Raw genomic sequence first — 57671 nt, forward strand, 5'->3', positions numbered from 1 at the left:
ATATTGTGCTGGTGTAGGATATTTCACTTGCTTAATATCTAAGTCTTTATTTTCTTCATAGAATTTAATTCTATCAGCTAACATTCTATTATAAACAAACCTAGCACAACCAAAGGTTTTAGCTAAATATATTTGTTGTTCAATATTAGGATAGATTCTATACTTATAAGATTTTAACAATCTTTATCACCTCACTTGATACCTTGATTTTCTATATAATTCTTGATATTTTCTATAGTTGCTCCACCTGTAGTTATTAAGCAATAACTTCTATTCCAAAAATACTCTTTCCACAATTGTTTTTTCATAATAGGAAATTCTTTTTTTATAAGCCTACTGCTAGCACTTTTGTAAGCATTAATAAATTTTGATATTTCTGTATTTGGTGACCCCCTAAATAATAGATTTACATGGTCAGCATCATGATTCCAATCTTCAAGAATAATATTATATTTAGGCTCTATATGCTCAAATATTTCTTTTAGCCTAGTAGATATTTCATCATCAATAACCTTTCTCCTATATTTTATAACTAAAACTAAATGATAATTTAGTTTGAATACTGAATGTGTATTTCTATCAAAATTCATAGTAATCACCTCAGTTATAGTATTAGCTACTGAACTAATTTTATACTATTTTTATAAGAATATTGCTTACGCTATCGGCGATTCATCTCCCACCTATAGAGGATGAGAGAATTCTCTAAATTTTAGTTAAATGAAATCTACAAGGAATTGCAGAAGACTTTGTCTTCTAGTGATATGGAAAAGTTAAAAAAAGAAGAACTAGCATGGATATCAAAAAAAGAAAGTGATGCAAAAAATGCAGCAGACGAAGTAAAGGGCGGAACTCTTGAACCAGTTAATTATTCTTTATCATTAGCAGATTCAACAAAAAAGAGATGTTATGAATTAGTAAATAACTATATGTAGTATATGAACTTAAACCATATTCTTGTGTTTCAGATGAAGAAAAATACAAGATCTTAGAAGCAAAATTACAAGAGGAAGTTAATGAATTTTTAGAAGATAAAAATTTAGAAGAATTAGCTGATGTTATGGAAGTCTTATTTAGACTTGCAGAAGCACTTGGATATAGTGAAGATACGCAACAAAAAGTTGTTAATATGCCTAAATTTGTATATAATATTATATATTTATGCTGGTGCTATAGTTATAATAATTTTCAAAGGGGTTGAGTTTATGAGCATAAAACATATTAACAATATTATTGATAAAGTTGAATTGAAGAATGGAGCACAATTAATCTTGAGAAAGGCAACAGTAGACGATGCTAACGATATTATTGAATATTTGAATATTGTTGGTGGAGAAAGTAACAATTTACTTTTTGGAGAAGGTGAGTTTAAACTTACAATTGAACAAGAGAGAGCGTATATCGAAAATATTAATAAAGATAAAAACTCTCTTATGCTGTTAGGTGTAATTGATAATAGAATTGTGAGTGTTTCTCAAATAAGTAGTCAGAACAGACAAAGAATAAGTCATAATAGTGAACTCGCAATTTCAGTAATAAAAGAATATTGGGGAAACAGAGTTGGTAGTTTTGCTATAGAGCAGTTAATAAAATTTGCAAAAGATAATAAATCTATAAAGAATATTAGTCTTGGTGTTAAAGAGGATAATCATAATGCCATTAAACTGTATAAAAGGCATGGATTTGTAGAAGTAGGCGTTCATAAAAATTTATTTAATATCAATGGTGATTATTATGATGAAATATTAATGGATTTATATATCTAAAGTTATTAAATAGATAAGCAATAGGTAGTTAAAATTAAACTACCTATTATTATTGCTATAAATGTAAGCGTAAAAAAATTAACGGATAGATAAATATAAACCTTCATTGTTAAAATTAACATAGATTTTAACAATGGAGGTTTATTTACATGAATAATAATGAAAAGATAAATTGGAGAGAAATTGTTGCTACCTTTTCTTCTTACGAAGGAACGTTAGGAACTTTCTGCAATGCAAATCACATTACTAAAAGTCAATTTCATTACTATAAAAAGAAATTTAAGAATGAAGATAATAATTTACAGTTTCATGCAATTTCAATGAGAGAAGAAAAAGTAACAACTGAAATCACCGTAGTTCCAGCTGATAGACCTAATATAATAATAGAAATAGGAGCCACTAAAATATACGTACCGGCTAATGAAATAGCTGTTTTGAGCACTTTACTTAAGGATTTGATTACAAATGTTTAATCTTAATAAAGTTAATACAGTTTATCTTGCGTGTGGAATAACTGATTTGAGAAAAAGTATTGATGGACTAATCGTGATTGTGCAAACGCAGCTAAAACTGGATCCGTTTGAAAAATCCTTGTTTGTTTTTTGCAATAGGCAAATGAATAGAATTAAGATACTTCACTTTGATGAAGGATTCTGGCTGTACTATTTTCGACTTGAAAATAATAAATTGAAATGGCCGATGACTCCAGACGAAGCTCTTAAAATTAACAAAGAAGAATTGAAATGGCTGCTTATGGGATATGAAGTTAGAACTAAGTCTAAATTTAAGCCAATTGAAGTAAGAAATAGCTTTTAAAACAAATATCGCTGTAAACCCTTAATTTTGAACTTTTACAAGTTTCGGAATTGAGGGTTTTGTGGTAATATATGCCTATATTTGTTGTGAGGTATAGGGATGGATATTTTAGATTTAGAAAATCAACTTGATGAAAAAACAAAATTATTGATTTCTAAAATGGAAAAAGACATTGAATCAAAAGATAAAGAAATTGATGATTTAAAAAAGGAATTGGCTTTTCTTAAAGGACAGATCCTTAATAAAAACAGAAAAATTTTTGGACAATCTAGTGAACAAGTTGATTCGAGACAGCTCTCACTTTTTAATGATGCTGAAAAAAACAGTGATATTAAAATAGATGAGCCTTCCGTTGAAGAAATTACATATACAAGAAAAAAATCATCTTCTCATTTAGGAAAGAAAGATAATTTATCCGGCCTAGATAGAGTTACAATTGAGCATAAACTTACTGACTCTGAAACATTTTGCGATAAATGCGGGAATGTTCTAGTTATAATAGGTAAAAAATCAAAAGAAATTTTAAAATATAAGCCAGCAGAACTTTACATAGAAGAACATGTTTCATATACATATGCTTGCAAAAATTGCGAAGCGGATGCTGATAAAGCCAATATAATTTCTGCAAAAATGCCAAATACTTTCTTATATAAAAGTATGGCTTCAAATGAATTATTAGCTCATGTTGTTAGCATGAAATATCAATATGCAATGCCATTATATAGAATGGAATCATATTTTAAGATGATGAATGTTAATCTTTCAAGACAGACATTATCCAACTGGATAATAAGTTGTGCAAATGAACTTCAGCCTGTTTTTGATTATATGAAAGTGGAACTCTTAAGAAGAAATTATATCCATGCCGATGAAACCTATGTGAAGGTTATTGAAGAAAACGGAAAAGACTCCAACTCAAAAAGGTTCATGTGGCTATATCGCTCCGGAGGCATAGAGAACCACATAATTTTATATGATTATCAGAAAACAAGATCTGGCTCTTGTGCTGAAGAATTTCTTGAAGGTTTTTCTGGATATCTTCAAACAGATGGATATGATGGCTATAATAAAGTTAAGAATATAAAAAGACTATATTGTATGGCCCATATTCGAAGAAAATTCTTTGATATAATATCAACCTTAAACCCTGAAGCTCTAAAGCAGTCTCACGCATTAGAAGGGTTTAATTATTGTGAGCAACTTTATGAAGTTGAAAAGGATCTAAGGGAACAATATATATGTAGTGATGATTATTATGGTGATCGACATGCAATAAGGCTCAAGAGATCTTCACCCATTCTTAGTAAATTTCAAGAATATGTAGATAATGAAATTGTTAATGCGCTTCCTAAAAGTCCTTTAGGTAAAGCTCTTGCATATGCTCAAAAGTTGTTGCCATATATGAGAACTTTCTTGACAAATGGATGTCTTGAAATTGATAATAATGCAGCTGAAAGAGCTATAAAACCATTTGTAATTGGCAGAAAAAACTGGATGTTTTCCAAGACAGTAAAAGGCGCAAAATCAAGTGCAGTACTTTATAGTATTACCGAAACGGCTAAAGCCAATGGCTTAGCAGTGGAAAAGTATTTAGTATATTTATTCGAAATGTTTGCAAATTCAGAAGTTAAGGAAAAGGACATACTAGAAAAATGTATGCCATGGTCTGAAAGCATTCCAGATGAACTGCGCGTTAAGACTACCAAATAATTATTTCTATATAAAATTGTACCCAACAGAGAATATAAGTTTTTCTGTTGGGTTTATTTTATCACTTAAATTATGCTACCGCTACGCGTCGATTCATTGACGCTTACCTATAAATCAACAATTAAATCTAACAGAGACAAAATTTATAATATGATAAGGCAATTTGCAAGAGAATTTAAGGCACATTTTATTATGACTGGAAGCTATTTAGGAAGAGTTGTTATGCAAAAAGAGTTTTGGTCTCCAATGGGGGATTTAGTTGAAAAGGAAGTGGTTCAAATTATTAAAAGATGTGAATGGGTGACAAAAGAAGAATTATATATTGAATATCATGATAAGGAATGGGGAGTGCCGGTATATGATGATAGGAAACTATTTGAAATGTTGTGCTTAGAAGGAGCTCAAGCAGGCTTAAGCTGGTGGACCATTCTTAAAAAAAGAGAAAACTATAAAGAAGCTTTTGATAATTTTGAGGCTGAAAAGATAGTAAACTATACTGAAGAAAAATTAGAACAATTAATGCAAGATAAAGGTATTGTTCGTAATAGAAGAAAAATTGAAAGTGTTGTAACTAATGCAAAAGCATTTTTGAAAATTAGAGAAGAGTGTGGCTCATTTTCCAATTATATATGGAAGTTTGTAGATAATAAGCCTATTATTAATTCATGGAAAAGTATAGAAGAAGTTCCAGCTTCAACTGAATTGAGTGATAAAATGAGTAAGCAACTAAAAAAAGATGGTTTCAAATTTATAGGAAGTACAATTTGTTATTCCTTTATGCAAGCAGTGGGAATGGTTAACGATCATACAACTGAATGTTTTTGCTATACGAAGCTAATTTAGTTAGAGATATTCTTAAGAAGAATCTTGTAGATTAGATAATATGATTTTTACATAACACGCTGCAATTAAATGGAATAAAAAGTGTAATTTTAAAGTAGAAAGCGAGGAGTATTTTACATATGGCAATAGAAAGAGTTAAAGAGTATTTCAAAAAATATGGTATTGATAATCGTGTGCAAGAGTTTGATGTATCAAGTAAAACAGTAGCACTTGCAGCAGAAGCATTACATTGTGATCCATGCAGGATTGCAAAGACGCTTTCGTTTATGGTAGCTGAAAATCCGATTTTGATTGTAGTTGCTGGGGATGCGAAAATTGATAATCCAAAGTACAAAGCACACTTTAAGGCAAAAGCCAAAATGCTTACACTAGAGGAAACTGAAAACTTAATTGGTCATGCTGTTGGCGGAGTTTGTCCTTTTGCTATCAATGAAGGTGTAAAAGTCTATCTTGATGAATCATTAAAAAGATTTAAAACTGTGTTTCCTGCTTGTGGAAGTGGTAATAGTGCAATAGAGATAACCATAGAAGAATTAGAAAAGTATTCTGGTTATGATGAATGGATTGATGTTTGCAAGGATTGGAACAATTAAAGCTATTCATAATTATGAAAATTTTGAAATTGATTTGAGAGATTAAATTTATTAGAATATAGATTTATATATGATGATTATGAATATATGTTTTATGAGTTTGAAGACAAGGCGCAAGGAGAGTTTATGGAGAATAAAGAAGGACCATTTTAGAGCTTATAAAAATAGGCTCTTATTTTTTTTGTTGTAAAATATGCTTTTATGGTAAAATATATCCATAAGAAAAGTTTATGTATTGTTAGGTGGATTTAAAATGAATATGAGTTTTCTAAAAGGAAAAAATGTGCTTATGCAATTTTGGTATCATTGGATTTCATAAAAGACACACATAAATTCTATGAAGGCATGGGATTTACAGACAGTGTACGAGGTTTTAGAAAAGTTTATAAATAATTATGAAAAGGATGAATGTTAATGAAAACATATAATAAATTAGTAAGAGATAAAATACCAGAAATTATAAAAGCAGATGGAAGAGAATGTGATACTTTAATTGTATATGGAGAAGAAAAGTACAAGCTCTTAGAAGCAAAATTACAAGAGGAAGTAAATGAATTTTTAAAAGATAAAAATTTAGAAGAATTAGCTGATGTTATGGAAGTTTTATTTGGACTTGCAGATAGCTTAGGATATAGTGAAGAAGATCTTTTGAAGGCTAGAGACAAGAAGCTGGACGAGAGAGGTGGATTTAAAGAGGGGATTGTACTTAAAGCTACCTATTAAAATTTTTGGAAATTTAAGTGAAAAAGATGTTGATATATAACCATAATTATAGTAAAATTAAGGAAGATATGGATAAAATATGTAATAAAACTCAAACAAAGAACCTAGAAAACAAAAAAACGAGAGGAATTGGTGGTATGGATGAAAAAAATAAATTAAATGGTAAAAAGAAAAAAATAAAGACTAAAGTATTAGATGATCAATTAAATAAGCAACTTGAGAAGGTAATAATGAAATTACTTAAGCAAATTCCTGAAGAAGATCAAAAAAAGGTAGATAATATGTCAGAGGAAGAGACAAAAATTCTTGCTGATAAAATTCTTAAAGCAGAATCTTTTGAAGAATTTAAACAATGTTTTAAATAATAACATAAAAATTTTAAGAGTTTATGTAAAAATAAGCTCTTATTTTATGTGGAAAAATATATTTATATGGTAAAATATAACCATAAAGTATTTTGTTAGATGTTGGGTGGAATTCAGATGAATGGAATATATACAGAAAATAAAACTATGATACTACCAAAAGAAATATCAGAAGTACCATATAGTAATGAAGTTGATTATGCTACATTTTCTAGGGTATTAAGAGATGATAAGGTAGTTGCTAGCTATAAAATGTACTGGCTGTTATCATTATTAGATGAAATTTCAATTGGAAATACTGAAATTGAATTTAGAAAATTAATAAGTAAAATGGTAGTTTACGCATGGTATCCAATTTCAAAGTTTAAACTTAGTTTTGGATTTTGTGACAATTTAGCTAAAGTAGTTAATTATATTTCAGATACATACAAGTTAGAAAGCAATTATGATGAACGTAAGCTTTTTGAATTTATTTATGAATCTGAAGACAAAATATTAAATAAAATGCTTAAAGATTTAACATTGAATGTCCCATATAGATTCTTATCTCCATTTTTTGAGGACAAGCTTAAAGGGTACACAAAGGTTCAAAAGATGATAGAGGAATTTTCAGGTGAAGATATTAAGTGCATTTATGAAATATATAAGAATGAGAAAAGTGAAAATTGTATTAGAGTAAAGGAAAATTGGAGCAATTACTTAAAATATAACTATAAAATTATTCAAGGCTGGGCATATTATAAGCTTGTTTGCTTCCTTCAAAAAAGAAATCCAACTGTTCCTGGAATAGCCATGAAATTAGAAGCTCCAAAGAGCAGAAATTTAAGAGAACAAACAAAAATATGGACGAAGATTATAGAGCAAAAGCATATTAGTGATTTATGCACAGGCTTGGATTTTACAAGTGAAAACTATAGGCTTAATGGAGTTTTAAGCATAGATCACTTTATCCCTTGGAGCTTTGTACTACATGATCAAATGTGGAATTTAGTTCCGACTTTTAAGAATATTAATAGTAAGAAGAGTGATAATTTACTTGATTATGATTCTTATATAGATAGGTTTTGTGAAATTCAATATGAGGCATTTTGTTTTGTGGTTGATGATAAGAGGAATAACCAGATTGATGAATATAGGCAGCTGCTTAAAATTGAAGATGCTAGGAAGTTTAAAGATGGAACAGATGAAGAGGAATTTGTTAAGAGGTTGAAGAGGGAGATTGGGCCTGTTTATGGGGTTGCGGTTAATCAGGGGTTTGGAGTTTTGGAGAAACTTTCAAATTATTAAATAATTACATAAAAGACGAGGAGATTGATTATGAAATTTGTAAAAGAGTTTTTTGAGATTTTTGATAGAGATAATTTTGAATATAAAAAAGGTGATGAGGAAACTAAAAATCTATTTCAAACTGTCCATGGAAAATGGTCAGAATGGTGTAGTGAGTTTGGGATGAATTATAATAAATTAGACAAACCAATAATCCAATCTTGGCAATATGGATGGGGATTACATAAATCATTTTGGAGCAGATTTAAATTTACACCATTTGATAGATCTGCAACATGTATATCACTTTATGTAAACAAAGATGAGTTAGCAATTGAATTAAGCTACGAATTTGCAAATAAAAATTCAGAATTATCAAAAGAAGAATATTGTAGTTTGCTTTTAAGCAATATTGGTGAATGGAGCAAAAAATACAACATAGATTTAAACTCGTTTTATATTTATGCAGGAAAGTATAAATGTACATTATATGAGTATTTTAATATACCAGAAAAGAGTAATTGGTTTTCAAGAACTAATGGAATAATTATTAGTGTTGGAGTATTTTTTAATAAAGAACAAATTACAGAACTTGATACTGAATCAGAGAAATTAAAAGATATATTATTTAAGTTAAGTTATTTATATGAAAAAGTCCAAAAGCCCAATTCAGTATATAAGTATCTAAAAAATGCTGAAGAATTGATTCCAGATAAACATGATGGAAGTTATGAATTAGTAAGAGAAACAACAAGAGCCTTTAAAACTGTACCTTCTGAAAATATAAATCTTGATGATCTAGATGCTTTATTTTTTACATCAGTTGGTACTTTTAGAAGAAAAACAAACTCAAAAAAGGAATTGATAGATAAATCAAATTTGCCAGACAATGAAAAGGATCGTATTAAAAATTTAATGGAGAAGATTGATAATGATGCGAAGCAAACTAAATATAGCAATAATTATGATGGTGAAAATTGCGTAGGAATGTTTGGGACAGGCTTTATGACTTTTAAGAAGCCTGGAAATGATGAAAATTCTGCAAAAGAATTTATTAAACTATGTACAGATATAGTGGATATGGATGAAGAAGAAGAAATATTAAGTAGAACAGAACAAACTTTGAAAAATCAAATAAAAGGAATTGGAATAGGAAGTTTATCAACTTTTTTGCATTGTTTAAAACCTTTTATTTTTCCAATAATAAATGGAAAAGAAGGACAAGGTACAACAACATATGAGAAATTAGGAATTAAATTAGAAAAACCAAAGGATACTTCAAATTTTATAAAAAACATCAGAATAATTAAAGAATATAGAGATAAATATTTTTCTTTTAAAAATTATAGATTAATAGATATTGCAAAAATTGAAGAAGAAGAACCTATTGAAATAATTGATAATGTAAATATACTTGAAAATACAACTGCATATGATAATGAAGTTAACAACACACAAGAATATGTAGTGTATACAAAAGAAAACTTCTTAGAAGATGCATATATAAATGAGGAAAAATATAATACAATAGTTAATCGTCTAAATAGAAAGAACAATATAATACTTCAAGGGGCACCAGGTGTAGGTAAAAGTTATTTAGCTAAAAAGATTGCATATTCTATATTAGGTAAAATTGATAAAGATAAGGTGCAAATGATTCAATTCCATCAAAGCTATTCATATGAAGATTTTATAATGGGTTATCGTCCAAATAAATCAGGAGGTTTTGATATTGTAGAAGGTGTTTTTTATAAGTTCTGTTGTAAGGCAATAAATAATCCAAATGAAAATTTCTATTTTATTATTGATGAAATAAATAGAGGGAATTTAAGTAAAATATTTGGAGAGTTAATGCTTCTTATTGAATGTGATAAACGTGGAGAAAAATTTGCTATGAGTACAGTTTATAGTGAAAAAGAATTTTATATTCCGAAAAACCTATTTATCATAGGACTTATGAATACAGCAGATAGAAGTATTGCACTAATTGATTATGCACTTAGAAGAAGGTTTAGTTTTATAGAAATAGAGCCGGCATTTGGAGAAAGATTTGATAAATACACAGAAAAATTTAATGATACAAACTTAAATAGAGTTTTAAATGTAATAAAAACCATAAATGCTGATATCGAAAAAGACGAATCTCTTGGAAAAGGATTTAAAATTGGGCACAGTTATTTTTGTAATTTAAAAAATTCTAGTGATGACGAATTATTAGAAATAATAGATTGCGATATAATTCCATTGCTTGAAGAGTATTGGATTGAAAATGCGTCTATAGTAGAAAATTATGCACAAAGATTAAATGAGGCGGTAAATAATGAATAGCTCAAATTATCAGCTTAAAATACCAATTAGAAATATATATTGTATGCTTTCTTATGCTTATAATGTACTAAAGCAAGATAGCTTTGAAAAACTAGGAGAAGAAAAGTTTGAAAATATATATGACTTATTAACTGAAATTCTAATTATAGGGATTAGAAAGCAAGTTAAGCAGGGCATTTACAAAGAATATATTAATAATGATGAGCCATTATCAGTGGTTAGAGGGAAAATTGACATCGGGAAATCTATACAATTAAAAGTTAAATCAAGTATGAAACTACATTGTGTTTATGATGAATTTAGTAGTGATAACATTTTAAATCAAATTATAAAATCAACGTGCATTAAACTTATAAAAAATGATGAAGTTAATGTAGCTAAGAAGAAAAAACTTAAAAGCTTAATGCTTTACTTTGGAGAAATAAGTGAAATAACTATAAAACACATAGAATGGTCTAAGCTTAGATATCATAAAAACAATTTGACTTACAAAATGCTTATAAATATATGTTATCTAATTAATGAAGGGCTTATTGTAAATGAAACACAAGGTAAAAATAAATTTGTTACATTTATAAAAGATAGACAAATGGCAATTCTTTATGAAAAGTTTATATATGAATTCTATAGACAAGAATTTCCACAATATAAAGTTAAATATCAGGAACAGATTAAATGGAAAAGTGATAATAACTATATAGACTTTTTGCCAAATATGAATACAGATATTTCAATAGCGAATGGTAACCGAAAACTTATAATTGATACAAAATTCTATAGTGAGTGTATGCAAAAGAATTATTTGAGTAATAATAAATCATTTATTTCAGGTAACTTGTATCAAATTTTTACTTATGTTAAAAATAGTAATTTTGATGGGAACGTTAGTGGAATGTTACTTTATCCAACTGTTTCTTATGAAGTAAGCGAAGATTATCAATTGAGTGGTAATGATATTTTTATTAGATGTGTGGATTTGAATAGGGAGTTTTTTGAGATATCAGATAAGTTAAAGGAAATTATAAAACAATATCTAATGGATAATGCAATTTAGAGTTGTATATATTCACTGGTTTATGATGTAAAGTAGACTGAGATAAATTTAAATAAAGACATATTATTGAGAAAAAAATTATGAGGTGGGAGATTATATGGGATTTTTAGATACATTAAAGGAAATAATTATAAATAAACCATCAACATTAAGAGCGCCAACTTTTATAAAAGAATTTACTGAAGACAATTAATTCATCAAGTAATTAATTCAAGTAAGATAAGGGAGATAATATGTAATGGTAATGATATTAGAGAAAAGCATTAAATCCACTGCAATAGTATCGGATGATGGAAACTATAGGTATAGGCTGACTCGGGTATGGGATAACAACAAACAAAGCGCAACAGTTATAATGCTTAATCCAAGCAAAGCGAATGAGTTGAAAAGTGATAAAACTGTAATGAATTTAACTAATTTCTTAATAGACAATAATTTTGGAAGCGTGAATATAGTTAATTTGTTTTCATATATGACTACTGACCCAAGTAAGTTGCATGAAAGAGAAGAACAATTCGAAAGATATAACAATACGTATATTGAACTTGCGTTTGAAGAAGCTGATATTATAATAATTGCGTGGGTGCGTGACAATAAAAAATATATAAAGAATCGTAAAATAGAAATTGAAAAAATACTTATCCCATATAAAAGCAAAACAAAATGTTTTATGGATAGTGAAGGAATAAAACCAAGACATCCAAGAGATTTGGGAGATAAGTGGACTTTAGAAGATTACGATTTTATGTATATTACATGATTAATATTCAAGATGATTTTGGATCCAATAAATTAGCCAGTATTTCAAACGAATTAAGATTGAAAAATAGGAAACCTATATTATGAGTGGGGTGAAATTATGATAAATGATTATAAATTTCAGAAGTTAATGAATTTTTTTAAGCAGAACCAAGCAAATGAACTTATACTGACATATGCTGAAATAGAAAAGATCATAGGCTTTAAATTATGTTCTTCAGCTTATAAACACAAACCATATTGGAGTCCAACAAAAACACATACAATAACTAGGGCATGGATAGAAAATGGTTGGAAAATTTATCATCTAGAACTAGGTGAATATATAGAATTTAAAAGAAGTTGATATGGTACTTTTTATTTATAATATAGCGATAACTACTTTGAGCATTACCTCTAACATCATAGTATTTTTCTTTTCAAAAATAACTTAATGTTAATGGAAATGATCGTGTTATTATAGCATATTTACTAATTTACCATTATTCATATGAGGCAGGAATGCATATATAACAAGATATTTAACTGCTTACTTATGGAATATCTTACGAAAAAAGTATTGCTTATGAATTAAAATTAAAATTAAAAGTACTAATATGAAATTAAAGGATAGAGAGACACAAATGGAAAATATAAAATTATTTGTTAATAGACTAATAAAAACTATTATATTATCTTCAATAATATTTAATACAGTTAAAATTAATATAGTTCAATATTATTTAGTTATATTATTTATATGGTTTTGGTTGTTTTGGAATTATAACATGAAAAAAAGTAAGGAGATTTTTGATATAGCTATAATAACAACCTTGGGAAATTTTGTATCATACATATATATAAATAAAGTTTTATATAGTGAATTGATTAATGAAAATTTTACATGGATAGGAATAGCAGTAATTTCTGCATTTATATTGATCATATCAAGTTGTAGTTTTTTCTTAAATTCATATAATTATAGTAAATTAAATAATAATAAGTTGATTTTTAAAAGGGAAAAAGATTTAGAAAGACTTTTATATTACTTAGACATGTTCAATATTATAGGAATAAATGCCATATGGGGAGGGGGAAAATCATTTCTAGTTAATGAATTGAAAGAAAAGATTAAGGATGAATATGAAATTATTGAAATAGATATTTTATCGTGTAATCTTGATGAACTTCAAATAATTTTAATAAAAGAAATTGAAAAAATAATGTATAAACATGGGATAATATCAAAGTATTCCAATAATTTAAAAAAATTTTTCATAGATCAAAATAATATTCAACAAGTATGGAATTTAATTTTTGCTGAAAATTACTCTTATTCAGAAACTATTAAAGGGTTTAAAGAGGAATTAAGAAGGATAAATAAAAAAATTGTGATTATATATGAAGATATAGATAGAATATCAGATGAAAAAGTTATTAAAAGAATTTTTGGGTTATCTGAAAAGCTTACTACTAATAATATAAAAATTATTTATCAATATGATGAAGCAAAATTGAAAGAACTTAAATTTGCTAGTGGTTACCTAGAGAAGTACATACCTTATAAAATGAATTTAACAGAAATGAATTTTTTTGAAATAGTTAAATTTGTATTAAAGGAAAATGGTATAGATAAAGATATATTAGAAATGAAAGATTTCGATTTTATGAGAAATCATGCACAAATGTATAGGTACAATATTCTGAAAGATGAATTTGGAATGGACAAAGAATTATACATGAACATTTTAAATTTTAGCGTAAGGAGTGTTGAACATTATATATTTGAACTAAATATTATACTGAAAGATGAAGAGTATAAGAAAGAAAAAGAAACTGTAATCAGCTTCTTTTTCATAAAGCATTTCTTACCAGATATCTATGAAAAATTAAATATAGAGAATGGATTATTAGAGACACTTAAATTTAATTTCGAATCAAATTCATATACAATAACTGAATTAATTTCTATGTATAAGTTAAAAGAATTGAATAATGAAAAAATTAATGAGATATTTAATGATGATCAAAATAAAATAAATTATTGTATTTCAAGGTTATTTAATTATAATAATGATCAAATTATTGAAGAAAGTGATTATAAAAATAAATTAAACTCAAGAATGGAAGAGCCGATTAAGGGTTTGAAAAATAGAATAAATAATGAAAAAAAAGATAGACTCATATGGAATCTGTTGGAGAATGGGAAATCTAAAGATACTAACTATGAGTACGTTGGAAAAAGATTTATCAATGAAGTATTGATAAAACCAAAAGATGAGCAAATTAGCGCATATGGAGAATTTTGGGATAGTATATTTTATTTAGACAGTAAAGAAGTTGATAATGGAACTATATTTCTAATGGGAGTTCCGAGTTTTGTTGAGTTGTTTAAAGCTTTTCGAATATTAGATGCAACTGATGAACAAGAAATAGCATTGATAGATTGTTATTTTCAAATCGAAAATATTACAGATATTAATACGGAATTTATTCAGACAATAAATTATTGTGCATTAAAAACAAATAGGGAATATGTATATATATTAAATAAAATTAACCAATTAAATATTATTGGCAATTTAAATTTTGAAAAGAGTTTTAGTGATTTTATAAAAAAGTACATAGGCGCTTTATCTAAGCATGGTTATATTAATACTAACGAGTATTACTATATTAATGGAAGTAATCATATTAAAGAAGAAAGTAAAGAACATATAATAAAGGAATTACAAAAAATAAGCAATAAAATTAATGATTTGAAAAATACAATATCCAATCACATTCAGATTAATGAATTAGAATGTGATTTAGAAACAATAATAGAGTTTATTAATAAAATAATTGAGATTGTAAGTTGCAATACTCCTTTTGAAAATAAAGAAAAAAATTCAATTAGGTCTAGTTGGTCAAGTAAGTTCCGAAATCAAAATGAGTATGAAAGGCTAAAAGGAATCCTTAGTGAGAATAGTGATTTTAATAACGAAATAAAAGAAAGTTATTTAAGTGGGAAAATAACTGTATATGAAATTGATAAATTATTAGGGTAATATAATATTCTGGGAGAGAAATATTAATAATTATAAAGGAGGTAATTTTGTGCATAAAACAGTAAATTCAAAAGGAAATGCTAAAGCTTATATAAACTATTTGGACAATCTTCTCATCCCTAAAAATACTATAGTCCCCCCTATTGAAATTGTGTCTAAAATTGTTAAAAGTAATCATATATATGATTATGATGGAAAGTATCATGAAGAATTAAGTGGTATAAAACATTTTTACACAGACTTACAATCAATCAATAGTGAAGATGCAATTACTTGGTCCTTATTTGGATATATTTCAAAACTTGATGATAGAATAAGATTAGATTTCTTTAATGAATTTCTATCAAAAATTAGCTTACTACAAAATGATGATTATTGTGAAATTAAACTATGGCAGAGGTTACCTCATCCAGACACTAATGTATCAGGAGGACCTGAAATTGATGTGATTTTAATAGGTAAGAGAAATTTTATTATTATTGAGTGTAAATGGAATTCAAAAATTGCGAAAAAACAAGGTGTATCAAAAAATAAGGACCAAATGCAGATTAGACAAGAATGGATTAATAAAATAGGAAAAGTTATTTATCCTAATCATAACATTGAACTTGTTTATGTGAGCAAGGAAAAGGATGATAAATACAAATCAATTACATGGGACGAATTATCAATGTTTAAAAGCCTGCCACACAAGGATGAATTCATAGAGTATTTAAAGTCAAAAAAGTAGAAGTGTAATAAAATCTATTTTCTACAACATGTTATTTTAATTAAAAATTAACAACAGAGCTTGTCAGCAAGCTTCCAATCTCTGTAAGGGGTCTGACCCCTTATAAAAACTGGAACAGTTTTTTCTGAAGTATTTGAATGAAATAATTTATATGAATTAAATTTAATTAGAGTTGTATATTTAGCAGTAGAGCTTGTTAGTGAGTTTTCAATTTATGTAAGAAAATAGACTAATTATAAAAAATGGAATAGTTTTAGCTGCTAATGTTCATTAATACACCTCACGTTGAGACGGTTGTGAAGCTAGTTAAGAAATAGGCTGATATCAAAGGGTTTCAAGGGTTTTTAGAAAATTTGATAATGTGTTTTATATGTTCCCCAAACTTGTTTTGGGGAATTTTTTGCTTTAGGGGGTCTAACTTTTACGCGGAACTAGGGATATTTGCGTATTTGTTTAGATTTTGGGCAAAAAGTTGTAAGCGTCAATGAATCGACGCGTAGCGGTAGCATAATTTAAGTGATAAAATAAACCCAACAGAAAAACTTATATTCTCTGTTGGGTACAATTTTATATAGAAATAATTATTTGGTAGTCTTAACGCGCAGTTCATCTGGAATGCTTTCAGACCATGGCATACATTTTTCTAGTATGTCCTTTTCCTTAACTTCTGAATTTGCAAACATTTCGAATAAATATACTAAATACTTTTCCACTGCTAAGCCATTGGCTTTAGCCGTTTCGGTAATACTATAAAGTACTGCACTTGATTTTGCGCCTTTTACTGTCTTGGAAAACATCCAGTTTTTTCTGCCAATTACAAATGGTTTTATAGCTCTTTCAGCTGCATTATTATCAATTTCAAGACATCCATTTGTCAAGAAAGTTCTCATATATGGCAACAACTTTTGAGCATATGCAAGAGCTTTACCTAAAGGACTTTTAGGAAGCGCATTAACAATTTCATTATCTACATATTCTTGAAATTTACTAAGAATGGGTGAAGATCTCTTGAGCCTTATTGCATGTCGATCACCATAATAATCATCACTACATATATATTGTTCCCTTAGATCCTTTTCAACTTCATAAAGTTGCTCACAATAATTAAACCCTTCTAATGCGTGAGACTGCTTTAGAGCTTCAGGGTTTAAGGTTGATATTATATCAAAGAATTTTCTTCGAATATGGGCCATACAATATAGTCTTTTTATATTCTTAACTTTATTATAGCCATCATATCCATCTGTTTGAAGATATCCAGAAAAACCTTCAAGAAATTCTTCAGCACAAGAGCCAGATCTTGTTTTCTGATAATCATATAAAATTATGTGGTTCTCTATGCCTCCGGAGCGATATAGCCACATGAACCTTTTTGAGTTGGAGTCTTTTCCGTTTTCTTCAATAACCTTCACATAGGTTTCATCGGCATGGATATAATTTCTTCTTAAGAGTTCCACTTTCATATAATCAAAAACAGGCTGAAGTTCATTTGCACAACTTATTATCCAGTTGGATAATGTCTGTCTTGAAAGATTAACATTCATCATCTTAAAATATGATTCCATTCTATATAATGGCATTGCATATTGATATTTCATGCTAACAACATGAGCTAATAATTCATTTGAAGCCATACTTTTATATAAGAAAGTATTTGGCATTTTTGCAGAAATTATATTGGCTTTATCAGCATCCGCTTCGCAATTTTTGCAAGCATATGTATATGAAACATGTTCTTCTATGTAAAGTTCTGCTGGCTTATATTTTAAAATTTCTTTTGATTTTTTACCTATTATAACTAGAACATTCCCGCATTTATCGCAAAATGTTTCAGAGTCAGTAAGTTTATGCTCAATTGTAATTCTATCTAGGCCGGATAAATTATCTTTCTTTCCTAAATGAGAAGATGATTTTTTTCTTGTATATGTAATTTCTTCAACGGAAGGCTCATCTATTTTAATACCACTGTTTTTTTCAGCATCATTAAAAAGTGAGAGCTGTCTCGAATCAACTTGTTCACTAGATTGTCCAAAAATTTTTCTGTTTTTATTAAGGATCTGTCCTTTAAGAAAAGCCAATTCCTTTTTTAAATCATCAATTTCCTTATCTTTTGATTCAATGTCTTTTTCCATTTTAGAAATCAATAATTTTGTTTTTTCATCAAGTTGATTTTCTAAATCTAAAATATCCATCCCTATACCTCACAACAAATATAGGGATATATTACCACAAAACCCTCAATTCCGAAACTTGTAAAAGTTCAAAATTAAGGGTTTACAGCGATATTTGTTTTAAAAGCTATTTCTTACTTCAATTGGCTTAAATTTAGACTTAGTTCTAACTTCATATCCCATAAGCAGCCATTTCAATTCTTCTTTGTTAATTTTAAGAGCTTCGTCTGGAGTCATCGGCCATTTCAATTTATTATTTTCAAGTCGAAAATAGTACAGCCAGAATCCTTCATCAAAGTGAAGTATCTTAATTCTATTCATTTGCCTATTGCAAAAAACAAACAAGGATTTTTCAAACGGATCCAGTTTTAGCTGCGTTTGCACAATCACGATTAGTCCATCAATACTTTTTCTCAAATCAGTTATTCCACACGCAAGATAAACTGTATTAACTTTATTAAGATTAAACATTTGTAATCAAATCCTTAAGTAAAGTGCTCAAAACAGCTATTTCATTAGCCGGTACGTATATTTTAGTGGCTCCTATTTCTATTATTATATTAGGTCTATCAGCTGGAACTACGGTGATTTCAGTTGTTACTTTTTCTTCTCTCATTGAAATTGCATGAAACTGTAAATTATTATCTTCATTCTTGAATTTCTTTTTATAGTAATGAAATTGACTTTTAGTAATGTGATTTGCATTGCAGAAAGTTCCTAACGTTCCTTCGTAAGAAGAAAAGGTAGCAACAATTTCTCTCCAATTTATCTTTTCATTATTATTCATGTAAATAAACCTCCATTGTTAAAATCTATGTTAATTTTAACAATGAAGGTTTATATTTATCTATCCGTTAATTTTTTTACGCTTACAAAAAGTTAATTTGTTAATTTGTTAATTTGTCCTAAAATTTAATTTTTAAATATAAATCTATCAAAAGTATACGAATATATACTAAAGATATTGTAACGTGTAAGTTAGGATAGTATAATTAGTTAAAATAAACATTAAGGTACATAAGAATTAATAAATTCTATGCATTTTAGAGGAATACAGGAGAAGTTAATATGGCATATAGTTATAAAAAGCTTTGGAAATTACTAATTGATAAGAATATGAACAAGGTAGCACTTAGAGATTCAATTGATATTACCCCAGCTACACTTGCAAAACTTAGCAAAAATCAACCTGTAAATATGGATATTCTTGCAAGAATTTGCAAAGAGTTAAAATGCAATATTGGAGATATCGTTGATTATTTGCCAGAGGTGGAGGAAAAGAATGACTAATGAACAATTAAAAGATTTAAAAGATAAATTATGGGCATCAGCAGATCAGCTTCGTGCCAATTCAGGATTAAAATCCACAGAATATGCTACGCCTATTTTGGGACTTATTTTTCTTAGATTTGCAGAGAGTAAATACAAACAATATGAAACTGAAATAAATGCAGAATACGAAAAATCTAAAGGAACTAGAATTGAAAGAGATATTCATGAAATTGCCATTGAAAAATGTGGATTTTATCTCCCTGATGAGGCAAAGTATGATTATCTTTTAAAGTTACCAGAAGATGAAAACTTAGCACAAAAGGTGAAAGAAGCAATGAGTGCTGTTGAAAAATATACAACAGAACTTGCTGATACTTTGCCAAAAGATGAATATTACAGTATTAATAGCAGTGATGATAAAACTGTTCTAAAAAAATTGCTTAAAACATTTAAGGATATTCCAGATGACATAAGTATAGATGTATTTGGTGAGATATATGAATACTTCCTTGGAAACTTTGCATTAGCAGAAGGGCAAGGAGGTGGAGAGTTCTTTACCCCATCAACTGTTGTTCGTTATATGGTTGAAGTCCTTGCACCAACAGAAGGAAAAATATTAGATCCTGCTTGTGGTAGTGGTGGTATGTTTGTTCAAACTGCTCATTATATAGATAAGCACAAGAAAAATGGAAATACTATAAACCTTCGTTCTTATGGTGTAGAAAAAACAGGAGCAACAGTAAAGCTTGCAAAAATGAATTTAGCACTAAACAATATACGTGGAACAATTACAGAGGCGAACTCATATTATAATGATCCGTATGAATGCTTTGGGAATTTTGACTATGTTATGGCAATTATATTTAGTTTATTGGAATACTGTATTCATAGTATTAGATATAGAAGCCTAGTGGCTATTCAATGTATGTTAAAGTAATAGTCAAGGTCTTAGTTTAAACCCCTTGAGTATTACTTTAACATATATTATCTTATTATAAGCTTCTGGAAAGACTCAAAGATAATGTAGTTACCGTTTAAACTGTAATATAGGAGCTGTTTGTATGGAAATTATAAGTGAACTAAATATAACAACTAATCCTCCCTTTAACGTAGATGGTATTGAACTTGATAGTGTTAAAAATCAGCCACGTTTTAATACATATGGTGTACCACAAAACAAAACAAAAAAAGCCAAGGGAGATGCTTCTGAAATAGTACCAAATGGGAACTATTTATGGATTAACATGTTTGCTACATCTTTAAAGGAAGAAGGAAGAGCTGCTCTTGTTATGGCAAATTCTGCATCAGATGCAGGGAACAGCGAAAAGGATATTCGTATAAAGCTTATAGAGAGTGGTATTATAAGTCAAATGGTAACACTGCCATCAAATATGTTTAGTACAGTAACACTTCCGGCTACTCTATGGTTTTTTAACAACGCTAAGTCAAAAAAGGATGAAATTTTATTTATTGATGCAAGAAATATATTTACACAAATTGATAGAGCACATCGTAAATTTTCTGATGAGCAAATTAAAAATCTTTCTATAATATCAAGACTTTATGAAGATAGATCAGATGAGTTTTGGACATTAATTGAAGAATATAAATTAGCAATGGAAGAGGCAGAGGATAAATCATATTGGCAAGAAAATATTGATTGGCTGCTTGAAAGATTTCCAGAGGGCAAATATCAAGATATAACAGGTCTTTGCAAAGCTGCAACTATTGAAGGTGAGGATGGAATAAAAGAACAAGATTATTCTTTAAATCCTGGGAGATATGTTGGAGTAGTTATTGAAGAAGATGGACTGACAGAAGAAGAATTTAAAGCAGAAATGCTATCACTTAATAAAGAGCTAACACAGCTTAATATTGATGCAAAAGAACTTGAAGGAAAGATTGCAGAGAATCTGCAGCTTTTGGTGAATGGATATGAATAAAGAAAATAATAAACTTCAAATTCGCAATAGTACAGCAGAATTTTTGATTTTTACCGCGCAGAGTGGAGAGAATTCCATTGATGTTATGGTCGTGGATGAAAATGTGTGGTTAACTCAGGAGATGATTTCAACTCTTTATGAAAAAGGTAGATCTACTATTACAGAACATTTAAAAAATATTTTTTCTGATGGTGAATTAGATGAAAATTCAGTATGTCGGAAATTCCGACGAACTGGAGCTGATGGGAAGGAATATAATATAAAATTTTATAATTTAGAAGCAGTTATTGCAGTTGGCTTCAGAACCAATTCAGAAAGAGCAATTGTATTTCGTCAGTGGGCAGCGTCTGTATTAAAGGATTTTTCAATTCGTGGCTATGTAATTGATAAAGAAAGACTTGAAAATGGAACGTTTTTAAATGAAGAATATTTTGATCATTTGGTTGAAGAAATTAGAGAGATTAGAGCTAGTGAAAGAAGATTTTATCAGAAGATAACAGATATTTATGCAACAGCAATGGATTATTCTGTTGATGCTCTTACTACTAAATCATTTTTTAAAACTGTACAAAATAAATTGCATTTTGCCATTCATGGTAAGACAGCAGCAGAATTAATAATAGATAGAGCTAATTCAGAAAAAGAAAATATGGGATTAACTGCTTGGAAAAACTCACCTAAGGGTAAAATATTAAAAAGTGATGTTTCAGTTGCAAAAAACTATTTAAGTTTAGAAGAAATGGATTCATTAAATAGAATAGTTATTATGTATCTAGATTATGCAGAAAATCAAGCTAAAAGAAAAATTCCAATGACCATGGAAGATTGGGCAAATAAACTCAATGCTTTTTTACAATTCAATGAATATGAGATTTTAAACAATTCAGGAAAGGTTACAGCAGAAATTGCAAAAGCCTTTGCAGAAAGTGAATATGAAAAATATAGAATAGTGCAAGATAGAGTGTTTGAAAATGACTTTGATAGGCTTTTAAGGGAAAGTGGAAAAGGTGGTGAAGGGCATGAATGAAGTAAAGTTCAAGGAATTCATTAAATTAAATAGAGGGTTTGATTTACCCAATGATAAGATGGTATTTGGAGAGTATCCTGTCGTTGCATCAACTAATATAAAAGGATTCCACAACAACTTTAAGGTTAAAGGCCCTTGTGTTGTTACTGGACGTTCTGGAAGTTTAGGTGCAGTACAATATATTATAAGCGATTGTATTCCATTAAATACGACTTTATATGTAAAAGATTTTAAAGATAATTATCCTAAATATGTTTACTATTATTTAAAAACAATGCATTTAGAAGCATATAATTCAGGTGCAGGAGTTCCGACATTAAACCAAAATCATTTGCACAATATAAAACTTAAAATACACGATTATAACACCCAACAAAAAATAGCCGATACTTTATCAGCTTACGATGAACTTATAGAAAATAATAATCGTAGAATTGAACTTTTAGAAAAAACAGCAGAAAACTTATATAAAGAGTGGTTTGTGCGATTTCGTTTTCCTAATTATAAGGAAACAAAGTTTGAAAAGGGTCTGCCACAGAAGTGGGAAGTTAGAAGATTAAGTGAATTTATTTATGTAACTGATGGTACACATGACACCCCGAAACAAACAGAAAGCGGGAATTATCTTATTACAGGAAAATGTATAACAAATGATTTTATAGATTTTAGTAAAGCTTATTTTATAAGTGAATATGATCATGAGAAAATAAAGAAACGTAGTGGTTTAGATAAGGGAGATATCTTATTTAGCAATATTGGAACTGTTGGTAGTGTTAGTATTATAGATTATGGAATAGACTTTAGTGTAAAAAATGTTATTATTTTAAAACCACAAAGTGATATTGAAAAGTGTTACTTGTATTGTTTATTAAAGAACTCCACTATTCAAGAGTTATTTAAACAGCAGACAAACGGCTCATCGCAGCAGTTTATATCACTTGGGTTTATGAGAGGGTTTAAAGTATTGATACCTAGTATGGTAATTTTAGAAAGGTTTAAAGGGATTGTAGAGCCAATTATAGCAGAGAAATATAACCTTTATAAGAAAAACCAAAACCTAATTAAACAACGTGATTTATTATTACCTCGTCTTATGAGTGGAAAATTAGAAGTATAAAAAAATGAAGTAATCTTAAATGCAGTAGTAGGCGATTGAACTACTACTGCATATTTTATACATTAAATGAAATAATATGGACAATAGATTAAAAGATTACTATAATTAGCATAAAGTAACGTATAAAATAAGGGGGTTAAATTATGGCACAAATTATTACTGAAGATATGATAGAACAATCAGCTATTAAGATGTTAGTTGATGTAAATAAGTACGAAAGTATAAATTGCTATACAATAGATAAAGAAACTCTGCCAGATAATACTGATAGAGAAGATAAAAAGCAGGTTGTGCTGCCTAATATTCTGTTTATTAAGTTGTGTGAGATTAACCCTAAAATCCCTGTAGATGCAATAAAAAAAGAGGTGGAAAAGCTTTCACGTACCTCTAAAACTGGGGATTTAATGCTTACGAATTATTCTAACTATCAAATGCTTAGAAATGGTATTAATGTAGAGTATGAAATAGATGGCAAGAAAACAAAAGATAGACTAAATATCATTAATTATAATGAACCATTAAAAAATAGTTTTATTGTAGCCTCTCAAATGTGGATAAAGGGAGAGGTTCATTGGCGTAGACCTGATCTTATTATATTTATTAATGGATTACCTCTTGTATTTATTGAACTTAAAAATTCAAATATATTAGTAAAGAATGCTTATGATAAGAATCTTACAGATTATTTAAAGGATATACCTTATTTGTTCAATTTTAATCAAATCTGTGTATTGTCAAATGGAATGGAAACAAAATTGGGTAGTTTTAAGGCAGGGTATGAGCATTTTTTTGAATGGCTTAAAGTTGAGGATGAAAAAGAGACTCCAGATAGAGCGGAAATCAAAGAAAATTGCATTAGTTTAGAATATCTAATTAGAGGATTACTTAAAAAGGACACCTTAATTGATTATATAGAAAACTTTATTTTATATGATAGAAAAAAAGTAAAGCTTATAGCTAAAAATCATCAGTTCTTGGGCGTAAATAGAGCATTTAATGCTTTTCTTAATAGGGAGAATTTAAAAGGGAAACTAGGTGTTTTTTGGCATACTCAAGGTAGTGGGAAAAGCTACTCTATGGTTATGCTTTCAAGAAAGATAAAGCATAAATGTAGTGGTAATTTTACATTCTTAGTAATAACTGATAGAAAAGATTTAGATGATCAAACATATAAAAATTTCTTGAGAACAGAATTCATAAAAAAGGAAGAAGAGGTTCGACCATCGAATAGTTCAAAACTTCGTGAGGAACTGGTAACTAATAAGACAATTCTTTTTAGCCTTATACATAAATTTAGATATGATAAAGGTAAGAAATATCCTATTTTATCAGAACGTGATGATATTATTGTAATGGTAGATGAAGCACACAGAACTCAATATAAAGATTTAGCAGAAAATTTGAGGATAGGCCTACCTAATGCACAGTTTATTGCTTTTACAGGTACACCACTTCTTGGTAGTAAGAAATTAACTAATTCTTGGTTTGGTGATTATGTTAGTGAATATAACTTTGCTCAGTCTATAGAGGATAATGCAACGGTACCTCTATATTATACAAAAAGAGTACCAGAAGTGGAGCTGAAGAATGACTTTTTAAATTCTGACTTTGCTGAAGTTTTAGAAGAAGAAAATTTAACAGAAACAGAGCAAAAGCGTTTGGAAAATCATTATGCAAAAGAGTTAGAAGTTTTAAAAAGGGACGATAGATTAGATACTATTGCAAATGATATAGTTTATCATTTTCCACGTAGAGGATTTCTTGGAAAGGGTATGGTTATTTCAGTCGACAAATTTACTACGGTTAAGATGTATGATAAGGTAAATTACTATTGGAAAGAAGAAATAAAAAAACTTAATTCACAGATTTCTAAAGAAAATGATGAGATAGAGAAGTTAAAGTTAAAACGCATAGTAAATTACATGCGTAGTGTGCAAATGGCAGTAGTTATCAGTTGTGAAGATGGAGAGGAAGAAAAGTTTAAGAAGCAAGGATTATCTATAAACATACATAGAGAACGTATGAATGAAGTTGATGAAAATGGCTTTGATATAGAGGATAATTTTAAAGATGATAAACACCCTCTACAACTTGTTTTTGTTTGTTCTATGTGGCTAACAGGTTTTGATGCGCCATCTGTATCAACTCTTTATCTTGATAAACCAATGAAAGGGCATACATTGATGCAGACAATAGCAAGAGCTAATAGAGTATATGTAGGGAAAGAGAATGGAATTATTGTAGATTATCTCGATATATTTAAATATTTAAAAAGAGCATTAGCCGATTATGGTACTGATGAAGAAGGTGTTATGCCTGTTAAGGATATTCATAAGTTATTAGATCAGCTTAACCAGACTATAGAAATAACCGTTCAATATTGTTTTGAGCTTGGAGTTGATTTTAAGTTGGTTATAGGACAAGCTGATACATTTAAAAAACTTGATAACTTTGAAAGTTTTGCTAATATCATTTTAGGAAATGATGAATGGAAAAATGAATTTAAGGTATATTCTAATACTGTAGAACTTTTATATGAATCATTAAGACCTGATATATTTAAAATGGATTTTGATAATTCTTTAAAAGAGGCTATTTTATATCTACGAGGTATTATTGATGGAAAAATACGTCCAGAAAAATTAGAAGCTGCTAGAATAAAAATTGATCAGCTTTTAGATCAAAGTATACTAGTTGCTGAAGAGAAAGCTACTTATAGCATTGTTACCACTGGAAAAGAGATTGATTTGTCAAAGTTAAATATTGATGAATTAAGAGCACAGTTTAAAATGACTAAATATAAAAATATTGAAATATCAAATCTTAGGAAATTTATTGAAGAAAAGCTTGCAAGAATGATACAAAAAAATGTAACGCGCGGGAACTTTGCGGAATTGTTTCAAAATATTATAGATAACTATAATGCAGGCGGTTCTCAAAATGATGATTTCTTTGAAAAATTGTTGAAATTGATGGAAGAATTAAAACAAGAAGAAGAACGTCATATTAAAGAAGAATTAAGTGAAGAAGAACTTGAAATTTTCGATTTGCTTAGAAAAGAGAAATTACTTAAGGATGAAGAAAAAAAGGTGAAGCTTGCCGCAAAAATGCTTTATGAAACCTTGATTCAGAAAAAATCTGAGCTATTCATTGTAGGTTGGCAAAATGATCCACAACCAAAAGAAAGAGTAAAACATGAAATCATAAATGTTCTAAATACCTTTTTACCAGAAACCTATGGAAGAGATATTTTCACACAAAAAAGTAATATAGTTTATGAACATATTATAGATCAAGCAATTATGGGATTTAGCTGGGGGGCTTAATTGTAAATTCTATTGAGACTTTAAAACTTTTATAATTCAAATTGGAATTAATATTCAGATAAATAGGAATAGGAGGTTGAACTTTATGGCAGAAATTAAATTTGAAATAGAAAAAGAACTAGGTTCTATATCAGAATCACCAAAAGGCTGGACTAAAGAATTAAATCTAATAAGTTGGAACGGAAAAGACGCTAAATATGATTTGAGAGATTGGGCACCTGAACATGAGAAGATGGGGAAGGGTGTTACTTTATCTTTGGAGGAATTAAAAAAACTTAGAGATGTTTTAAATAATATAGAATTATAATTATACACTTAGAAATGACACTTATGAATTGAGTGTCATTTCTATTATAAAATAAGGGGATAATAAGATGAGCAATAAGAAAAATAACTTGTTTATAGCAGTTCTAATAACAATTATTTTAATTGCTATTCCAATATTATTAGATAAATTCATAATAGGAAACAATTGGCCTTCAAATATATCAAATTCTGAGTGGGTCTCTTTCTTAGGGAGCTATCTTGGTGGGTTATTTGGAGGAGTTCTAAGTATTGCAGGTGTTTTTATTACTATTAGATATTATAAACAACAAGAAATAAAGGAGAAAGAAGAAAGACAAAAATTTATACTAGAGGAAATAAAAAAACAACATGAAATAAAATATAAATTTGAATGCTTAGAAGAATTAGAAGCGTTTAATCGAAAAATTGGTGAATTATATAATCACATAGAAGTTATTGATATGCTAATAGAAGAGATACCCAAAGATGAAAAACCATTAAATAAAATAGATCATAAGATATGGGAGAATTTTAGTGAAATATCAAAGGATATAAATAAAAGCTATAATAATTTGAAATCTATATATGAATGTAAGTTAAGTGTATTTTATAAGCATAAGTGAATCACTTCGTTCTCCACTAAGGGCACAGACCCTTGTGTGAATTTACCAGGTACAAGCTACTTAGTTCATTGTATTGTAATGATTAAAAAAATTGGCCTAAAGTAAAAATTAAATTTAAAGATAAGGTAAAGGATGTTTATTAATCAAGAGAAGCATAATTTATTATCAAATTACAAAGTTAAAGAGTATTGAAAAAGAGGGCATTCAAAGAAGACAATATATGATATAGGAACAGATATATTTTTAACTAACATTCTGATTTAAAGCAGTAACCTTATAAAAAATAAGTTTACTGCTTTAACATTTATTGGAGAAATTAACCATAATATGTTATAATTTAGTCATCAAGTGAAACTTGATTCAAGGTGGGGTTTGATCCCCATCTGAATTTTAGTTGAACTTATACCCTCAAGGGGTACCACGTCTAGGGTAGTGTCACTGTTATCTTCCACCTTGAAGAGGATGGAAGTGTTACAGTGGCTAGATATCAGATAAATGAAAATTGGAGGAAATTATGGGGATTTTTGATGTTGTTAGGAAAAATATATTTGGTGTTAGCTTTGAAAATAAAATTATGAAAACTATAAGTACACCAACTTTTATAAAGGATTTTAAGGCGGACAATGAAAATGTAATTGAACTTAATAAGCTTTTAAGTAAAGCTACTGATAGTGAAATGAAAAAGAAAATTGATAATGAGATTAAGCTTCAGAATTATGTTCATGATAGTTTAGGCAAAGTATATTTTGAGCTTAACAATTCACCTGTACCTTTTTATGGATTACATAATATAAGATTAGAATCTGGAGAGAATAAGTCAAACATAGATTTTCTAATGGTTACTAATCAATTTTGCTGCATAATAAATTGTAAGAGTCATCAAGGAAATATTGAAATAGATAGTCAGGGCAGCTTTTCTAGATGGATTAAGAAAGGTGGAAAGAGTTTTAAAGAGGGGATATATAGCCCCGTGGAAGAGAATATAAGGGTAGAGCTTATTTTAAAAGGTATTTTAAATAATCAAGGATTAGAAAAATTACCAATTATGTCTTTAGTTGTATTCACAAATCCAAAGGCTACTTTAAACTTTAAGAATTGTTCTGAGGATTTTATGAATAAGGTGATTAAAGTTGATTTAATAAATACAAAACTAAGTGAAATAGTTAAAAATATAGCACCACCAGTTTATGAAGAAAAAAATGCGATGGAATTTGCTGTTCTATTAAAAGGTTTAGATACAAGTGTTAAGATCGATTACAGTAGTAAATTTGAAATTAAAGATAATAGTGAAGATATTTTAAAGGTAAAGCCAAAATCAACGGATACTCTAGTAGAAAAAAATAATAAAGGAAATGAGGAAACTCTTATAAAAGCTTTAAAAACTTATAGATCAGCTAAAGCTTCTTCAAATGGCGTTCCTTCTTATTTTATTTTTAATAATGACGAAATGAAGAGAATAGTTGAAGCTATGCCTATAAATAAACAAGAATTAATTTCAATAAAAGGTTTTGGAGAAGTGAAATTTGAGAAGTATGGCCAAGATATTATAGACATAATTAAAAGTGTTATAGAATAGATGTATTAAGAATCACTTATGAATTGGAGCAAGGACAGATTATATAACTAGAATATGATTATCTACAATTACAATAATAAAAATAAAATTAATGGTAAAGAAGGGGTAAGAATGCAATTAAATTTAGAACAAAAGAGAATTATTGAGAGCAAACCAAATGGTCATATATTAATTAAAGGTGTAGCAGGTTCTGGTAAAACAACTGTAGCTGTAAATAAAATTCCAATACTGCTTAGACATTATTGTGCAGCAAAAGATGACATGATTCTTATGGCAACTTATAATAAATCCCTTTCTAAGTATGTATCATTTATATATGAAAATGTTAAAGAGGAAATTAATAGCCAAGGAAGTTTATTTGATGAAGATAATAATGATAAATTACAAATAAAAACAATTGATTCATTAATGTATAGCTATTTTATGAAATACAAAAATCAATATAAGTTAAAAATAGAAATTGCAACACATAAGGAATGTCAAAATGAATTAATTGATGCCATAAATTTTGTAGCTAGCAGATATGAGAATGTTAAAATAATTAATCAAAGATTTCTTTCTTTTATAAAAGAAGAGATTACCTGGATTAAGGCTTGCAATTATATGGAGCTTCAAGAATATCAATCAGTTGATAGAGTTGGCAGGGTAAGTAAGGTTAATAATGATGGGCCTCAAAAGATTAGAAAGAATTCTGATGTGCGAAATGCAATTTATGAGGTTATGATAAAGTATCATGATAATTTAAAGAAGATAAATAAAATAGACTTTCAGGATATGGCATTACTTGCTTTAGAGCAAGCTAAAAAATATCCAAAAGCAAAGTATACTCATATTTTAATAGATGAAAGTCAGGATTTATCAAGAGTTCAATTGGAGTTTTTAAAGGCTTTATATAATGAAAAATCATATTCAAGCATAACTTTTATTTCTGATGTTGCCCAAAGTATATATTCTCAAGCTTGGCTTATTAAAAATCGTTCTTTTACTACTTTAGGTTTTGATATGACTGGTAAATCTAATTCTTTAAGCAAAAATTATAGAACAACAACTCAAATAGCTCAAGCTGCTTTTAGTTTGATTAATAGTGATGAAGATTTACTTGAAGATGCAAATTTTGTTAAGCCTAATTTAATAGATAAGCAAGGTGAATATCCTATATACAGGAACTTTAAAACTAAAAATGAAGAAGGTTCGTACATAGGAGACTTAATAACTAAAAATCTTATAAAAGATTATAATCTTAAAGATATAGTTATAATTGCAAGATTAAAAGGTCAGTTAAAAGAATTGCAAGAATATCTACAAAAACATAATATACCATCATCAGTATTTGATAATAAAGATGAATTTAATTTTGCAGAGGAATCTGTAAAGCTTGTAACTATGCATTCTATAAAAGGCCTTGAATTTAAGGTTGTTATAATTGCAGGATTAAATTCTAAGGTAATGCCTTATTATTCTGATAAAAATGAATTTGATGATATGGAAATGTTAGAATCTAGAGAGAAAAAACTTCTTTATGTTGGAATGACAAGATCAACTGAAAAATTATTTATAGCATCTGATGGAACACCATCTAAATTTATTAAAGATATAGACTTTAAATATTTAAGGATAAAAGTAAATTGTGCTATGAGAAGAATTTCGTCTATCAGCATAGATGATTACTTGCTTAAAGAAAATATTCCAGATGTGTATTCAGCAGAAGAAAAGATAAGGCAGTGGATTCTTAGAGAAATAAAAGATGTTTATAAATATCCATTGAATTTAGTTACTATAGAACAAAAAGTAAATATAGGTTCTTCAGTAAAATTTGCTGATATTGCAATTGATATTTATAGAAATAAGGTTAAAGGACCCTATATATTAATAGAAACCAAAGCTTGGGGAAATGGAGTTGAGTCTGCATTATCTCAATTGAAAAGTTATATGGCAAATACTCCAAGTGTTCAATATGGTATAGCTACAGATGGAAATGATCTTGTTATTATCAATAAAGATTTAGAAGAAATTGATGATATACCTAAATTTGATTCTTCAATGATTCCATTAACCTTAGAAACCATTGAATATGTAGATTTAAAAAGAAGTACAAGCCATAAATTTATTAAGGATTCATCTTCAATTGGGGAAATTTACATCGAGGATAATGGAGAAGAAATAAAAGTACAAAATGTACGAGCTGTTCCAATATTTAATGAGATTGCAGCAGGAACTCCTATTTTAATAAATGATTCACTGCAAGGAAAGTACTACTTACCATTAGAATGGGTTGGAAATTCTAATGATGTATTCATACTTAAAATAAAAGGTGACTCTATGATAAAGAAAGATATTAATGATGGCGATTATGTAGTATTAAATAAGCAAAATTCTGCAAATATTGGAGATATAGTAGCAGTTGATATTGAAGGCAATTCTACTTTAAAAACCTATAAGACAATAGGTGGAAAAATTCTGCTTATGCCAGAAAATGATGCTTATGAACCATTTATGCTGGAGGAAGATCAGTTTAGTATACTTGGGGTAGCTATTGGGATTATTAAAAATTGATGAAACTAAAGTTTATTTAGTTAGTACCGGTACACATGTAGCAGATGACAACTTTAAAGCACGTTTTAAAAATCATTGAAAAGTATAAAAAGCTATCCATAAAAGGATGGCTTTTTATGTGTGAAAAAATAAATTTACTATTCAATTTATTAGATAAATGAAAACTTGAATAATTCCACTTATCAACATTTATTGGAGAAATTACCCGTAATATGTTATAATTCAAACATAAATAAAATAAATAAATTTATGGCAATTTTGATATTATAAAGAAAAAATATTAGTATATATTAAATAATAAATATATAAATAAAGTAAATTATAAAATAGGAGATAAAATGAAAGAAATACTAGAAAAATATAGCACACGATTAGTTAATATTAGTGGAAGAAACAGAAGTCTTGTAATGAAGAAAATATATAAAAAAAGAGCTTTTGATATTATGAGACTTAATGAATTTGATGAAAAAATTAGTGGAGAATTAATTAAATTTATAAGTTGCAGAAGCACTAAGGAATTACAGATATCAGAAGATCCATTTGAATGGTATAATGATCAATTAAAAAAACTAAAGGAAGATCAAGATAAATCTACTGAGGAAGCTATTGAAAAGCTAAAAAACACAGAAAACTTCTCTGAGGAAAAGGTTAAAGAAATAAAGCAAAAATCTGATAATAGACTCCAAGAAGAAGATGAAAAGTTAAGAAGAAAACAGGAGAAACTAGCAGGATATTCTAGTGGCATTAAGACACTTATAAAAGAAATTAAAAGTACAGAAAAGGAAACAGGAAGATATGAATTATACATAGGATATCCATTTGTAGAAGGGTACTTTAAGGATAAGACTTTCACAAAAGCTCCATTATTTTTGTTTCCAATAGAAGTTAATAAAAAAGGTGATAAATGGTACATAAAAAATAAAGTTGATTCTCCAATAATCTTAAATAAGGTATTTTTGATTGGATATGCAAAGTTCAATGAAGAAAAAATAGCGAATATTAACACTGAATATGATGATTTAAGTAACTTTGGTAGCGATTTGATCGAAGGAGTAATTAAAGAGTTAAAAAAAGTTAATATAATTATTTCATATACAGAATCTGAACCAACAAAGTTTAAGGAAATTTCGAAAGATACTGAAATTAAATATAACCTAGGAGAATTGGTAATAAAAAATAACATAATAATGGGCCATTTTAATATAGCAAATTCGATTTATAATGATTATAAAGAGATGGAAATTAATGATTTGAGTAATGATTTAATGAGCAAATTGTTGAAAAACGAAAACACTAATGAATTTCCAGCAGATGGTGAACTCCAGGAGAAGAGTGAAAGAAAAGATATTTTAGAAAAAGACTTTTTCTTCATTTCTGATTTAGATTATAGTCAAGAAATTGCAGTTAAAAAATCAGAAGAAAATTCACAGCTAGTTATTTATGGACCGCCAGGAACAGGCAAATCTCAAACAATAGTTAATATAATTTCACAGTATTTAAGTTCTGGTAAAAAGGTACTTATGGTTTCTCAAAAGAAAGCAGCGCTAGATGTAATTTATAATCGTTCTGCAGCAATTAATTCTAAAATGATAATGTTCAATAAAGATGTAGATAAGAAGGAATTCTATTCAACAATAGCAAACAGAATTGATTTATTAGAAAATAAGCCTTTGAATTTTAACCAAATATCATCTATGGCCTCCATAGTAGATGAAAAATTAAAAAAACTTGAAACCTTAGGCGATATATTAACTAAAGAACAAAGCTTCGGATTAACCTTGCAGCAAATGTATAGTAAAAATAGAAGCGTAATGAGCGAAAATGATAATTTAAGTAAATTCTTTAGAGATTTTAGAAAATCATATCCTTTTGAAGATTTAAAATATAAAGAACTAGTTGATATATGTGAAGGTGTATTGAAAGACGGAAAGTTTAATAAATTCTACAGACTAAAAAATATAGTGGGAGATAATAAATATTCCCTATATTTAAAAGAAGACATGGATATTTATGACTTAGAAGACTCAATACAAGAAATAAAGAATTTATTAAAGGAATACGAAGGGACTTTAGAAGCGTTAAAGAGTAAACTGAAATATTTTTCTTACTCAAAAGATATAGCTGTTAACGCTGGATCATTAAATGAATGTGGTAGTAAGATAAATCGAAGTGAGAATGGAAATTTATTAGAGAAGTTAACTGATGGTTCCAAATTTAGCATAAGTTATTGGTTAAGTCTAAAGAAAAATAAAGTTAAAGAAAAAGAAAATTATAGATTATATGAAGAAAAGCAAAGTGAAATTATTAAAAAACTTGAGGGAGAAGTTTTTAGTATAAAAGAAATCGTTGAAAAATTAAAATGCTTAAATAATGTAATTATTTCAAATGAAGTTGATAAAATAATTAAAAATTTTGATAATAATAAAGAAACTTTGGACAGCTTAATATTAATATCAGATGTTCTAAATAAATATGATGAGATAAGTTCATTAAAGGGTACTGTTAATGACATTAAAGATAATCAAAAGATGTTGTTAGAATATGTTTACTCTAAAGAAAATGATTTAGAAAAGGGTCATGAAATAGTATCTAAATTACCGGAATTAGCTATTCAGGTTCATATTTCTAGATTACAACGTCAATATGCCCGAGAACTAGAAGGAATAGATAATTTTGAAACAATAAGAAAAGAAGTTTCCGATTCCATGATCAAAAAGAGAAAGGCAGTGCCTAGATATATAAATCAAAAGTGGGATAATACTGCTTTAGAAAACAGGGGATACAATGAAAAGATATGGAAGGAGATGTACAGACAATGCACTAAAAAGAGTCAACTCCTTCATATTAGAGAGTTTGTTTCAAGATTTTCAAACAGTATTTTCGAACTTTACCCATGTTGGTTATTATCACCTGAAACAGTGTCAGAAGTATTACCTTTGAGTAATGGATTGTTTGATTTAATTATATTTGATGAAGCATCTCAGATATTTATTGAATCTTCTATTCCAACAATATATAGAGGGAAAAAAGTAGTAGTTGCAGGTGATGATAAGCAGTTAAGGCCATCTTCAACCTTTAGTGGTAAATATGATGATGAAGAGGAATCTGATGATATAGAAACAGCAGCTGCGTTAGAGGAAGAAAGTCTTTTAGATCTTGCAAAATATAGTTTTGCTTCAACATCACTTTATTATCACTATAGATCAAAATTTGATGAATTGATTAACTTTTCGAATTATGCATTCTATGGTGGAAAACTTGAGGTTTCACCTAATATTTCTAAATCCAGCACAGAAGGAATGAAATCAATAGAGCGAATCAAGGTTAATGGTAGATGGATTGACAGGACAAATAGAGAAGAAGGGATTGAAGTTGTTAATATAGTTAAAGACATTTTAAAGAATAGAAAAGAAAATGAAACTATTGGTATAATAACTTTTAATATTACCCAAAGAGATTTAATTGAGAATCTATTAGAGATCGAAGCAGGTAAAGATCCTATATTTAGTGAAAAGTATTATTCAGAGGGTGATAGAGTTGAAAATAATGAGGACTTAAGCTTATTTGTGAAGAATATTGAGAATGTTCAAGGTGATGAAAGAGATATTATAATATTCTCTACTGCTTACGCAAAAAATGAAAATGGAAGAGTAGTAGCTAGTTTTGGTTCATTATCCCAAGAGGGTGGAGAAAATAGATTAAATGTTGCTATAAGTAGAGCTAAGAAAAAGATTTATCTTGTTACGTCTATAGAGCCAGAGGATTTAAATATTGATTCTTCAAAGAACAAAGGACCTAAGTTATTTAAAAAGTATCTTCAATATGTAAAGGCAGTTTCAGAAGGTAATAGTGAAGTAGCACAAGAAATACTTTATAGTGTATGTGATTCTGGAATTTTACGAAATGACGAAATTCATTATGATTCAGATTTTGAAAATCAAGTTTATGATGCTCTTAAAAAAGAAGGGTTAATTATTGATACTCAAATAGGGGTATCTGGCTATAAGATAGACCTAGCAGTATATGATGAGGAAAGTTCTAAGTATATTTTAGGAATTGAATGTGATGGAGCAGCCTTCCATTCTTCTAAGTCTGCAAGAGAGAGGGATATTTTTAGACAGAGATATCTTGAAAGTAGAGGTTGGAATATCATTAGAATTTGGAGTAAGGATTGGTGGACTAATCCTGAGAAGGAAGTTGACAGAATTGTTAATAGGGTCAATCAACTATTAGGAGAATAAGAACTTACAAAGCATATTAAAAAAAGAGATACTGGGAATGTCCATAGATTTGTGTACATTAAAACTATAAGCAAGTTGAATAGCTTGTTCGCCTAAGTCCATCTGTTCTTTTTAGTTTTCAGATACAAATTATGTAATTTATTAGTTGCAAAAATTTAAGCCTAAAGTAGAAAAAAAATTTTTCATATTTTCTATTTTAGGCTTTTGATGCTATTTTTTAGCTATTTTCTTCAATATAAAAGCAAAATAATTTAAATAGATAGTGCTTTCACCTGGCAATGAGAGGCTTCAGTCGTAAGCTCCTTCAGCATCACCTCTGAGTACCAGTAAATTAGCAACAGAGCTTTCTAGCAATATTCCAAGCTCTATAATGGTCAGGCTCTTTACAAAAAACTGGAACAGTTTTTGTTATTAAAAGCTTTGAGCATTCTTTTTCTGTTATTCAGGTTTACTTACAGTCCTAAATACCTGTCCTACTTTGGAAAGGGAAGAGGATCTTTCTATTATATAATCTATAATTAAATTGATATTTTTTTCTTTATAGATTGTACCATTTATGTCTGGAGTATACGTTTTGATAATTTTTAATAAGTCTTTTTGGTTAAGGGGCATTAGCTTTTTCCTTAAGCCCTCACTACCTATATATCTAAAAGTAATAATCGGATTTAATACAGGTGCATTAATATCTAAACTATTATCTAAATTAGTATTACAAGTATTAACATTAATTGAAATATTGATTTTTATATCTACCTTATCAGATTTATTTTGTAAGTATTCAAGAACTGATATTATCTGTTTTATATCACTTATGCTAGTCTTATTATTAGATAAGGTAGAAGAATTTGAATTAAGATAATTTTTTAAAACTTGAGTAACATATTTTTTTACAAATCCTCTACTTATTATATCTTCAATTACATATCCATCTTTATAAAGCTGAAGAATTTGATCTTTTTTAGTAATTTTCATATAAACCATCCTTTATAAATTAGTTTTATTTATAAACTCAGAAGTAAGATTCCAATAATCACTATAGTTGTTAGAGTATTTCTTTTTAATTGTGCCAATTTGTTGATCAAAGTCAGCTATGTTAGAAGAACTATCCCTTTGGTATATTACTGAACTAAAAAGCTTAGGAACATAACTTGGATTATTTTTCAATAAAGCTTGTCTACTTTGCAAGTCATTAAAGGTACGTTTATGCATACCGCTATTTTTTATCATTTTATTAACTATTACTCCTAATTCCTTTAAATTATATGAAGTGTTTAACCTTTTTAGTTTTCTTTTTGATAATTCTATTTTATCTAACATTTGAGGAATACCATAGGTAGATAAAATATCAGGAATTACGGGAATTACATAGTAATCACTAACGAAAATGCCATTTAAGGTAATGAGGCCTAAATTTGGAGGACAATCAATTAAGATATAATCATATTTATCTTTTAGATCTTTTGTTAGATGTTTTGAAAGAATAGGTATTGAATAGCTATTTGTTTCATGATTTTCATCAAGCTCTGAAAGTCTATCACTTAAGTCAATTAAATTAAGACTTGAAGGTAATAAATGTAGATTTTCACAACCACCATTAATATTTGAAGTGTGTTTTATTATAGAATTTTCAATATTAAAAGCTTTAGTTTTATTTAATTCATCAAAGAACATTTGATGAATAGTCTTGTTATTCTCGTTTGTTTCCTTCCAAGTATTTTGGTTAATCAATAAAATCGTAGCATTAGTTTGTGGATCTAAATCTATAACTAGTACCTTTTGGTTAAATTTATATGCAAGAAACTCAGCCAATGCAACTGTAGTTGTAGTTTTACCTACACCACCTTTTAGGTTAATAAAACTTATAATTTTACTCATATTCCCTCTATTTTAATTAATACAGGATATTTATATTCATTTAAATAATAAATTATTCAATACATATTATGAATTAAGAAAAGTAGAGCTTAATGATCAAATGAATAGGCTAAATTAAGCTAGTGCTTGCCCCTGGCAATCACTGAGCATCTGGGGTGTTTGCACGCGTTAGGCGTGTTTGCTAATCAATAACTATGATGTGAAACAAGAAAAATACCAAAGGCTGTACATTTTAACAATTGGCGTATTCACCAACGCTGACTTATCCTATTAGTCAAAGTTTTTTAATATTGACAGAAGAATTAATTTAGCGTATATTATAATTAATAAGACCTAACACGCCTCTTAACAATGCGGACCACGTTAGGTTGTTTTGATTTAAGGAGCCTTTTAAAATATGGATAAAAAAACTTTGCAAAATCCAATTTCAATTGATGATCAAATTGAAAATTTAATCTCAAAAGGTTTAATAATTGAAGATAAAGATTATGCAAAGAGCTTTTTAAGTAAAGTATCCTATTTTAGGTTTATAAAAGCTTATAGTATAGGATTAAAACCTGTAAATGGGGATTACTATAATGGGATTAGTTTTAATAAATTAGCAGATATATACATGTTTAACGCTAGATTAAGACAAATCCTTTTTCCTTTAATAGAAGAAATAGAAATAACATTAAGATGTAATTTATCTAACTATATTTCTATTAAATATGGAAATCTTAGTTATGAATTTGAAGAAAATTTTCAAAATCCATTATTTCATAATAGATTACTAAATGAAATAGAAAAAGAAATTACTAGGAATAATACATCTTTTGTTAGAAATTTTAAAAATAATTATAAAGAAGCTAAACTTCCTTTTTATGCAGCAATTGAATTATTTAGTCTTGGAATGCTATCAAAATTTTTCGGTAATTTAAAACCAGAAGATAAAAAGGCTATTGCTAAAGGCCATTATGATATAGGTTATACATATTTAGAAAGTTGGATTAATAGCATATCTTATGTTAGAAACATATGTGCTCATTATGGTAGATTGTATAACGTAAAATTAGTTAAGCAGCCAATGTTATATAAGGAATATAAAGAGATTAATAATTATAGAATATTTGCAGTTATTTTATGTATGAAACATATTATTAAAAATGAAATACTTTGGCTAACTTTTAGAAATGATTTATTAGCTTTAGTTGAAAAATATTCGACTTCCATTAATTTGGAGTATATTGGTTTTATAGAAGGATGGGAAAACTTAATTTAAAAATAACATAAATCAAAAAAGTATTATATAAGAACTAGGATTTTAATGATAGAATTTCTAGTTCTTTTTTGATTAAATATAGCATTATAAAAATATATAAATATATTGCTTTATTATTATTATTTTTGCCCTTATAGCAAAAATATAATAAAATACAAATTCTAATAAAGCAAGCTCATTCATACTTCCTTCTCAAAGGGGTCAGACCCTTGCGTAATAGTAGCAACTTCAACACTCCGCGTCTCAGAAGTGCCCCCGGGGAAAACAGAAATTTCCAAGTACAAGTACTCCACCAAATGCAGATTTAGTACACTTTTTTGTTAGTATAATTAAAATTTATTTATAAATTTTCGAACTCTTAGCAGTAAAAAAATATTTCGAGTTTTGTAATGGAAGGATCTTATAGACAATTATATTTATCAAGACGCAAGAATTTTAGCAAGGAGCTAGTGCTTGCCCCTGGCAATCACTGGGCCTCTGGGGTGTTTGCTACAAATACCACTAAGACTTTTAAAGATGTTTTAAGTGCTATAAAGAACAAAGGAATGCAAATTACTACACCAGTACCAGGAGATAGTTTTAAATTAGGTCAAGCAGATTGTAAGATACTAGCACCAAATTCATCTTTATATGAAGATTTGAATAATTTTTCTGTAGTTATTAAAGTGACTTTTGGAAATAATTCATTTATGTTTGATGATGATGCTGAAAAGTTAAGTGAAACTGAAATGCTTAATAAAGGATTTGATCTTAAGGCTGATGTGTTAAAAGTAGGTCATCAATATGTAGATTCAAATGGAAATGGTCTTATAAAGGGAAGTAAATCAAAAATATACCATGTTCCAGGTGGTAACTATTATGATAAAACTACAAATGTTGTTCAATGGTTTAAGACTATTGAAGAGGCTGAAGCAGCTGGATATAGAGCACCTAAAAATTAGAAATATTATTTTATATAGTGACAAGGAGGGAATATCATGAAGGTTATTATAGATAGATTTGAAGGTAATTATGCAGTTTGTGAAAAAGAAGATGGAAGTATGATTAATATTGAAAGGGAAAAGATTCCTTCAGTATCTAAAGAAGGAGATGTTCTATTAGTTACTGACAAGGAAATTACTATTGATGAAATATCCACAAGAAATAGAAAAGAGGAAATTGAAGAGCTAACTAGAGATTTGTGGAAATAATAAAATAGCAACTTCAACACTTCGTGTCTCAGAAGTACACCCGAGGGAAACAAAGATTTCCAGGTACAAGCTATTTGATTAAAATATAAACTAAACCAAATGAAGTTAAATACTAATTACAAGTTATAATGCAAAAATATTAATATTACTTTAATTATAAGGAAGATGGTCGGCAAAATTCAAATTGCCAACATTTTGAGTTTAGAAAATCCACTCGTTTGGAATCTTTTATTCAACATGATGGGATTTTTTTAAATTTCAAAGAATCTAAAAATATTTCTGACCAGGTTACAGGAAACTTAATCTTAGAAATTTATTGAAAAATTCTAGCATGTGTTTTAATTTTGTAACATTTACCTGTATAGTTTAACGTAAATATGTTATAATAAATAATAATGTTACAAAAATATAACATTATTATTAGCATTAGCATATAGTAATGTTGAAAGGAAGTGTTATTATGAATGCAATTTTAGGAACAAGAATTAGAACTTTACGTGAATATAAAGGATTAACTCAGGAACAAGTTGCTGAAAAATTAAATTGTACTAGGCAAAAGTATGCCAGAATTGAAAAGGGGTTAATAGATATATCATATGCTAGTATTACAAGCATTGCTGATATTTTAAGAGTTAATGCTGATGATATAACTTCTGCTGTGAATAATGTAGAGCAAAAAGAACCAATGTTTAGAAAAAATGGAGAATGTATTGATGGAGATGGATTTGAGTTTATAAATGAAATGATTAATACATTTTATGCTCATCGAAAATTATATAATAGTATAAGAGAGGATCAGATAAATGAATAAAACAAGGCAGCTTGAAATCGAAAAAATAGCTGATTCTGTTAGGGATCAATGTAAAGTAATAGATTATGGTTTTCAAAATATATTTGAGGCTGCTGCTAAAATAGGATATAGAGTTATTAGATATCCTATTGGAAGTGATTCTATACTAGGATTTGCCTTAATAAAGGATAGTGAGAAAATTATCTTTTCTAACTCATCATTAATATTGTCTAGAGAAATTTTTTCTGTCGCTCACGAAATTGGACATCACAAATTGCATTTATCAGAACAAGAACTTACAATAATAAAGGATAATGATTTTAATGATAGAGATGAATATGAACATGAGGCTAATTATTTTGCAGCATGTTTATTAATGCCAAGAGAAAAGGTAAGTACATTTATTAGGGTAGAGTTAGATGATAAGAGCATTGATAAATTGAGTGGATTGGATATTGCAAGAATACAAACTGCATTTAATGTCAGCTATGATATGGTACTTATTAGATTAAAAGCATTAGGGATATTAGATGATATTTTAATAGATAAATTAAAACTAGAAAAATTAGAAAAAACAACATCAAGGTTACTGAATGCTATTGGTGGAAATGCTGATTTATGTAAATCAACTGAAGCTAAAAAAGTACCAGCTGACTATTTGGAATGGGTTATTTCAAATTACAATGAGAAATTAATTCCAGTTAGTAGTGTGGAAAAAGCCTTAAATTATGTAAATCTAAATGCTGATGATTTAGAAGATCTATCAGAAGAAAGGCTTGAAGAAGATGAAAGCTTTGATGATTTGATTGGGAGGATGGATTAATGGAGGCATAACTAGACACAAATGTCATTATCCATCTGTACAATGCGAATTATCAACCTATATTGTTTAATAGATTTGAAAAATTGAAGGTATATGAATTTATTCGTTATCATGAGATGGAAAATCATGCTACAAAGGAAGTTATAGATTCATTTGATGAAGATGTAGAATCAGGCAGAATAGAAATGATCACTGACGAGTATTTAAAAAGTATTGGAATGTATAATGTATTTAAAGAACATGTGAATGATATCAGGATTCTTTATGATGGTGGAGACCTGGGAGAGGTTTATGCAATAGCAATGGCTAAAACCCTAGGATGTATAACTTTAGTAACTGATGATATTAAAGAATATGGACCGCATTATACATTAATGAGAATACCTGATTCAGATGTTATGCCTTTTGCATTTTATGAAATATTACTGCTAGATTATTTAGAAGGTATAATATCAGAAAAGGATTTGGAAAATCAATTTAGTATTATTTGCAGCTTATCAGATTTAAATATGAATTTTTCTTCAAAATTAAAGGCGTTTATAAGAAGATTTTGGAGTAACCCATATAGTCAAAGTGAGAAGCAGTGGATGATTTCTTTTTGTAATGAGAATAATATAAATGCTAAACTGAAGATTCAAAATCTAAGTACGTATTTAAAACATAAATAAGTTAAATGAAAAGTAAACCAAGAAGTATTAATCTATTGGGGTAAATTATTTAATGAAAAAATAGCTAAGGGCGATGATTATAAAAATCTTAAGAAGGTAATAACTATAAACATACTGGATTTTGACTATATAAATTTAGAAAAATTTCATACTAAATTTCATCTTTGGGAAGATGAATCAAAAGATTATATGCTTACAGATTTAGTAGAGATACATTTTATAGAATTACCTAAGTTTAATAAATTAGAAGAAAAGAATTTAAAAGAGGATAGACTTCAAAGATGGTTGACTTTCTTTAATAATGAAATTTCAGGAGAAAAATTAGAGGAGTTGATGGAAATGGATACAGATATAAAAAGAGTTGAAGAAAGGTTAGAATACTTAAGTAGCGATAAAAACACAATAGAAATTTATAAAGCTAGAGAGAAATCTCTTCATGAAAGAGTGAATATGATAAATGGTGCAAAAGATGAAAAGGCAATTGAAATAGCAAAAAATCTACTAGTAATGAGCATGGATGTAGAGAGTGTATCAAAAGCTACAGGACTAAGTATAGAAGAAGTTAAAAGTTTAAAGCATTAGCCAGATATTTTTAGGCAGTAAATTTAGCAACTTCAACACTCCGCGTCTCAGAAGTGCCCACGGGGAAAACAGAAATTACCAAGTACAAGTACTCCACCAAATGTACAAATTTAGTGGAGTTTTTATTGTATATGGAATTGGAGCTAGTGCTTGCCCATGGTAATCACTGGACCTCTGGGGTGTTTGCACGTGTAGCAAGCTCAGTCATACTTCCTTCTCAAAGGGGTCAGACTCTTGTGTAATAGTATGAATAATAGGCATACAAATTATAATTTGTGAGGTTATGATATGAAAAAATATTTTGGTGAATATAATATAAAGTGGTCGAGAGTGATTATCTTCGCTGTAATCACGGCGGTATACACCGCAATAATTAATCTGATGCCTTTTTTGAAAGAAACTTCGTTTCAGGATATTGCCATTTCTTTAGAATGCTGGATTCTTTTTGCCGTATTTATTATTGTAAATTGCAAAAAGTGGTGGGAGGCTTCTTTGAAATGCTTTGTGTTCTTTCTAATCAGTCAGCCTCTTATTTATTTGATAGAAGTTCCATTTAATTCACTTGGATGGGGAATTTTTCAGTATTATAAATATTGGTTTATTATGACTGTCTTGACACTGCCGGGGGCGACTGTTGCTTTTCAGCTGAAAAAAAAGAATTGGCTCAGTGTACTTGTTCTTTCCGTTGTTACGATTTTTCTTTCTTATATGACGGTTGAATATTTTAATAGTGCGAGGTATAATTTTCCTCATCATTTGCTCAGTGCTGTATTTTGCCTGGTTCTTGCAATTTTCCTGATTATTATTTTGCTGGATAAGAAAAAATATCGTATTGCGGCTCTTACGGTTGTTCTTATTGTTTTGATTGCCACCTTTGCTTATACTGCTAGAGAACACTACGTTGATATGTACCTTGATGAAGGAAACTGGACATATACGATGGAAAATAAATCTATTGTAGATATAAAAATTGAGAATGGAAATTATATAATGATAACTTCAAAGCATGATGGTGATACTTTTATCCATTTCAATAATACGGACGGCTCAGAACGGGAGTATTCTATCGTTGTAAGCGGTGGCAGTATTTCATTACTTCAGGTAGACGACGATTGAAAGTAATATGATGGAGAGAAAATCCCAATTTGTCTCTCAGTTAAGTCAGGATAAGGATTTCTAAGTGCTAAAGCACTAAGAACTCTCTTTATGTTCCCCAAAGTTGCTTTGGGGAATTTTTTTGATTAGGGAGTCTAACTTTTACGGGGAACTAATGATATTTGCGTTAAGGTTTGAAATTTTCTTGATGGCACTGAAGTTAAAATTGTAATTAAATAATATAAAATGAGCTGGTTAAAGTGTTAATATAGATTTTAGGCGGCTATTTTTGTACTATTAAGAATATATTAAAAAGGTAAAAAGTCGATTTATGCAAAAAACACGGTAAAAAAGTCTATTTGTGTAAAAAGAGGTGTATAATAAATAGATATGCAAATAATTCATTTACAGGAAGGATGAAAGTCGATGAAAAAGTTAAGTACGAAAATAGTTTTAGCTATAGTATTATGCTTAGTTATAATATCATCCATAGTTGGTACTACAAGTATTGTAAAATCATCAAGTATTATTAAAAGTGAAGCTAAAGACAAATTGTTAAATATAGCTTCAAGTAGAGGAAATGAATACTCTATACAAACTTCAAAAGCAGAAAATCTAGTAATGGATTTATCTGGAGTGGTATTAGGAACTATAGATGTTTCTAAAGCTAAAGATGATAATTACATAAATGATTATGAAAAAGAATTAGGTATTATAATTAAACGTTTAGGAGATAGCAATAAAGATATAGTAGGATTATATATGAATTTTGACCCGAAATTTACTAGTGGAAGTCAAGGGTTTGATGCGACATATAGTTATGATAAAAATAAAAAGGAAGGCACTATATCTTTAAATAACTATGAATTAGAAGAATATAAGGAAGATAATAAGGATTTAGACTGGTATTATAAGCCTATTAATTCAGAAAAGGGCGTATGGTCTGATGTTTATGTAGATAGTGTTAGTAAAGTAGACATGATATCCTATACCATGCCTATATATTCTAATAATGAATTAATCGGAGTAGCTGGTATAGATATTTCTTTTGATCAATTAAAGAATTTAATATTATCCACAAAGGTGTATGAGACTGGTAATGCCTTTTTATTAAGTGATGATTATAATTTTTTAGTTGATAAAAGCAAAACATCTGAAGATAATTTTCTTACTATGGATAATGGAATATACAAGAATATAATAGAGGAAATGGAAAATGATAAAGCATCAGTTATAGAAACAAATTATGAAGGAAAACAAACTTTAATTGGCTATTACAGAATGAATAATGGTCAAATTTTAGGAGTTAATGTACCAAGTTCAGAAGTGTTTAAAAGTTTAAATCAATTAATTTATATTATTGTTTTAGTGATACTTATAGGGTTAATAATATCCATAGTAATTGCACTTTATGTTAGTAGAAGAATATCTAAACCTATAGAAGAGTGCTCGCAATATATGAATGTATTAGCAAAGGGCGATTTAACACAAAAAATTTCTGAGAAGTATTTAAAAATGAATGATGAAATCGGGGCGCTCGTAAGATCTACTAAATCAATGCAGGATGGAATAAAAAATCTTATTGAGAATGTGCAAAATGAATCGAGTATTTGTCAAGAGGCAGTTGAAAATGTCAAAGATAATATAAATCAATTAAATAGTAGTATAGAAGATGTATCGGCAAGTACAGAAGAGTTATCAGCAGGTATGGAGGAAACTGCGGCTTCGGCAGAGGAAATGGAAGCAACTGCACTAGAAATTGAACATGCTGTAGAATCTATAGCAAAGAATTCAGAAAAGGGTGCAAACGAAGTTTTAGAGATTAATAAAAGAGCAATTCATACAAAAGAAAGTGTTACTGAAGCACAGAGAAAAGCCAATGATATTTTACTTATAACAAAAAAAGAACTTGAAAAAGCAATTGAAAATTCAAAAGTAGTGGGTCAAATAAGTAGCAACTTCAACACTCCGTGTCTCAGAAGCACCCCCGAGGAAAACATAATTTTCCATATACAAGCATTGCACTAAATTCATATATTTAGTACAGTGCTTTTTTGTTAAGCAAATTAAATCGGGAAATAATAATGAATGAAAATTGAACGTAGGTGATTTAATTAATTGTATATTTATTAGTAACTTCTTTTCCATTACTTTTGGTTTAAAATTACATTTTGTTTTAAGTAAACATGTTATATTTTCGTTCAGATGTATACAATACTTTGAAAAGTAATAAAATAAACCTTGCAAAATAAAGATAGAAAGAGAAGATAGAATATGAGGATAAAATCGCAGAAGTTTTATGAAGGATTTAATATAACTGGGCAAAAACATACATTACAACTTGTTGTAACTGAGACATCACCTATAGAATTTGAAAAATATGCCAATATATATATTCAAGTAAGCAGTGTGTTGGGGTTTGACGAAAGAATAATTGAAATTATAGAACATTCAGGTGAAATAAAAGCATGGATGAGCTATTTTAAGAAAGAGGTTTCAGAACTTATTTGGTCACAAATAGAAAATGGAGAATGTTGTTTTAAAAATATAGTCAATAATGTCTCACATCTTGTACTCGATAAAACTTTGGATTCTATTTATAAACAAGCAGAAATAACTGATATTCCTTTTATGAAAATTAACAAAGATTCATATCAACTGGGTTATGGAAGTGCCTCTGTAAGAGTTGGGGAAGATAATAAAGAGGAGGTTTTGAAGCTTATAAAGGAGAGGTCTATAAAGAGTATACCTGTTTTTGCAGTAACAGGAACTAATGGTAAGACTACAACTTCAAGGCTTTTATACCATATGCTGATGAAACTTAGATATAATGCAGGGCTTACAAATACAGGTTCTATTATGGTAGGAAAGGAAAAGCTTGAAATAGGAGATACAACAGGTTTTTTTAGTTCACAGAAACTTCTTGCTGATAAAAGAATTGATGCAGCAGTGCTTGAGACGGCAAGAGGAGGAATTATACGCAATGGATTAGGTTTTGAGAAGATAGATGCAGCCATAATAACTTCTCTTTCTGAGGATCACTTAGGACTTTTAGGGATAAATAACCTTGAGGAACTTATGAGAGTAAAGGCAGTAGTCTTGAAAGGAGTTAAAAGATGTGGCAAATGGGTACTTAAGGCCCAAAGTGAAATATTAAAAGAAGCTAAGAAAAATCTTGAGGATGAAAACTTTATTGAAAAGGCATTACTCTTTGATATAAATAAAAATTCCTTTATACAAGAACATTTATCTTTAGGTGGAGAAGCAATGTATCTTGAGGGGGATTACATAGTTTACCATAAAAGCGGCGCAGGTAAAAGAATATTAAGTATAAGAGATATTTTGTTTACACATGGAGGATTATCCATGGGAAATGTGCTTAATGTTATGGCTGTACTTTTAGCTCTAAGTACAATTGAAAAAGATATGCAATATCTGGCTGGCTTAATAAAAAATATGCCCTGCGATATTCTACATAATCCTGGAAGACAAAATATTTTGGATATTGGGTCTATAAAAGTATTAATTGATTATGGTCATAATCCAGAAGCATATAAAACTGTTTATTCTATAGTAGACACCATTAGGCAATCGAGGGTAACTTCTATCATAACTGCTCCAGGTGATAGGCAGGATAGACAAATAGAGGAGCTTGGATATATTGCCGGTACAAAAAGTAACTTTATAATAATACGGGAGCAAAAGGATGGAAGGGGCAGTGAGCAAGGAAGAGTAGCAAGGCTTATGGCTAAGGGAGCTTATAGGGCAGGAAAAAGTGACGATGACATAGACTATCAAGAACAAGCGGGAGAGGCCTTAGTATATGCACTTAAGAGAGCTGTACCTGGAGAAATAATAGTGATTTTTACAGAGTATCTTCAACCAGTAATTGAGAGACTTAATGAATATATTGTATCCACTAAAAAAAGCTTTGAGATTCCATATCCTATTCTATCTGACTGAATAATAGATAAACTCTTCTAATATAATTATATAGTGCGAAAAAGGTTGAACTTATTGTAACTAGTAGAAATAAAGTGAAACTTTTCAGGTGGAGTTTTGTACTCCAGCTGAATTTAGTTGAACTTATACCCTCAAGGGGTACAATGTAACCTCAAGGGTCACAATGTACCCTCAAGGGTACCAAATCTAGGGTCGTGCCACTGTTGCACAAATCACCAATGTAATTTGCATAAGTTCGATTAACCAAATGCAAGATTTGGATTCTCACTTATCTCCCACTTTAGAAGCTGGGAGTCTTACAGTGGCTAGACATCAGATAAATAATTATAAAAGGAGCATTGAATGGATAAAGGTATTAGTAATTCTAATAACTTAGACTCAAAAATTCTGCGTAAATCAGAGGGACTTCAAAGGGGGATGAAGGGGAGACATGTAACTATGATAGCAGTGGGAGGAACTATAGGAACAGGGCTATTTTTAGGTTCTGGATATGTTCTGCAAAACGCAGGACCTGGTGGAAGTATTTTGGCATATGCGGCAGGCGGGCTACTAATGTATATCATGATGGTCTGCCTTGGGGAACTTGTTGTTGCCATTCCGGTATCAGGCAGTACACAAGCCTATGCAAATGAGCTAATATCTCCGGCAGCAGGATTTCTTGCAGGGTGGATACGCTGGATAGCATGTGCTGTAACTATAACATCCCAGCTTGTTGCGTCATCTATTATTATGAAAAATATACTTCCTTCAGTTCCATCTGTGGTATGGATAATAACATTCACTTTGCTCTTATTTTTCTTAAATCTTTTTTCAGCAAGAGGCTATGGTGAAGTAGAATTTTGGTTTGTAAGTATAAAGGTAATAACTATAGCAATTTTCATTTTAGTAGCAGTTGCAATAGTTTTTGGTTTTATAGGAGATGGTGCAAAAGTTATTAAAAGTTTTAATGAAATTAGCTGGTTTACAGCAAATTTAAAGACTGTGTTAATGACCATAATGACAGCATCTTTTGCCTATGGAGGTGTTGACTTAATTGCCTCTGCAGCAGGTGAAAGCGAAGAGCCTGAAAAAAATCTTCCGCGTGTCATTTATACAGTAATTTTCAGTCTGATAATTATATATTTTATATGCCTTCTACTTCTTTCATTTATACTCCCGTGGGAGGAAGCTAGTCTGAATATGAGTCCATTTGCCTATGTGCTTAGAAGGGCAGGATTAAGATCAGCTGAACTTATAATCAATGTGGTAGTTGTTACTTCAGCTTTATCTTCAGCAAATACTTTTATATTCTCATGTACAAGAACCTTATGGTCTCTTGGTAGGCACGATCAAGCTTTTAAGTTTCTTGGAACAGTTAATAGTAGAAAAGTGCCAGTAAATGCACTACTTATTTCAATGGTATTTGCTATTCTTGCACTCTTATCAAGTTTTATAAGTTCAGATGTTGTGTACCTATTTCTAATATCATCAGTAGGTCTTGGAAATATGTTTCTTTATGGTCTTACTTGCTTGTGTCAATATAAATTTAGAAAAAAATATATTTCTGGAGGAAACTCCATAGAAAAACTCAAATTCAAGGCACCACTTTATCCGGTTTTACCAATATGTGGTATAATATTGTATTCACTAATTGTTATTGGAATGGCACTAGACCCCACACAGCGCATAGCACTTTATACAGGTTTGCCAACTTACTTATTTCTTTATATAATTTATCGATTTTCACAAGGTAGAAAGAGGAAAATAAGCTAAGACAGTAAATTAACCCCATCAATTTTGGGGTTCTTTTTTACGAGCAATCAATAGCAACTTCAACACTCAGTGTTTCAGAAGCACCCTGGCAGACTGTGCGAGAATAGTTGATTTATGGCATAATATATATTAATAAGAAGTGATTGTTAGGAGTTAGTTACGATGAACTATATCCATGGTGCAGAAAAGTTTGAAGCATGGATTTTTGATGAAGTATTGCCTTGCATATGTTTGAAGAAATTCATTCAGATGGATGGAATAGGGATAGTAGATAGTTCTGTGTAAAAGTAAAAATATCTACTGTCCCCTTCTTAATTTTATACTCAATTAATTTTGCAAAAGAGTGATATGAATGATCATAAAGCAGTATTAATGTTTTCCTTTATTATCAGGTCCTTCTTTTAAGCCTTCAAAAGAATTATAGAAAACTGTATGATCAATATCATAACGACTGTAATGCATCTTTGGATGTGGTTCAGAATCATTGCTTGGATAACCGAGTGGAAGGAGTACCACAGGAACAAGATATTCTGGTAATTCAAAGGTTTCTATTATAATATCAGGTTTAAAATGTCCCACCCAAGTGCTACCTAGTCCTAATTCTTGAGCTTGAAGCATCATATGAGTTGCGACAATGCTGGCATCAACAGTTCCCATATCTTCGTTATCATGAGCTCTTTTCCAGCTGACCGAGGTATCATAACATACGAGTAATGCTAAAGGTGCATTAAAACTATATGGTGTACACGATTTTAATTTAGCCAAGCCATCTTCATTATCAATAACAAGTATTCGTTGTGGCTGATAATTTACTGCAGTTGGAGCAACTTTACCTGCTTCCAAAATCAAATCTAATTTATCCTTTTCTACTTTTTTATCACTAAATTTTCTGACCGAATACCTATCTTTAACTAGTTGCAAAAAATTCATAAAATCTCTCCTCACATATAATTTATATTTCCAACTATAATTGCTCTTAAAGTTTACTTTTCAATCTTTATTATAATAATTATTTTAAAATAATGTAAGTCCGCACTGTGTTATAATTAATTCATATGTAAAAAGCTTATGTAATAGAATGCAAATTTGGAGGTAACTAATGAGTATTTAGCAACTTCAACACGACCTGTCTCAGAAGCGCCCCGAGGGAAACATAATTTTTAACATACTATGAATGTATTAGGGAGGTTCAGAAGATGAAAAAGTTAAAGCTAATAACTAGTTTACTAATACTAACTTTAATAATAGCGTTAAATTCAATAGGAGCAATTTCAGAATGGAAAAATGATATTACAGGCTGGTGGTATGCAGAAGGACATTCATGGAAAGTTGGCCAGATATTAATTGATAAAATCCCGTATTATTTTCATTCTGATGGATATATGATTAAGGATAAAACTATAGATGGATATAATCCAAACAGTAGTGAGGCAGGGACAAATGGTACCTCAGCAAGCAAAGAAACCTCAGGTTTAGATTATATTGGCCAAAAAATACTAGATAATATAAGTGCAGAAAATCCATCATTTGATTTAGATTATAAAGGAGACATAAACAGCGCGGGTAAGGCTATTGAAGATAAAATAGATAATTTAAAGTATACAAATCCATATGAAGCATATAATATATCTAGCTATAATATTCAGGCGTCATCGCCATTGGGTTCATCTAACGTAAGAGTAAGGGTTAATTGTGTTTATAAGATGACAGCAGAAATGGAAGCTGAATTGGATGCAAAAGCAAGAGCAATAGTTGCACGTATAGCTCCAGGTAGCATGGGTCAGTCAAAAAAGGAACTTGCTATACATGACTGGATAGTTAACAATACACGGTATGATCAATCTTATAAAATATACGATCCATATAATACTTTAATTAAGCATACTGGAGTTTGTGAGGGATATTGTCTACTCGCTCAAAAAATGTTTACTATTGCAGGAATTAAATCAATAGTTGTAGAAGGCACAGCTAAAGGACAAGCTCATTCGTGGAATATGGTCTATATAGACAACAAGTGGCGAAATGTAGATGTTACATGGGATGACCCCGTATCGTCTAAGGATATTCTAAGATACGATTATTTCAATATAACAGACAGTAAACTAAGTGCAGACCATACTTGGGATACCTCAAAATATCCAAGTGCTAATGGATAATTCTTATTTATTTGAAAATTTAAATATAATGAACTCAGGAGAAAAATATATAGCACATATGGGCAAATATCCTGTGATTAAATTATCTTTACAAAAGCATTGCACTAAATTCATATATTTGGTGCAGTGTTTTTTTGTTAAGCAAAAATTAAAGAATACACTTAGTTTAACTTGTTTTTAACCACTGCAATTTTGTAGTGGTTAAAATTTTAGGATTTTACTGTGAGTTCTTCTGAACGCATTGATTATACACTTTGAAGTAAGAAATAAATCACAAAATGATATTTTTTAGCAACTTCAGCTCTTCGCACTTAAACCCCGAAGGAAATAGGATTTTATAGATAAGTAACAATTAGTTTAACAAAGTATATATCCATCAAAAATATTGTATTTAAAGAAGATTTATAAGGTAAACTCTTGCTATTATGTTAAAATATAGATATAATGTATTTTGATAGGCAAAAATAGAAAAATTTAGCTAGTGATTGCCCCTGGCAATCACTGGGACTCTGGGGTGCTTGCACGCACTAGGCGTGTTTGCTATTATTCTTAGCATAGCGCAACCTAAGCATTTTTTATAAGGGGATAATTTTAAACAAATTGGCTTACAAAGTACAGTATATTTGTTACTTGCAGGTATTAATCTTAGTAATTATATTAATATTCTTCACAAATAAGACGGTACTTGGTAGAAGTTTATATGCATTAGGTGGTAATAAACAGTCTGCATGGTACTCAGGTATTAATGTTAACTTGCATACATTAATTGCATATATATTTTCAGTTTTTTTGCTGATGTTGTTATGACTTCTAGAGTTGGTGCTGCCGAACCAATGTCAGGTAATGGATATGAAACATATGCTATTGCAGCATGTATCATTGGCGGGACAAGCTTCTTTGGAGGTAAAGGAAAAATTACAGGTTTAGTAATCGGCGGTCTTATAATTGGAACAATTAATAATGGACTAAATATTCTTAATGTACAAAGTTTCTGGCAACAAGTAGTAATGGGATCACTTATTATTGGATAGATTCATAGGTACAAGAGTTAGTAAAGAGTAACCAATAAACAATATAATATAATTTGAGAAGGAGATGTATTTTAATGAAACGTTCTGAATTAAACAAATTTATTGATGATGCAATTAAATTTATGGAGGAAAAAGGACTTCCACTGCCTGCATTTGCATATTGGACACTTGAAGATTGGAAAAATTGTAATTCTGAGAGTAAGGAAATCGTTGAAAACATGCTAGGGTGGGATATTACAGATTTTGGCAGCGGAGATTTTAATAACATTGGTTTATCAATTTTTACATTTAGAAATGGTAATTTTCATAAAAAGGAACAGTATCCAAAGCCATATGCTGAAAAATTATTACTTGTAAGTGATGGGCAAGTACTCCCTTTTCACTTTCATTGGAGTAAAATGGAAGATATTATTAATCGTGGAGGAGGAGATCTTATTATTACTTTATATAATTCTGATGAAAACGAAGATTTTGACGATACAGATGTAGAAGTTACTATGGATGGTCAAAAAGTAAGTATTAAGGCTGGTGGCACTGTCATGCTAAAACCGGGACAAAGCATTACTCTTCTTCCGAAACAATACCATTCATGGCAAGGTGTTCCTGGAACAGGCCCTGTTATGTTATTTGAAGTGTCTACAACAAATGATGACACAATCGATAATCGTTTTCATACAGCTAAGGGAAGATTGCCAGAAATTATTGAAGATGTAGAACCAATACATTTAATTTTCCAAGATTATAAAAAATACACTAAGTTAGTCTGATTGATTTGTGATAATCTCTTACAAAACTGTTCTAGTTTTTGTAAGGGCACTGTCCCCTTGCAGAGATTGGAAGTTAACTGACAAACTATAACATCAGATGATAATCCATCTAAATTCATAATGAAATAACAAGATTAATGAATATAGGTGATATAATGATGAATAACTATGCGTGGCGTATCAATAATAGGAAAATGTAGAAAATAAGATTAAAATGTAGAATAAGTGAGCTAAAGTGTATGTAAGGTAATATTGTGGATATTTATAAAGTTTGTATGTGTTAAGATAAAACACGTCGCTAAGAGACGCAAACAACTTAAAAGAATCTGATAAAGACCTTTTGAAAAAAGAGTTTAAAAGATTAAAAAAAGAGTTATTGACACAATCCAAACCAAGTGATACACTAAGTGAGTTGCTTGATTGCGACAAAGAAAAACAAATAGTTACAACGAAAGTTGTGAAAGAAAATGGTCTTTGAAAATTGAACAGAATAATATAAGTACATTTAAGTAAACCAGCAATTTTTATTTGAGTAAGCTAAGATTAAACTTTTTCCAGTATGGATAAGTTCAACTATAATTTAGCCGAAGGTAAACTTCATCTAAATTAAGTTTCACTTTATATTGAGAGTTTGATCCTGGCTCAGGACGAACGCTGGCGGCGTGCTTAACACATGCAAGTCGAGCGATGAAGCTCCTTCGGGAGGGGATTAGCGGCGGACGGGTGAGTAACACGTGGGTAACCTGCCTCATAGAGGGGAATAGCCTTCCGAAAGGAAGATTAATACCGCATAAGATTGTAGTTTCGCATGAAACAGCAATTAAAGGAGTAATCCGCTATGAGATGGACCCGCGTCGCATTAGCTAGTTGGTGAGGTAACGGCTCACCAAGGCGACGATGCGTAGCCGACCTGAGAGGGTGATCGGCCACATTGGGACTGAGACACGGCCCAGACTCCTACGGGAGGCAGCAGTGGGGAATATTGCACAATGGGGGAAACCCTGATGCAGCAACGCCGCGTGAGTGATGACGGTCTTCGGATTGTAAAACTCTGTCTTCAGGGACGATAATGACGGTACCTGAGGAGGAAGCCACGGCTAACTACGTGCCAGCAGCCGCGGTAATACGTAGGTGGCAAGCGTTGTCCGGATTTACTGGGCGTAAAGGGAGCGTAGGTGGATATTTAAGTGGGATGTGAAATACTTGGGCTTAACCTGAGTGCTGCATTCCAAACTGGATATCTAGAGTGCAGGAGAGGAAAGTAGAATTCCTAGTGTAGCGGTGAAATGCGTAGAGATTAGGAAGAATACCAGTGGCGAAGGCGACTTTCTGGACTGTAACTGACACTGAGGCTCGAAAGCGTGGGGAGCAAACAGGATTAGATACCCTGGTAGTCCACGCCGTAAACGATGAATACTAGGTGTGGGGGTTGTCATGACCTCCGTGCCGCCGCTAACGCATTAAGTATTCCGCCTGGGGAGTACGGTCGCAAGATTAAAACTCAAAGGAATTGACGGGGGCCCGCACAAGCAGCGGAGCATGTGGTTTAATTCGAAGCAACGCGAAGAACCTTACCTAGACTTGACATCTCCTGAATTACTCTTAATCGAGGAAGTCACTTCGGTGACAGGAAGACAGGTGGTGCATGGTTGTCGTCAGCTCGTGTCGTGAGATGTTGGGTTAAGTCCCGCAACGAGCGCAACCCTTATTGTTAGTTGCTACCATTTAGTTGAGCACTCTAGCGAGACTGCCCGGGTTAACCGGGAGGAAGGTGGGGATGACGTCAAATCATCATGCCCCTTATGTCTAGGGCTACACACGTGCTACAATGGCTGGTACAGAGAGATGCGATACCGCGAGGTGGAGCCAAACTTCAAAACCAGTCTCAGTTCGGATTGTAGGCTGAAACTCGCCTACATGAAGCTGGAGTTGCTAGTAATCGCGAATCAGAATGTCGCGGTGAATACGTTCCCGGGCCTTGTACACACCGCCCGTCACACCATGAGAGTTGGCAATACCCAAAGTTCGTGAGCTAACGCGTAAGCGAGGCAGCGACCTAAGGTAGGGTCAGCGATTGGGGTGAAGTCGTAACAAGGTAGCCGTAGGAGAACCTGCGGCTGGATCACCTCCTTTCTATGGAGAAATCTAGTTCAGCATGATGTCTGACTAGTACAGATACATTTATGTATCAAAAATAAAATACTTACTCGACAGGTTGCTTAAATGTTACTTATATTCTGTTCAATTTTGAAAGACTAAGTCTTTCAAAAAAGAATTTTGCTTTAAATAGTGAAATTGAAGATGTTCTTTGAAAATTGCATATAGATTAATGTATAAAATACAACAAAGCCAAGAATTATATTCTTTGTGAATGATTATAAATAAACAAATTGGAAGCAATTTAAAGTATATATCGCTATATACTAAAATGCGTACCAATTTGCGCAGCTTAGTAGTGGTGAGTGCGAGGAGTCGATGAAATTTTGGAGTGAAGCGTACTTTAAGGTACGGGAACGACAAAATTTCAAAAGACGACGAAGCAATCGCCGCTAATAAGCAAGCAAAAGGTCAAGCTACAAAGGGCGTATGGTGAATGCCTTGGCATCAGGAGCCGATGAAGGACGCGATAAGCTGCGATAAGCTTCGGGTAGACGCACATAGTCAGAGATCCGAAGATTTCCGAATGAGGAAACTCACATGGGAAACCCCATGTATCGTAAAGTGAATACATAGCTTTATGAAGGTAAACCCAGGGAACTGAAACATCTAAGTACCTGGAGGAAGAGAAAGAAAAATCGATTTTCTTAGTAGCGGCGAGCGAAAAGGAAAGAGCCCAAACCAGAAATTTATTTCTGGGGTTGCGGACAGAACATAACGAGAAATCATGATTAATCGAACATAACTGGAAAGTTAGACCGTAGGGGGTAATAGTCCCGTAGATGAAAATTATGATAATCAGTTCTGCACCAGAGTACCACGAGACACGTGAAACCTTGTGGGAAGCAGGGAGGACCACCTCCCAAGGCTAAATACTACCTGATGACCGATAGTGAAGCAGTACCGTGAGGGAAAGGTGAAAAGAACCCCGGGAGGGGAGTGAAATAGAACCTGAAACCATATGCCTACAACCGATCAAAGCACCATATGTGTGTGATGATGTGCTTTTTGTAGAACGAGCCAACGAGTTACGGTATGTAGCGAGGTTAAGTACTTAAGGTACGGAGCCGAAGGGAAACCAAGTCTTAATAGGGCGACTAGTTGCATGCTGTAGACCCGAAACCGGGTGACCTATCCATGGCCAGGTTGAAGCGAGGGTAAAACCTCGTGGAGGACCGAACCACGTTGCTGTTGAAAAAGCATGGGATGAGCTGTGGATAGCGGAGAAATTCCAATCGAACTCGGATATAGCTGGTTCTCCTCGAAATAGCTTTAGGGCTAGCGTCGGAAAATGTGAGTAGTGGAGGTAGAGCACTGAATAGGCTAGGGGGCATAGCGCTTACCGAACCTTATCAAACTCCGAATGCCATATACTATCAGTCCGGCAGTCAGACTGTGAAAGATAAGTTCCATGGTCAAAAGGGAAACAGCCCAGATCGTCAGCT

43 protein-coding genes, 2 rRNA genes and 9 pseudogenes (2 of these 54 cut by a window edge) are annotated in these 57671 nt (G+C 30.0%); 46 read left to right on the forward strand and 8 right to left on the reverse strand.

Features of this window, described 5'->3' with window-relative positions; translation table 11 throughout:
* Together DIC82_11410 and tnpA are read right to left on the reverse strand one after the other, a co-directional pair.
* Nucleotides 1-180, reverse strand: partial view of a transposase gene (locus DIC82_11410; protein AWK51597.1) — the 5' end (the start) only. It extends 906 nt beyond the left edge of the window; 180 of the gene's 1086 nt are visible here — the first part of the coding sequence; its start codon is at nt 178-180; its stop codon lies beyond the left edge, outside the window.
* An 11-nt stretch (nt 181-191) separates the two neighbouring features.
* Complete coding sequence (gene tnpA / locus DIC82_11415; protein AWK51598.1) at nt 192-590, reverse strand: IS200/IS605 family transposase; 399 nt, start codon at nt 588-590, stop codon at nt 192-194.
* Nucleotides 591-716: 126 nt separating this feature from the next.
* On the opposite strand from tnpA, the pseudogene DIC82_11420 reads away from it, so the two are divergent.
* The 18 genes and pseudogenes from DIC82_11420 to DIC82_11505 all read left to right on the forward strand — a co-directional run bounded on the left by DIC82_11420 (nt 717) and on the right by DIC82_11505 (nt 15982).
* Nucleotides 717-935, forward strand: a pseudogene (locus DIC82_11420) (hypothetical protein).
* Nucleotides 936-961: 26 nt separating this feature from the next.
* Nucleotides 962-1108 (forward strand): annotated as a pseudogene (locus DIC82_11425) (phosphoribosyl-ATP pyrophosphohydrolase).
* Between the two features lie 97 nt (nt 1109-1205).
* A complete protein-coding gene (locus DIC82_11430) occupies nt 1206-1766 on the forward strand; it encodes an N-acetyltransferase (GenBank protein AWK51599.1) in 561 nt (186 codons plus the stop codon).
* Nucleotides 1767-1915: 149 nt separating this feature from the next.
* Entirely contained in the window at nt 1916-2239 is a 324-nt protein-coding gene (locus DIC82_11435; GenBank protein AWK51600.1) for a hypothetical protein, read from the forward strand.
* Nucleotides 2232-2582, forward strand: coding sequence for an IS66 family insertion sequence hypothetical protein (locus DIC82_11440; GenBank protein ID AWK51601.1), 351 nt, complete (start codon nt 2232-2234; stop codon nt 2580-2582). The genes DIC82_11435 and DIC82_11440 overlap by 8 nt, the downstream gene beginning before the upstream one ends.
* Before the next feature lie 99 nt (nt 2583-2681).
* Nucleotides 2682-4292 (forward strand): IS66 family transposase, encoded by a 1611-nt coding sequence (locus tag DIC82_11445; protein ID AWK51602.1) that lies wholly within the window; start codon nt 2682-2684, stop codon nt 4290-4292.
* A gap of 246 nt (nt 4293-4538) precedes the next feature.
* Nucleotides 4539-5135, forward strand: a complete 597-nt coding sequence (locus DIC82_11450; GenBank protein ID AWK53079.1) for a DNA-3-methyladenine glycosylase I — start codon at nt 4539-4541, stop codon at nt 5133-5135.
* A gap of 119 nt (nt 5136-5254) precedes the next feature.
* On the forward strand, nt 5255-5728 hold the full coding sequence (locus DIC82_11455; protein AWK51603.1) for an EBSC protein: 474 nt from the start codon (nt 5255-5257) through the stop codon (nt 5726-5728).
* 264 nt (nt 5729-5992) lie between these two features.
* Nucleotides 5993-6121, forward strand: a pseudogene (locus DIC82_11460) (GNAT family N-acetyltransferase).
* Nucleotides 6122-6142: 21 nt separating this feature from the next.
* Nucleotides 6143-6451, forward strand: coding sequence for a phosphoribosyl-ATP pyrophosphohydrolase (locus tag DIC82_11465; protein AWK51604.1), 309 nt, complete (start codon nt 6143-6145; stop codon nt 6449-6451).
* Between the two features lie 26 nt (nt 6452-6477).
* Nucleotides 6478-6816, forward strand: coding sequence for a hypothetical protein (locus DIC82_11470; protein AWK51605.1), 339 nt, complete (start codon nt 6478-6480; stop codon nt 6814-6816).
* Between the two features lie 117 nt (nt 6817-6933).
* Entirely contained in the window at nt 6934-8103 is a 1170-nt protein-coding gene (locus tag DIC82_11475; protein AWK51606.1) for an HNH endonuclease, read from the forward strand.
* Between the two features lie 30 nt (nt 8104-8133).
* Nucleotides 8134-10410: a hypothetical protein gene (locus DIC82_11480; protein ID AWK51607.1), complete on the forward strand. Its 2277-nt coding sequence runs from the start codon at nt 8134-8136 to the stop codon at nt 10408-10410.
* Nucleotides 10403-11464, forward strand: coding sequence for a 5-methylcytosine-specific restriction endonuclease system specificity protein McrC (locus DIC82_11485; GenBank protein AWK51608.1), 1062 nt, complete (start codon nt 10403-10405; stop codon nt 11462-11464). The genes DIC82_11480 and DIC82_11485 overlap by 8 nt, the downstream gene beginning before the upstream one ends.
* 238 nt (nt 11465-11702) lie before the next feature.
* Nucleotides 11703-12224, forward strand: a complete 522-nt coding sequence (locus tag DIC82_11490) for a hypothetical protein (GenBank protein AWK51609.1) — start codon at nt 11703-11705, stop codon at nt 12222-12224.
* A gap of 99 nt (nt 12225-12323) precedes the next feature.
* On the forward strand, nt 12324-12569 hold the full coding sequence (locus DIC82_11495) for a hypothetical protein (protein AWK51610.1): 246 nt from the start codon (nt 12324-12326) through the stop codon (nt 12567-12569).
* 250 nt (nt 12570-12819) lie between these two features.
* Complete coding sequence (locus tag DIC82_11500; protein ID AWK51611.1) at nt 12820-15252, forward strand: hypothetical protein; 2433 nt, start codon at nt 12820-12822, stop codon at nt 15250-15252.
* Between the two features lie 49 nt (nt 15253-15301).
* The gene (locus DIC82_11505; GenBank protein ID AWK51612.1) at nt 15302-15982 is read left to right on the forward strand and encodes a hypothetical protein; all 681 of its coding nucleotides are present in this window, start codon (nt 15302-15304) and stop codon (nt 15980-15982) included.
* A 581-nt stretch (nt 15983-16563) separates the two neighbouring features.
* Here the strand turns inward: DIC82_11505 and DIC82_11510 are convergent.
* The 3 genes from DIC82_11510 to DIC82_11520 all read right to left on the reverse strand — a co-directional run bounded on the left by DIC82_11510 (nt 16564) and on the right by DIC82_11520 (nt 18940).
* Nucleotides 16564-18174: an IS66 family transposase gene (locus tag DIC82_11510; protein AWK51613.1), complete on the reverse strand. Its 1611-nt coding sequence runs from the start codon at nt 18172-18174 to the stop codon at nt 16564-16566.
* Between the two features lie 99 nt (nt 18175-18273).
* Nucleotides 18274-18624, reverse strand: a complete 351-nt coding sequence (locus tag DIC82_11515) for an IS66 family insertion sequence hypothetical protein (GenBank protein ID AWK51614.1) — start codon at nt 18622-18624, stop codon at nt 18274-18276.
* On the reverse strand, nt 18617-18940 hold the full coding sequence (locus DIC82_11520) for a hypothetical protein (protein AWK51615.1): 324 nt from the start codon (nt 18938-18940) through the stop codon (nt 18617-18619). The genes DIC82_11515 and DIC82_11520 overlap by 8 nt, the downstream gene beginning before the upstream one ends.
* Before the next feature lie 281 nt (nt 18941-19221).
* On the opposite strand from DIC82_11520, the gene DIC82_11525 reads away from it, so the two are divergent.
* The 11 genes and pseudogenes from DIC82_11525 (at nt 19222) to DIC82_11575 (ending at nt 36116) form a co-directional block, all read left to right on the forward strand.
* Nucleotides 19222-19443, forward strand: coding sequence for a transcriptional regulator (locus DIC82_11525; protein AWK51616.1), 222 nt, complete (start codon nt 19222-19224; stop codon nt 19441-19443).
* Nucleotides 19436-20281, forward strand: a pseudogene (locus DIC82_11530) (N-6 DNA methylase). Before DIC82_11525 ends, DIC82_11530 begins: the two are co-directional and overlap by 8 nt.
* A 238-nt stretch (nt 20282-20519) precedes the next feature.
* Nucleotides 20520-21368, forward strand: a pseudogene (locus tag DIC82_11535) (N-6 DNA methylase).
* Entirely contained in the window at nt 21361-22395 is a 1035-nt protein-coding gene (locus tag DIC82_11540; protein AWK51617.1) for a cell filamentation protein Fic, read from the forward strand. The pseudogene DIC82_11535 and the gene DIC82_11540 overlap by 8 nt, the downstream one beginning before the upstream one ends.
* Entirely contained in the window at nt 22388-23512 is a 1125-nt protein-coding gene (locus tag DIC82_11545; GenBank protein AWK51618.1) for a restriction endonuclease subunit S, read from the forward strand. Before DIC82_11540 ends, DIC82_11545 begins: the two co-directional genes overlap by 8 nt.
* A 143-nt stretch (nt 23513-23655) precedes the next feature.
* The gene (locus DIC82_11550; protein AWK51619.1) at nt 23656-26838 is read left to right on the forward strand and encodes a deoxyribonuclease; all 3183 of its coding nucleotides are present in this window, start codon (nt 23656-23658) and stop codon (nt 26836-26838) included.
* A gap of 85 nt (nt 26839-26923) precedes the next feature.
* Nucleotides 26924-27145, forward strand: a complete 222-nt coding sequence (locus DIC82_11555) for a hypothetical protein (protein ID AWK51620.1) — start codon at nt 26924-26926, stop codon at nt 27143-27145.
* A 67-nt stretch (nt 27146-27212) separates the two neighbouring features.
* Complete coding sequence (locus DIC82_11560; GenBank protein AWK51621.1) at nt 27213-27746, forward strand: hypothetical protein; 534 nt, start codon at nt 27213-27215, stop codon at nt 27744-27746.
* Nucleotides 27747-28260: 514 nt separating this feature from the next.
* Nucleotides 28261-29322: a hypothetical protein gene (locus DIC82_11565; protein AWK51622.1), complete on the forward strand. Its 1062-nt coding sequence runs from the start codon at nt 28261-28263 to the stop codon at nt 29320-29322.
* Nucleotides 29323-29433: 111 nt separating this feature from the next.
* Nucleotides 29434-31875 (forward strand): repressor LexA, encoded by a 2442-nt coding sequence (locus DIC82_11570; protein ID AWK51623.1) that lies wholly within the window; start codon nt 29434-29436, stop codon nt 31873-31875.
* Nucleotides 31876-32213: 338 nt separating this feature from the next.
* Entirely contained in the window at nt 32214-36116 is a 3903-nt protein-coding gene (locus DIC82_11575) for a hypothetical protein (protein AWK51624.1), read from the forward strand.
* A 711-nt stretch (nt 36117-36827) separates the two neighbouring features.
* Here DIC82_11575 and DIC82_11580 read toward each other — a convergent pair.
* Nucleotides 36828-37088 (reverse strand): annotated as a pseudogene (locus tag DIC82_11580) (hypothetical protein).
* Nucleotides 37089-37100: 12 nt separating this feature from the next.
* A complete protein-coding gene (locus tag DIC82_11585; GenBank protein AWK51625.1) occupies nt 37101-37991 on the reverse strand; it encodes a hypothetical protein in 891 nt (296 codons plus the stop codon).
* A 351-nt stretch (nt 37992-38342) separates the two neighbouring features.
* Here DIC82_11585 and DIC82_11590 point away from each other — a divergent pair.
* From DIC82_11590 to DIC82_11640, 11 genes and pseudogenes are all read left to right on the forward strand, one after another.
* Nucleotides 38343-39252 (forward strand): annotated as a pseudogene (locus DIC82_11590) (CAAX protease).
* Between the two features lie 389 nt (nt 39253-39641).
* Entirely contained in the window at nt 39642-40193 is a 552-nt protein-coding gene (locus DIC82_11595; protein AWK51626.1) for a hypothetical protein, read from the forward strand.
* Between the two features lie 36 nt (nt 40194-40229).
* Nucleotides 40230-40442, forward strand: a complete 213-nt coding sequence (locus DIC82_11600; protein AWK51627.1) for a DUF3006 domain-containing protein — start codon at nt 40230-40232, stop codon at nt 40440-40442.
* 460 nt (nt 40443-40902) lie between these two features.
* A complete protein-coding gene (locus DIC82_11605) occupies nt 40903-41253 on the forward strand; it encodes an XRE family transcriptional regulator (protein ID AWK51628.1) in 351 nt (116 codons plus the stop codon).
* Nucleotides 41246-42055 carry an ImmA/IrrE family metallo-endopeptidase gene (locus DIC82_11610; protein AWK51629.1) on the forward strand — a complete coding sequence of 270 codons (810 nt, stop codon included), beginning with the start codon at nt 41246-41248 and terminating at the stop codon, nt 42053-42055. Before DIC82_11605 ends, DIC82_11610 begins: the two co-directional genes overlap by 8 nt.
* A gap of 116 nt (nt 42056-42171) precedes the next feature.
* Nucleotides 42172-42723, forward strand: a complete 552-nt coding sequence (locus tag DIC82_11615) for a hypothetical protein (GenBank protein ID AWK51630.1) — start codon at nt 42172-42174, stop codon at nt 42721-42723.
* A gap of 33 nt (nt 42724-42756) precedes the next feature.
* Nucleotides 42757-43305, forward strand: a pseudogene (locus DIC82_11620) (hypothetical protein).
* A gap of 288 nt (nt 43306-43593) precedes the next feature.
* Nucleotides 43594-44421: a hypothetical protein gene (locus tag DIC82_11625; protein AWK51631.1), complete on the forward strand. Its 828-nt coding sequence runs from the start codon at nt 43594-43596 to the stop codon at nt 44419-44421.
* Between the two features lie 405 nt (nt 44422-44826).
* Nucleotides 44827-46428: a hypothetical protein gene (locus DIC82_11630; GenBank protein AWK51632.1), complete on the forward strand. Its 1602-nt coding sequence runs from the start codon at nt 44827-44829 to the stop codon at nt 46426-46428.
* A gap of 246 nt (nt 46429-46674) precedes the next feature.
* Nucleotides 46675-48363 carry a hypothetical protein gene (locus DIC82_11635; protein AWK51633.1) on the forward strand — a complete coding sequence of 563 codons (1689 nt, stop codon included), beginning with the start codon at nt 46675-46677 and terminating at the stop codon, nt 48361-48363.
* A 342-nt stretch (nt 48364-48705) separates the two neighbouring features.
* A complete protein-coding gene (locus DIC82_11640) occupies nt 48706-50115 on the forward strand; it encodes an amino acid permease (GenBank protein AWK51634.1) in 1410 nt (469 codons plus the stop codon).
* 369 nt (nt 50116-50484) lie between these two features.
* Here DIC82_11640 and DIC82_11645 read toward each other — a convergent pair whose 3' ends face one another.
* The gene (locus DIC82_11645) at nt 50485-51045 is read right to left on the reverse strand and encodes a nitroreductase (GenBank protein AWK51635.1); all 561 of its coding nucleotides are present in this window, start codon (nt 51043-51045) and stop codon (nt 50485-50487) included.
* 266 nt (nt 51046-51311) lie between these two features.
* On the opposite strand from DIC82_11645, the gene DIC82_11650 reads away from it, so the two are divergent.
* The 6 genes and pseudogenes from DIC82_11650 to DIC82_11675 all read left to right on the forward strand — a co-directional run.
* The gene (locus tag DIC82_11650; GenBank protein AWK51636.1) at nt 51312-52271 is read left to right on the forward strand and encodes a cell wall-binding protein; all 960 of its coding nucleotides are present in this window, start codon (nt 51312-51314) and stop codon (nt 52269-52271) included.
* Nucleotides 52264-52452 (forward strand): hypothetical protein, encoded by a 189-nt coding sequence (locus DIC82_11655; GenBank protein ID AWK51637.1) that lies wholly within the window; start codon nt 52264-52266, stop codon nt 52450-52452. Before DIC82_11650 ends, DIC82_11655 begins: the two co-directional genes overlap by 8 nt.
* Nucleotides 52453-52841: 389 nt before the next feature.
* Nucleotides 52842-53302: pseudogene (locus tag DIC82_11660) on the forward strand (hypothetical protein).
* Between the two features lie 74 nt (nt 53303-53376).
* Complete coding sequence (locus DIC82_11665) at nt 53377-54069, forward strand: D-lyxose/D-mannose family sugar isomerase (protein AWK51638.1); 693 nt, start codon at nt 53377-53379, stop codon at nt 54067-54069.
* 617 nt (nt 54070-54686) lie between these two features.
* Nucleotides 54687-56205: ribosomal RNA gene (locus DIC82_11670) — 16S ribosomal RNA — on the forward strand.
* 429 nt (nt 56206-56634) lie between these two features.
* Nucleotides 56635-57671, forward strand: a 23S ribosomal RNA gene (locus DIC82_11675); it runs 1877 nt beyond the window's last position.
* Together the 16S and 23S rRNA genes form the textbook arrangement of a ribosomal RNA operon.

Origin of the sequence: Clostridium beijerinckii, assembly GCA_003129525.1 — a bacterium.
In the GTDB taxonomy this organism is placed as follows: domain Bacteria; phylum Bacillota; class Clostridia; order Clostridiales; family Clostridiaceae; genus Clostridium; species Clostridium beijerinckii_D.

Bases quoted from the DNA above. Each gene is read 5' to 3' on its own strand.
- tnpA (AWK51598.1), bottom strand. From the start codon at position 590: ATGAATTTTGATAGAAATACACATTCAGTATTCAAACTAAATTATCAT.
- DIC82_11430 (AWK51599.1), top strand. From the start codon at position 1,206: ATGAGCATAAAACATATTAACAATATTATTGATAAAGTTGAATTGAAG.
- DIC82_11435 (AWK51600.1), top strand. From the start codon at position 1,916: ATGAATAATAATGAAAAGATAAATTGGAGAGAAATTGTTGCTACCTTT.
- DIC82_11440 (AWK51601.1), top strand. From the start codon at position 2,232: ATGTTTAATCTTAATAAAGTTAATACAGTTTATCTTGCGTGTGGAATA.
- DIC82_11445 (AWK51602.1), top strand. From the start codon at position 2,682: ATGGATATTTTAGATTTAGAAAATCAACTTGATGAAAAAACAAAATTA.
- DIC82_11450 (AWK53079.1), top strand. From the start codon at position 4,539: ATGGGGGATTTAGTTGAAAAGGAAGTGGTTCAAATTATTAAAAGATGT.
- DIC82_11455 (AWK51603.1), top strand. From the start codon at position 5,255: ATGGCAATAGAAAGAGTTAAAGAGTATTTCAAAAAATATGGTATTGAT.
- DIC82_11465 (AWK51604.1), top strand. From the start codon at position 6,143: ATGAAAACATATAATAAATTAGTAAGAGATAAAATACCAGAAATTATA.
- DIC82_11470 (AWK51605.1), top strand. From the start codon at position 6,478: ATGTTGATATATAACCATAATTATAGTAAAATTAAGGAAGATATGGAT.
- DIC82_11475 (AWK51606.1), top strand. From the start codon at position 6,934: ATGAATGGAATATATACAGAAAATAAAACTATGATACTACCAAAAGAA.
- DIC82_11480 (AWK51607.1), top strand. From the start codon at position 8,134: ATGAAATTTGTAAAAGAGTTTTTTGAGATTTTTGATAGAGATAATTTT.
- DIC82_11485 (AWK51608.1), top strand. From the start codon at position 10,403: ATGAATAGCTCAAATTATCAGCTTAAAATACCAATTAGAAATATATAT.
- DIC82_11490 (AWK51609.1), top strand. From the start codon at position 11,703: ATGGTAATGATATTAGAGAAAAGCATTAAATCCACTGCAATAGTATCG.
- DIC82_11495 (AWK51610.1), top strand. From the start codon at position 12,324: ATGATAAATGATTATAAATTTCAGAAGTTAATGAATTTTTTTAAGCAG.
- DIC82_11500 (AWK51611.1), top strand. From the start codon at position 12,820: ATGAAATTAAAGGATAGAGAGACACAAATGGAAAATATAAAATTATTT.
- DIC82_11510 (AWK51613.1), bottom strand. From the start codon at position 18,174: ATGGATATTTTAGATTTAGAAAATCAACTTGATGAAAAAACAAAATTA.
- DIC82_11515 (AWK51614.1), bottom strand. From the start codon at position 18,624: ATGTTTAATCTTAATAAAGTTAATACAGTTTATCTTGCGTGTGGAATA.
- DIC82_11520 (AWK51615.1), bottom strand. From the start codon at position 18,940: ATGAATAATAATGAAAAGATAAATTGGAGAGAAATTGTTGCTACCTTT.
- DIC82_11525 (AWK51616.1), top strand. From the start codon at position 19,222: ATGGCATATAGTTATAAAAAGCTTTGGAAATTACTAATTGATAAGAAT.
- DIC82_11540 (AWK51617.1), top strand. From the start codon at position 21,361: ATGAATAAAGAAAATAATAAACTTCAAATTCGCAATAGTACAGCAGAA.
- DIC82_11545 (AWK51618.1), top strand. From the start codon at position 22,388: ATGAATGAAGTAAAGTTCAAGGAATTCATTAAATTAAATAGAGGGTTT.
- DIC82_11550 (AWK51619.1), top strand. From the start codon at position 23,656: ATGGCACAAATTATTACTGAAGATATGATAGAACAATCAGCTATTAAG.
- DIC82_11555 (AWK51620.1), top strand. From the start codon at position 26,924: ATGGCAGAAATTAAATTTGAAATAGAAAAAGAACTAGGTTCTATATCA.
- DIC82_11560 (AWK51621.1), top strand. From the start codon at position 27,213: ATGAGCAATAAGAAAAATAACTTGTTTATAGCAGTTCTAATAACAATT.
- DIC82_11565 (AWK51622.1), top strand. From the start codon at position 28,261: ATGGGGATTTTTGATGTTGTTAGGAAAAATATATTTGGTGTTAGCTTT.
- DIC82_11570 (AWK51623.1), top strand. From the start codon at position 29,434: ATGCAATTAAATTTAGAACAAAAGAGAATTATTGAGAGCAAACCAAAT.
- DIC82_11575 (AWK51624.1), top strand. From the start codon at position 32,214: ATGAAAGAAATACTAGAAAAATATAGCACACGATTAGTTAATATTAGT.
- DIC82_11585 (AWK51625.1), bottom strand. From the start codon at position 37,991: ATGAGTAAAATTATAAGTTTTATTAACCTAAAAGGTGGTGTAGGTAAA.
- DIC82_11595 (AWK51626.1), top strand. From the start codon at position 39,642: ATGGAAGGATCTTATAGACAATTATATTTATCAAGACGCAAGAATTTT.
- DIC82_11600 (AWK51627.1), top strand. From the start codon at position 40,230: ATGAAGGTTATTATAGATAGATTTGAAGGTAATTATGCAGTTTGTGAA.
- DIC82_11605 (AWK51628.1), top strand. From the start codon at position 40,903: ATGAATGCAATTTTAGGAACAAGAATTAGAACTTTACGTGAATATAAA.
- DIC82_11610 (AWK51629.1), top strand. From the start codon at position 41,246: ATGAATAAAACAAGGCAGCTTGAAATCGAAAAAATAGCTGATTCTGTT.
- DIC82_11615 (AWK51630.1), top strand. From the start codon at position 42,172: ATGGAAAATCATGCTACAAAGGAAGTTATAGATTCATTTGATGAAGAT.
- DIC82_11625 (AWK51631.1), top strand. From the start codon at position 43,594: ATGAAAAAATATTTTGGTGAATATAATATAAAGTGGTCGAGAGTGATT.
- DIC82_11630 (AWK51632.1), top strand. From the start codon at position 44,827: ATGAAAAAGTTAAGTACGAAAATAGTTTTAGCTATAGTATTATGCTTA.
- DIC82_11635 (AWK51633.1), top strand. From the start codon at position 46,675: ATGAGGATAAAATCGCAGAAGTTTTATGAAGGATTTAATATAACTGGG.
- DIC82_11640 (AWK51634.1), top strand. From the start codon at position 48,706: ATGGATAAAGGTATTAGTAATTCTAATAACTTAGACTCAAAAATTCTG.
- DIC82_11645 (AWK51635.1), bottom strand. From the start codon at position 51,045: ATGAATTTTTTGCAACTAGTTAAAGATAGGTATTCGGTCAGAAAATTT.
- DIC82_11650 (AWK51636.1), top strand. From the start codon at position 51,312: ATGAAAAAGTTAAAGCTAATAACTAGTTTACTAATACTAACTTTAATA.
- DIC82_11655 (AWK51637.1), top strand. From the start codon at position 52,264: ATGGATAATTCTTATTTATTTGAAAATTTAAATATAATGAACTCAGGA.
- DIC82_11665 (AWK51638.1), top strand. From the start codon at position 53,377: ATGAAACGTTCTGAATTAAACAAATTTATTGATGATGCAATTAAATTT.